Source organism: Corynebacterium sp. BF-R-2 (genome assembly GCF_024586525.1).
Lineage (GTDB): Bacteria > Actinomycetota > Actinomycetes > Mycobacteriales > Mycobacteriaceae > Corynebacterium > Corynebacterium singulare.
This window is the reverse complement of record NZ_JAMFTP010000017.1, coordinates 1-57,671: the sequence shown is the minus strand read 5'-3', so window position 1 is coordinate 57,671 and position 57,671 is coordinate 1. Positions and strand designations below refer to the sequence as shown.

At 59.8% G+C, this 57,671-nt stretch carries 49 protein-coding genes, 2 tRNA genes, 1 other RNA gene and 1 pseudogene (1 of these 53 running past the window's edge); 24 read left to right on the top strand and 29 right to left on the bottom strand.

The annotated features are described in order from the left end of the window. Nucleotides 1-761, bottom strand: partial view of a threonine synthase gene (gene thrC / locus M5J09_RS12305; RefSeq protein WP_257158062.1) — the 5' portion only. Its footprint begins 685 nt before the window's first position; 761 of the gene's 1,446 nt are visible here — the first part of the coding sequence; the start codon lies at nt 759-761; its stop codon lies off the left edge, out of view. 38 nt (nt 762-799) lie between these two features. Here thrC and M5J09_RS12300 point away from each other — a divergent pair, with 38 nt between their 5' ends. Beyond that, nucleotides 800-2,101: a nitrate/nitrite transporter gene (locus M5J09_RS12300; protein ID WP_257158061.1), complete on the top strand. Its 1,302-nt coding sequence runs from the start codon at nt 800-802 to the stop codon at nt 2,099-2,101. Between the two features lie 260 nt (nt 2,102-2,361). Here M5J09_RS12300 and M5J09_RS12295 read toward each other — a convergent pair whose 3' ends face one another. The 4 genes from M5J09_RS12295 to M5J09_RS12280 all read right to left on the bottom strand — a co-directional run bounded on the left by M5J09_RS12295 (nt 2,362) and on the right by M5J09_RS12280 (nt 7,703). Beyond that, a complete protein-coding gene (locus tag M5J09_RS12295; protein ID WP_257158069.1) occupies nt 2,362-2,799 on the bottom strand; it encodes a hypothetical protein in 438 nt (145 codons plus the stop codon). A gap of 28 nt (nt 2,800-2,827) precedes the next feature. Continuing rightward, complete coding sequence (locus M5J09_RS12290) at nt 2,828-3,145, bottom strand: hypothetical protein (RefSeq protein WP_257158060.1); 318 nt, start codon at nt 3,143-3,145, stop codon at nt 2,828-2,830. Between the two features lie 153 nt (nt 3,146-3,298). Then, a complete protein-coding gene (locus M5J09_RS12285; RefSeq protein WP_257158059.1) occupies nt 3,299-6,358 on the bottom strand; it encodes a bifunctional [glutamine synthetase] adenylyltransferase/[glutamine synthetase]-adenylyl-L-tyrosine phosphorylase in 3,060 nt (1,019 codons plus the stop codon). 7 nt (nt 6,359-6,365) lie between these two features. Then, on the bottom strand, nt 6,366-7,703 hold the full coding sequence (locus M5J09_RS12280) for a glutamine synthetase family protein (RefSeq protein WP_042531702.1): 1,338 nt from the start codon (nt 7,701-7,703) through the stop codon (nt 6,366-6,368). A gap of 192 nt (nt 7,704-7,895) precedes the next feature. Here M5J09_RS12280 and M5J09_RS12275 point away from each other — a divergent pair, with 192 nt between their 5' ends. After that, nucleotides 7,896-8,969: a DUF2786 domain-containing protein gene (locus M5J09_RS12275; protein WP_257158058.1), complete on the top strand. Its 1,074-nt coding sequence runs from the start codon at nt 7,896-7,898 to the stop codon at nt 8,967-8,969. A gap of 108 nt (nt 8,970-9,077) precedes the next feature. Beyond that, nucleotides 9,078-10,802, top strand: a complete 1,725-nt coding sequence (locus tag M5J09_RS12270) for a CYTH and CHAD domain-containing protein (protein ID WP_257158057.1) — start codon at nt 9,078-9,080, stop codon at nt 10,800-10,802. Between the two features lie 156 nt (nt 10,803-10,958). On the opposite strand, the gene M5J09_RS12265 is transcribed toward M5J09_RS12270, so the two are convergent. Next, nucleotides 10,959-11,147: a hypothetical protein gene (locus tag M5J09_RS12265; protein ID WP_042531708.1), complete on the bottom strand. Its 189-nt coding sequence runs from the start codon at nt 11,145-11,147 to the stop codon at nt 10,959-10,961. A 210-nt stretch (nt 11,148-11,357) separates the two neighbouring features. On the opposite strand from M5J09_RS12265, the gene M5J09_RS12260 reads away from it, so the two are divergent. Further along, complete coding sequence (locus tag M5J09_RS12260; RefSeq protein WP_257158056.1) at nt 11,358-12,629, top strand: galactokinase family protein; 1,272 nt, start codon at nt 11,358-11,360, stop codon at nt 12,627-12,629. On the opposite strand, the gene M5J09_RS12255 is transcribed toward M5J09_RS12260, so the two are convergent. The 5 genes from M5J09_RS12255 to M5J09_RS12235 form a co-directional block, all read right to left on the bottom strand. Further along, nucleotides 12,626-14,041 carry an RNB domain-containing ribonuclease gene (locus M5J09_RS12255; RefSeq protein ID WP_257158055.1) on the bottom strand — a complete coding sequence of 472 codons (1,416 nt, stop codon included), beginning with the start codon at nt 14,039-14,041 and terminating at the stop codon, nt 12,626-12,628. The genes M5J09_RS12260 and M5J09_RS12255 overlap by 4 nt on opposite strands. Before the next feature lie 36 nt (nt 14,042-14,077). Then, nucleotides 14,078-14,511: RNase P RNA component class A (rnpB, locus tag M5J09_RS12250), an RNA gene on the bottom strand. Between the two features lie 15 nt (nt 14,512-14,526). Beyond that, the gene (locus tag M5J09_RS12245) at nt 14,527-15,705 is read right to left on the bottom strand and encodes a bifunctional RNase H/acid phosphatase (protein ID WP_257158054.1); all 1,179 of its coding nucleotides are present in this window, start codon (nt 15,703-15,705) and stop codon (nt 14,527-14,529) included. After that, nucleotides 15,702-16,418 carry a zinc ribbon domain-containing protein gene (locus tag M5J09_RS12240; protein WP_042531716.1) on the bottom strand — a complete coding sequence of 239 codons (717 nt, stop codon included), beginning with the start codon at nt 16,416-16,418 and terminating at the stop codon, nt 15,702-15,704. The genes M5J09_RS12245 and M5J09_RS12240 overlap by 4 nt, the downstream gene beginning before the upstream one ends. Continuing rightward, entirely contained in the window at nt 16,419-17,267 is an 849-nt protein-coding gene (locus tag M5J09_RS12235) for a Nif3-like dinuclear metal center hexameric protein (RefSeq protein ID WP_257158053.1), read from the bottom strand. 105 nt (nt 17,268-17,372) lie between these two features. Between M5J09_RS12235 and M5J09_RS12230 the strand changes: the two genes are divergently transcribed. Both M5J09_RS12230 and M5J09_RS12225 read left to right on the top strand, forming a co-directional pair. Continuing rightward, a complete protein-coding gene (locus tag M5J09_RS12230; RefSeq protein ID WP_070538363.1) occupies nt 17,373-17,864 on the top strand; it encodes a low molecular weight protein-tyrosine-phosphatase in 492 nt (163 codons plus the stop codon). Nucleotides 17,865-17,874: 10 nt separating this feature from the next. Further along, nucleotides 17,875-18,852: an SURF1 family protein gene (locus tag M5J09_RS12225; protein ID WP_257158052.1), complete on the top strand. Its 978-nt coding sequence runs from the start codon at nt 17,875-17,877 to the stop codon at nt 18,850-18,852. Nucleotides 18,853-18,931: 79 nt separating this feature from the next. Here M5J09_RS12225 and M5J09_RS12220 read toward each other — a convergent pair. Next, nucleotides 18,932-19,007: transfer RNA gene (locus M5J09_RS12220), tRNA-Val, on the bottom strand. 101 nt (nt 19,008-19,108) lie between these two features. Further along, on the bottom strand, nt 19,109-19,546 hold the full coding sequence (locus M5J09_RS12215; protein WP_042531732.1) for a DUF3052 domain-containing protein: 438 nt from the start codon (nt 19,544-19,546) through the stop codon (nt 19,109-19,111). A 172-nt stretch (nt 19,547-19,718) separates the two neighbouring features. Here M5J09_RS12215 and aceE point away from each other — a divergent pair, with 172 nt between their 5' ends. Then, nucleotides 19,719-22,475: a pyruvate dehydrogenase (acetyl-transferring), homodimeric type gene (gene aceE / locus M5J09_RS12210; protein WP_042531733.1), complete on the top strand. Its 2,757-nt coding sequence runs from the start codon at nt 19,719-19,721 to the stop codon at nt 22,473-22,475. 230 nt (nt 22,476-22,705) lie between these two features. On the opposite strand, the gene M5J09_RS12205 is transcribed toward aceE, so the two are convergent. Continuing rightward, a complete protein-coding gene (locus M5J09_RS12205; RefSeq protein WP_070538367.1) occupies nt 22,706-23,725 on the bottom strand; it encodes an alpha/beta fold hydrolase in 1,020 nt (339 codons plus the stop codon). Nucleotides 23,726-23,751: 26 nt separating this feature from the next. On the opposite strand from M5J09_RS12205, the gene M5J09_RS12200 reads away from it, so the two are divergent. Next, nucleotides 23,752-24,054: an acyl carrier protein gene (locus M5J09_RS12200; RefSeq protein WP_257158051.1), complete on the top strand. Its 303-nt coding sequence runs from the start codon at nt 23,752-23,754 to the stop codon at nt 24,052-24,054. Next, complete coding sequence (locus M5J09_RS12195; protein ID WP_257158050.1) at nt 24,051-24,830, top strand: HAD-IIA family hydrolase; 780 nt, start codon at nt 24,051-24,053, stop codon at nt 24,828-24,830. Before M5J09_RS12200 ends, M5J09_RS12195 begins: the two co-directional genes overlap by 4 nt. 15 nt (nt 24,831-24,845) lie before the next feature. On the opposite strand, the gene M5J09_RS12190 is transcribed toward M5J09_RS12195, so the two are convergent. From M5J09_RS12190 to M5J09_RS12180, 3 genes are all read right to left on the bottom strand, one after another. After that, a complete protein-coding gene (locus M5J09_RS12190) occupies nt 24,846-25,280 on the bottom strand; it encodes a hypothetical protein (RefSeq protein WP_257158049.1) in 435 nt (144 codons plus the stop codon). Nucleotides 25,281-25,643: 363 nt separating this feature from the next. Next, on the bottom strand, nt 25,644-26,447 hold the full coding sequence (locus tag M5J09_RS12185) for a serine hydrolase (protein WP_257158048.1): 804 nt from the start codon (nt 26,445-26,447) through the stop codon (nt 25,644-25,646). 10 nt (nt 26,448-26,457) lie between these two features. Then, complete coding sequence (locus tag M5J09_RS12180) at nt 26,458-27,093, bottom strand: excalibur calcium-binding domain-containing protein (RefSeq protein ID WP_257158047.1); 636 nt, start codon at nt 27,091-27,093, stop codon at nt 26,458-26,460. Between the two features lie 154 nt (nt 27,094-27,247). Here M5J09_RS12180 and M5J09_RS12175 point away from each other — a divergent pair, with 154 nt between their 5' ends. Beyond that, complete coding sequence (locus M5J09_RS12175) at nt 27,248-28,888, top strand: alkaline phosphatase (RefSeq protein WP_257158046.1); 1,641 nt, start codon at nt 27,248-27,250, stop codon at nt 28,886-28,888. 144 nt (nt 28,889-29,032) lie between these two features. On the opposite strand, the gene M5J09_RS12170 is transcribed toward M5J09_RS12175, so the two are convergent. The 3 genes from M5J09_RS12170 to M5J09_RS12160 are packed head-to-tail and all read right to left on the bottom strand — an operon-like array spanning nt 29,033 to nt 33,413. Then, nucleotides 29,033-30,649, bottom strand: a complete 1,617-nt coding sequence (locus tag M5J09_RS12170) for a mechanosensitive ion channel family protein (RefSeq protein ID WP_257158045.1) — start codon at nt 30,647-30,649, stop codon at nt 29,033-29,035. A gap of 51 nt (nt 30,650-30,700) precedes the next feature. Next, a complete protein-coding gene (locus tag M5J09_RS12165) occupies nt 30,701-32,299 on the bottom strand; it encodes an ABC transporter substrate-binding protein (RefSeq protein WP_257158044.1) in 1,599 nt (532 codons plus the stop codon). A gap of 46 nt (nt 32,300-32,345) precedes the next feature. Then, nucleotides 32,346-33,413 (bottom strand): trimeric intracellular cation channel family protein, encoded by a 1,068-nt coding sequence (locus M5J09_RS12160; protein WP_042533360.1) that lies wholly within the window; start codon nt 33,411-33,413, stop codon nt 32,346-32,348. A 618-nt stretch (nt 33,414-34,031) separates the two neighbouring features. On the opposite strand from M5J09_RS12160, the gene M5J09_RS12155 reads away from it, so the two are divergent. The 3 genes from M5J09_RS12155 (at nt 34,032) to M5J09_RS12145 (ending at nt 36,535) form a co-directional block, all read left to right on the top strand. Beyond that, complete coding sequence (locus M5J09_RS12155; protein WP_257158043.1) at nt 34,032-34,532, top strand: hypothetical protein; 501 nt, start codon at nt 34,032-34,034, stop codon at nt 34,530-34,532. A 289-nt stretch (nt 34,533-34,821) separates the two neighbouring features. Further along, nucleotides 34,822-35,343 carry a DUF4365 domain-containing protein gene (locus M5J09_RS12150; RefSeq protein WP_257158042.1) on the top strand — a complete coding sequence of 174 codons (522 nt, stop codon included), beginning with the start codon at nt 34,822-34,824 and terminating at the stop codon, nt 35,341-35,343. A gap of 4 nt (nt 35,344-35,347) precedes the next feature. Then, nucleotides 35,348-36,535 carry a hypothetical protein gene (locus M5J09_RS12145; protein WP_257158041.1) on the top strand — a complete coding sequence of 396 codons (1,188 nt, stop codon included), beginning with the start codon at nt 35,348-35,350 and terminating at the stop codon, nt 36,533-36,535. Here M5J09_RS12145 and M5J09_RS12140 read toward each other — a convergent pair. Then, nucleotides 36,474-37,793 carry a site-specific integrase gene (locus tag M5J09_RS12140; RefSeq protein WP_257158040.1) on the bottom strand — a complete coding sequence of 440 codons (1,320 nt, stop codon included), beginning with the start codon at nt 37,791-37,793 and terminating at the stop codon, nt 36,474-36,476. The genes M5J09_RS12145 and M5J09_RS12140 overlap by 62 nt on opposite strands. 284 nt (nt 37,794-38,077) lie before the next feature. Between M5J09_RS12140 and M5J09_RS12135 the strand changes: the two are divergent. Then, nucleotides 38,078-38,269 (top strand): annotated as a pseudogene (locus tag M5J09_RS12135) (transposase); the annotation flags it as partial. A gap of 146 nt (nt 38,270-38,415) precedes the next feature. Here M5J09_RS12135 and M5J09_RS12130 read toward each other — a convergent pair. Continuing rightward, nucleotides 38,416-38,489 (bottom strand) — tRNA-Ile (locus tag M5J09_RS12130). 319 nt (nt 38,490-38,808) lie between these two features. On the opposite strand from M5J09_RS12130, the gene M5J09_RS12125 reads away from it, so the two are divergent. Together M5J09_RS12125 and M5J09_RS12120 are read left to right on the top strand one after the other, a co-directional pair. Next, entirely contained in the window at nt 38,809-40,137 is a 1,329-nt protein-coding gene (locus tag M5J09_RS12125) for an ATP/GTP-binding protein (protein WP_257158039.1), read from the top strand. A gap of 61 nt (nt 40,138-40,198) precedes the next feature. Continuing rightward, the gene (locus M5J09_RS12120) at nt 40,199-40,618 is read left to right on the top strand and encodes an organic hydroperoxide resistance protein (protein ID WP_257158038.1); all 420 of its coding nucleotides are present in this window, start codon (nt 40,199-40,201) and stop codon (nt 40,616-40,618) included. A 9-nt stretch (nt 40,619-40,627) separates the two neighbouring features. Here M5J09_RS12120 and M5J09_RS12115 read toward each other — a convergent pair whose 3' ends face one another. Next, complete coding sequence (locus M5J09_RS12115; RefSeq protein WP_257158037.1) at nt 40,628-41,071, bottom strand: helix-turn-helix domain-containing protein; 444 nt, start codon at nt 41,069-41,071, stop codon at nt 40,628-40,630. 220 nt (nt 41,072-41,291) lie between these two features. On the opposite strand from M5J09_RS12115, the gene M5J09_RS12110 reads away from it, so the two are divergent. Genes M5J09_RS12110 through M5J09_RS12095 form a run of 4 tightly spaced genes read left to right on the top strand, consistent with a single transcriptional unit; the run spans nt 41,292 to nt 47,895 of the window. Next, a complete protein-coding gene (locus tag M5J09_RS12110) occupies nt 41,292-42,764 on the top strand; it encodes a DUF3375 domain-containing protein (RefSeq protein WP_257158036.1) in 1,473 nt (490 codons plus the stop codon). Continuing rightward, on the top strand, nt 42,761-43,411 hold the full coding sequence (locus M5J09_RS12105) for a DUF4194 domain-containing protein (RefSeq protein WP_257158035.1): 651 nt from the start codon (nt 42,761-42,763) through the stop codon (nt 43,409-43,411). The genes M5J09_RS12110 and M5J09_RS12105 overlap by 4 nt, the downstream gene beginning before the upstream one ends. Then, nucleotides 43,404-46,772 (top strand): ATP-binding protein, encoded by a 3,369-nt coding sequence (locus tag M5J09_RS12100; protein WP_257158034.1) that lies wholly within the window; start codon nt 43,404-43,406, stop codon nt 46,770-46,772. Before M5J09_RS12105 ends, M5J09_RS12100 begins: the two co-directional genes overlap by 8 nt. After that, entirely contained in the window at nt 46,759-47,895 is a 1,137-nt protein-coding gene (locus M5J09_RS12095; protein ID WP_257158033.1) for a DUF3322 domain-containing protein, read from the top strand. Before M5J09_RS12100 ends, M5J09_RS12095 begins: the two co-directional genes overlap by 14 nt. Nucleotides 47,896-48,041: 146 nt before the next feature. On the opposite strand, the gene M5J09_RS12090 is transcribed toward M5J09_RS12095, so the two are convergent. The 3 genes from M5J09_RS12090 to M5J09_RS12080 form a co-directional block, all read right to left on the bottom strand. Further along, nucleotides 48,042-48,467 (bottom strand): hypothetical protein, encoded by a 426-nt coding sequence (locus M5J09_RS12090; protein ID WP_257158032.1) that lies wholly within the window; start codon nt 48,465-48,467, stop codon nt 48,042-48,044. A 421-nt stretch (nt 48,468-48,888) separates the two neighbouring features. Further along, nucleotides 48,889-49,737, bottom strand: a complete 849-nt coding sequence (locus M5J09_RS12085) for a hypothetical protein (RefSeq protein ID WP_257158031.1) — start codon at nt 49,735-49,737, stop codon at nt 48,889-48,891. 113 nt (nt 49,738-49,850) lie between these two features. Further along, complete coding sequence (locus M5J09_RS12080; RefSeq protein ID WP_257158030.1) at nt 49,851-50,732, bottom strand: hypothetical protein; 882 nt, start codon at nt 50,730-50,732, stop codon at nt 49,851-49,853. A gap of 53 nt (nt 50,733-50,785) precedes the next feature. On the opposite strand from M5J09_RS12080, the gene M5J09_RS12075 reads away from it, so the two are divergent. Then, entirely contained in the window at nt 50,786-51,055 is a 270-nt protein-coding gene (locus M5J09_RS12075; RefSeq protein WP_257158029.1) for a hypothetical protein, read from the top strand. Here M5J09_RS12075 and M5J09_RS12070 read toward each other — a convergent pair. Together M5J09_RS12070 and M5J09_RS12065 are read right to left on the bottom strand one after the other, a co-directional pair. Beyond that, nucleotides 50,994-52,391 (bottom strand): APC family permease, encoded by a 1,398-nt coding sequence (locus M5J09_RS12070; protein WP_257158028.1) that lies wholly within the window; start codon nt 52,389-52,391, stop codon nt 50,994-50,996. The genes M5J09_RS12075 and M5J09_RS12070 overlap by 62 nt on opposite strands. 464 nt (nt 52,392-52,855) lie before the next feature. After that, on the bottom strand, nt 52,856-53,152 hold the full coding sequence (locus tag M5J09_RS12065) for a hypothetical protein (RefSeq protein WP_257158027.1): 297 nt from the start codon (nt 53,150-53,152) through the stop codon (nt 52,856-52,858). 3 nt (nt 53,153-53,155) lie between these two features. Here M5J09_RS12065 and M5J09_RS12060 point away from each other — a divergent pair, with 3 nt between their 5' ends. Both M5J09_RS12060 and M5J09_RS12055 read left to right on the top strand, forming a co-directional pair. Continuing rightward, entirely contained in the window at nt 53,156-53,581 is a 426-nt protein-coding gene (locus M5J09_RS12060) for a hypothetical protein (protein ID WP_257158026.1), read from the top strand. A gap of 102 nt (nt 53,582-53,683) precedes the next feature. Next, nucleotides 53,684-54,292, top strand: coding sequence for a hypothetical protein (locus M5J09_RS12055; RefSeq protein ID WP_257158025.1), 609 nt, complete (start codon nt 53,684-53,686; stop codon nt 54,290-54,292). Nucleotides 54,293-54,367: 75 nt separating this feature from the next. Here M5J09_RS12055 and M5J09_RS12050 read toward each other — a convergent pair whose 3' ends face one another. Then, nucleotides 54,368-55,273 carry a UTP--glucose-1-phosphate uridylyltransferase gene (locus M5J09_RS12050; protein ID WP_257158024.1) on the bottom strand — a complete coding sequence of 302 codons (906 nt, stop codon included), beginning with the start codon at nt 55,271-55,273 and terminating at the stop codon, nt 54,368-54,370. A gap of 163 nt (nt 55,274-55,436) precedes the next feature. Here M5J09_RS12050 and M5J09_RS12045 point away from each other — a divergent pair, with 163 nt between their 5' ends. Further along, nucleotides 55,437-56,828, top strand: coding sequence for a sialidase family protein (locus M5J09_RS12045; RefSeq protein WP_257158023.1), 1,392 nt, complete (start codon nt 55,437-55,439; stop codon nt 56,826-56,828). The last annotated feature ends 843 nt before the right edge of the window (nt 56,829-57,671 follow it).

The window sequence follows — 57,671 nt, the reverse complement described above, 5'->3', positions numbered from 1 at the left end:
TTCTGGGTATTCTCCGTGGTGACCTTGAGGTAGCAGTTGATGTAATAGACAATCTGCGCCATGAGGCGAGCCCAGTTGATGGAGTTCACGGCACCAATGCGGTGCTCCGCCTTGAAGGAGGCATCGGCAGACACGGCCTTCACCACGTCCTGGCAGTCATCGAAGACGCCGTCGAGGGCGATATTGAAGATGTTCGGGTCATCGAGTCCAAACATCTGTGCCTGCTGGAACGGCGTCATCCGCCCAGCCGGGGTCAGCATGAAGACGCGGATACCATGGCGGCCACGCATGGCATATTCAGCAGAGGAGCCGGTATCACCCGAGGTGGCGCCCAAAATGTTGAGTGTTTCACCGCGGCGTGCCAGCTCGTATTCGAAGAGCTCACCGAGCATCTGCATGGCCATGTCCTTGAAGGCGGCTGTGGGGCCTTCCGAGAGGTGACCGATGTGCAGTCCCTCCCCCAGCTCGCTGACGGGGACGATCTCCTCATGGGCAAACTTGGGGTAAGTGTAAGCGCGTTGCGCAATGCCCTCGAGGTCATCCTTCGGGATGTCATCCACGAAGAGCTTCAGCACCTCTGCGGCCAGCGCCGCGTAGCCGCCCTCCGCGAGCGTCTGACGCCACGCGGTCAGGGTGGCATCATCGATACGGGGATAGGATTCCGGCAGGTACAGGCCTCCGTCAGGAGCCAAACCTCCGAGGAGGATGTCCGTAAAGGAGGCCGGCTGGCGGTCGGTGTCTCGGGTCGAAATGTACTTCACCCCCTGCATCTTAGTGGGTGCGGCGTAAAGTATCAGCCATGTCAGCCCCTCATCCTCGCGAAGTCATCACTACCAAAGCTCTCTCTGTTTGGGTAGCAGCCATGCTGGTCTACATCGTGGCGATGACCGGGCGCACATCCTTTGGCGTGGCCGGGCTGGAAGCCATCAACCGCTTCGAAGTGGACGCCTCACGCATTGCGGTGTTTACCTCGGTTCAGCTGGGCGTCTACGCCCTCGCACAAATCCCCACCGGCATGCTCATTGATAAATTCGGTCCGCGCCGCCTGCTTGTTATCGGCTCGGTCATCATGGGCCTAGGCCAAGTTGTGTTGGGTTTTACCACGAACTACTGGGTGGCCATCGCTGCCCGCATATTAATCGGTGCGGGCGATGCCACCGCCTTCCTGTCAGTAATGCGCATCCTCCCTTACTGGTTCCCACTGCACCGCACCCCCATGTTTACCCAGGTGACCTCCTCGCTAGGTCAGCTGGGCCAATTCATGTCCGCCATCCCGTTCTCCCTCGTTCTGGGCTGGGCCGGATGGACCACGGCGTTTGTCACGCTGGGCGCGGTGGGCATCCTCATCGCTGTGGCTGCCGCGGTGGCGGTGGCGGACTCTCCGGAATCCCTCGGCATTGTTAAAGCTCCAAAAGAACGCCCCAACTCTGGGTCCCACGGTCTTGGCTCACTGCTAGCCACCGTGCTGCGCTCCCCAGTAGCCTGGCAGGCCTTCTTCATCCACTGGGTAGGCTTGGCAGCCACTAATGTTTTCGTCATGCTGTGGGGTATGCCGATGATGACGGCTGGCCTGGGCTTTTCCAAGACGGAAGCCGGCTGGGTTCTGACGTGGTTTAGCGTATGCATGGTTCTGGTCGGCCCTCTGCACGGCAAGCTCTCCTCACGGGCAAGCGGGTACCGCCCATGGCTTACCCTCAGCTTCGTCGCTGTCCATATCGCGGTGTGGGTCGCCTTCTTCCTCGCCGGCGGAAGCTACCTGTCCCTGTTCATCCTCATCAGCTTGGTCTCCCTGTGCACGCCGGTGGCGAATTATGGGTTCGACATTGTGCGCGAAAACCTCGAGCGCAGCGTTGTCGCCACCGCGACCGGTTTGGGCAATATGGGTGGGTTCATTTCCTCTATGCTGGGTGCGCAGCTTTTCGGCGTGTTTCTGGACCACTTGGGCCATGGCCCTGCGTATCCCATGCATGATTTCCGCCTAGCTGCCTGGGCAGTGCTGGGCGTGTGGGGCGTGGGCATCGTGGGCGTCATCATCACCCACATCCTGCGTAGACGGGGTGGCGACACGCGCCCGCGCACCACCATCGTGCAGGTGGGCTAGCCCCAGGGCAGCGTGTTGATCTGCATCTCCCGGGGCACCCCATTTGCCACCGCAAACATCCCTAATCCCCCACCGATGGGAACGAGGATGGCGAGGCTGACCCCGCACACCGTCCGCAGGAGCTCTCGCAACCGTCGACGTTTCTCCATCTCAACGCACCACCTTTACCGTTTCATTATGTGTGCGTTTGAGACTAAGCACCCCGCCTGCCAGCACCATGCCGGGTCTCTGCCGAGTCTCTGCCAGTCGCTGCGCGCTCTCTAATCTGCTGGGGTAGATTCTGCGATGATGGGCCCCATCGCTGGGGTAACAATGCCGGCGTCGAAGGCGGCAAGAGTGCCTGCAGCATCGTCCTTTGTGATGGTCCCGCTCTCTACGGCCTTCTTCAGCTCTCCTTGCAGGACCTGGCGGGAGCGGTAAACATCAGTCGACACCGACAGGATGCCGCGTGGCACCGACTCCGCAGGAATTCCGAGCGCTTCTGCTAGCGCCACAATGCGGTCTTTCTCCGCTGAATCCGCATTCACATTGACCGACTGGTCTTGGGGCACGCCGCCGTTAACAACGTCCTGCACTGTCAAAAAATTCTCCGGGGTATGTTGCCGCTCAGTAAACCACCAGCCAACACCAACAACCGCTAGGACTGCGAGCACCACCACAATCCACACGGCGATTATTTGCTTGGACTTCACGCCCATCACTCTAATGCGCCCTCGTTCCTACGGTTTAATCCACATCAGGGCCAAAAGTTCCGAAGGAACTTCCGCGCGGTGGGTACGGCGGATCTAGACGCTCAGAAAGTGCATCAATGATCGAGCGAATGGTGCTTTCTGCCACTGGGCGATCCATGCCGGTGCGTGGGCGCCTCTCCGGCTGCGGTTCCACTGGGCGCACGCGCGGCTTATCGACGTCCACTCGCATCACCGTTCCTTCCACGCTGAGCTCCGCCTTCGGATCGCTGTGGGCGGCACGCGCTGCAGCGAGGAATGCTTCAAGGTCAGCCAGCGTAGCACCGGCAAGGTCGAGAGAAAGGTTTAGGCTCATGGTCTGGTAATCCTTCGGTTTGGGAGGGGCACTGCGGAGAAGGGAAAACCTTTCATTCCGTTTGCTCCTCAGAGTATCGCTTTCGCACGGGAAAGAACAGGGTTTAGCAGCAAGTTCAGGGATAACCCTGAGATCTGAATCTTGTTGTTCTCATTAATCGTGTTCAAAGGATTCCGTTTCTCCCCAGAACACCTCATCCACCACCTTGCGGGCATGGCGAGTGACTTTGAGATAGTGCTCGAGAAAATCCTGGTTATTCTCCGGCGCCCAGCCGGATGCACCGGCGACCTGAGCTAGCTGTGGGCCGGGTGCTGGAAGCTGGTCTACGCGTTTGCCACGCACGAGGACGAGTGCATTTCGGGCGTCAGTGGCCAACAGCCACGCCTCACGTAGGTCCTGGACGTGTGAAGCAGGAATAACCTCATGCTCCTCCAGCGCATCCAAGACGCGGAGCGTGGACGGATCATGCAGTTCCGGTACTTCGTGAGCATGCATCATTTGCAAGAGCTGCACGGTCCACTCAATATCGGTGAGGCCTCCACGGCCCAGCTTGGTGTGGGTATTACGGTCTGCGCCACGAGGCAGGCGCTCATTATCAACCCGCGCTTTCATCCTGCGTATATCCCGCAGAGTCTTTTCACTCGCGCCATCTGCTGGGTAGCGGAATCCATCAATCATCGTCATAAACTGCTCGCCCACCTCCCTGTCGCCAGCGACAAAGGCAGCGCGCAAGAGGGCCTGCATCTCCCAGGACTCACCCCAGCGGGAGTAGTAACGCTCATAGGACTCAATCGAGCGCACGACAGCTCCCGAGCGCCCTTCAGGGCGCAAACCCAAGTCAACGTCCAATGGTGGGTCACCGGACGGCTTGGCCAAGCGGCGACGCAGCTTATCAATGATGCTGATTGCCCACGAGATCGCAGCCGATTCCTCAACGCCCTCCGTCGGCTCGGCCACAACAATGACGTCAGCATCCGAACCAAATCCCAGCTCCATGCCACCGAGACGCCCCATGCCAATCACCGCGATGCGCGCCGGCGGCTCAGCATCCTCTTCCGCAAGGCGCCAAGCACGAACTTCGGCCCGCAACGCGGCCTCCAGAACGGCATTCCAGATGGTGGAAAGCTCGTGGCATACCTGTTGTACAGGAAGGAATCCCAGCAAGTCTGCCGACGCAATGCGGGCGAGCTCCGCGCGACGCAATGACCGTGCCACTGCCACGGCTTTATCTGGGTTGGCATGACGTTTCGTTGAGTTGATGAGTGCAGAGGAGACCTGCTCCGGCTTGGTCTCCAACAGCTTCGGACCCGCCGCACCGTCAGAGAGCTGTTTCACCACATCAGGGGCCTTGATGATGAGCTCCGACGTAAACGGCGAGGTGCCCAAGATCTTCATGAGACGCTGGCCCACCACGCCCTCATCACGGAGCATGCGGAGGAACCAATTCCTGTCATAGGCAGCCTCCGACAACTTCCGGTAATTCAGCAGGCCCATGTCAGGGTCTGCCGTGAAGGAAAGCCATTCCATCAGCGTAGGAAGCAAAATAGCTTGGATGCGCGCCTTGCGCGAGCTTCCCGCGGCGAGCGAGGTGAGGTGCTCGAAGGCACGGTCAGGGTGGCGATATCCCAAGGCCGCCAGCTGTAGGAGCGCGGCCTCGCGGGAGAGCTTGAGCTCATCTGCAGACATCGACGCCACGGAGTTAAGAAGCGGCCGGTAGAACAGGCGCGAGTGCAATTCCGAAATCAGCACACGAATTTTACGCAGGTGCTCGTTCATCCTGTCTGCGGCTGATTGCTGCCCTTGGGAGTGGAAGCCTGCATTGAGGGCTAGCCACTTCAGCGCGCTGGCATCATCACTGGCCGGCATAGTGTGGGTGCGGCGGAAGCGCTCCAACTGCAAGCGGTGTTCCAGCAAGCGCAGGAATTCATAAGCCTCAATGAGCTGGGTACCGTCTTCACGGCCCACGTAGCCTGCGCGTACGAGAGCGGCAAGTGCATCCACCGTAGCGAGTGTGCGAAGAGTGTCATCGGAGCGCCCATGGACGAGCTGGAGCAACTGCACCGCGAATTCGACATCACGCAATCCACCCTCACCGAGCTTAAGCTCACGGTGACGCATATCTTCCGGCACGTTATCGAGGACACGGCGACGCATGGCCTGCACATCCTCAACAAATGACTCACGCTGCGAAGCAGTCCACACCATGGGGCCGATGTTGTCCACATAGTCCTTACCCAACGGCATGTATCCCGTCTGGGGGCGGGCCTTGAGCTGTGCTTGAAACTCCCAGGTTTCTGCCCACCGCTTGTAGTACGCAATATGCGAATCCAAGGTACGCACCAAGGCGCCAGACTTTCCTTCGGGGCGAAGGTTTGCATCGACCTCGAAGAAACACGCTGAACCGATTCGGTTAAATTCTGAAGCTAGTCGGGTTACTCGCGGTGTGGCCTCCGAGCCGACGAAAAGGACGTCGACGTCTGAAATGTAATTGAGCTCGCCAGCACCACACTTGCCCATTGCGATCACTGATAACTGGGCATCGAGTGGGTCATCGCCGTAGACAACGCGCACCGCGCTTGCCAGGGCGGCCGTCAGTGCTGCGTCTGCAAGCGCTGTTGTCAGCCTGGTCACCTCGCGGAATCCAACGCGCGGCTGTGGCCGCGACTGTCCTTTTCGAGAATGAAATGTTCCTGCCAGATCGTGGGCAGCAATGCGCATCATCAGCGTGCGGTAGACCGTCTTGAGCTGTGCTTTGTGCTCCCCCGCTTCCGCGCGGTACGTACCCGGCGTGGTGAGATCCTCGCTGGCAGTATCGGGACGATCCGGTTGCTCAGCAAACGTTGCCGGCTCTGCGCCAATCGTAGTGAGCAGCGTATGCAGCATTTCCGTGGGAGTAGGCAACGCCCGCTGCAGTTCTTGCCACGTGCCGGGGTTTGCGGCGAGATGATCTCCAAAAGCCGAAGAACCTCCGAGCAGAGCGATGAGTCGCACTCGGAATGTCTCATCTTCTCGCAGTGCCGGGCCAATCTCAGGAGCGCCTTCAAAGACCCTCATGAGGGTATTCAAGGCCAAGTCTGGGTCACCGGCAGCCGCCAGTGTCCACAACAAATCCAAAGAGTCAGCGTTGTCCCAGCCTAAGCGGGCAAGGTCCTCCGCTGCGGTCGGTCTAGTCAGCCCGAGAGTTGCTGGTGACGGTACTGATGCAGGACGCATGCTTCTCCTAGAAGTTCAGGTTGTGGCGAAGTTCAAAAGCCGTGATCTGCTGCTGGTACTCGTGCCATTCATCCCACTTAGAGCGCAGGAAGTATTCAAAGACGTGCTCTCCCAAAACTTCCGCCATAAACTCAGAACGCTCAAACTCACGAAGCGCCTGATCCAAGCTCATCGGCAGATCCTTATAGCCCATCGCACGGCGTTCCCGGCGCGTCAGCTGGTGGACGTCATCCTCTGCAGGATCACCAAGCTCGTAGCCTTCCTTGATACCCCGCAGACCGGCGGCAAGAAGAACCGCATAACCCAAGTAGGGGTTCATCGCGGAATCCAAAGAACGAATCTCTACCCGGCGAGACATCTCTTTGGAGAGCCGATACGTAGGAACACGGACGAGCGCGGAGCGATTCGACACGCCCCAAGTCACGGAACCCGGCGCCTCGCTACCGAACATGAGCCGCTTGTAGGAGTTGGTCCATTGGTTAGTGATTGCCGTCATTTCGACAGCGTGCTCGAGGATGCCAGCGATGAACTGCTTCGCAGTCTCCGAAAGGGAGAACTCATCATCCGGGTCGTGGAACGCATTCGAGTCTCCTTCAAAAAGACTCAGGTGCGTGTGCATACCGGAGCCCGAGCGATGCTCAAATGGCTTGGGCATGAAGGTGGCGTGAACGCCCTGTTGCGAAGCGACCTCCTTAATGACGTAGCGGAAGGTCATAATATTGTCCGCCATCGCTAGTACGTCTGCGTGCCTCAAGTCGATTTCCTGCTGCCCAGGAGAGGTTTCATGGTGACTAAATTCCGTGGCGATGCCCATAGACTCCAGTGCGTACATGGAGCGCCGACGGAAACTCGGCGCATTGTCATGAGTCGCTTGGTCAAAGTACCCGCCATTGTCGGTGGCAACCAACCTGTTAATGTCCCGGGCATCCTCGAGAAGGTAGAACTCCACTTCAGGCGATGCCATACACGTGAATCCTTCATTTGCAGCCTCAGTGACCTGTCGTCGCAAAATGTGTCGCGGGTCCACCATCGAGGGCTGACCATCAGGCTGCGCGATATCGCAAAACATCCGCGCCGACAGCAGCTCAGGTTCATCCTTGTCGAAAGGCATGATCTGGAACGTCGACGGATCTGGCATCGCAATGGTGTCAGCCTCAGAAATGCGGGAGAAACCTTCGACTGATGAACCATCGAAGCCAACGCCTTCTTCAAATGCAGATTCCAATTCGGAGGGGCTCATCACCACGGACTTCAATGCGCCCAGGATGTCGGTAAACCACAGACGAATAAAGCGGATATCGCGTTCTTCTACTGTGCGGAGGACGAATTCGTGTTGGCTGTTCATGCTTTAAACCCTACCGGCGGTCAGTACACCCCAGCCGAAAGTCATCAGGATTGCCCCCGCATCGCCGTTCGTTGCCCCTGCTCGCAAGAGTATCTCGGGGGCAAGAATTTTCTAACCCAGGGACTTATGTCGAAGCAACATGCTTGAATGGCCACACAAGCGAACATTTGTACCAACCACAAAAGGATAGTCATGAACTCTTACCACTCAGCACTCAGTGACCGAGGCATCGATCTCGTTATTATCGCCGCGCAACAGGGGTGGTCTCCCGCAGATCTACTCCACGTCCTAGGCAAATACTGCTACCCCATCGTTTACCGTGCCGCTGGGCGTGTACCAGCCCAAATCACCTCTACGGTTCTACGCAAGGAATGGCTAACCCTCGAACCACCCACGTCCATGAGCATGACCACTACCGAGCTCGAACAGTTCATTACAGAAATCATGAGGCTGCCTCGGTTAAGGGACGTTGACGCTTTGATTGATGAGTCGAGCGCTCAACAACCGCGTAGAACCAAAGAAGCCAAGGTGCGCACAAGAATCACTAATCTCCTCAAGAAGGCCGAATCGACGCCTTACGAAGAGGAAGCGAGCGCGCTTATTGCTAAGGCTCAGAGCCTTCAGCAACGACACCGAATGGAAGAGATTGACAGTAATGATGCAGCTGAGTTCGTTTCCAGGCGGGTTCGCATCAGTGCTCCCTACATCAACCACAAGTCGACATTGCTCAGTGTTATCGCTGATAGAAACGGCTGTTCCGCGTTGCAGATTCACCCTAAAGGAATCATCACCATTTTCGGAACCGAGGGCGATCTTCGGCATGTGCTCGATCTCTTCCGGTCTCTGCAGCGCCAATGTGATTGGCACATGCGCCATGGGGAGCATGCCGAGAATGCCCAGAAACTCGGCAACCTCGCGAGTTACCGCCGCAGCTTCATCCTGTCGTACGCGTCTCGGATCAGCGAGCTTCTCGATGAGGCTAACAAGACACTCTCACCCCATGAGCCTAGGGAAACAGACCTTAAGGATTCTGCCCACCAGGATGACCCCCACGCATTGGCACTCACCAACCGGGCCTTCAATGCATTGGATCAGCGCCGGCTAGACGCTGAAGCAGCCCGAGACCGACACTTCCCAAATGCGCGGACAATATCGCTGGCTATGGGCAGCCGCGCGGGCATGTCCGCCGGGGCCGCCGCTGCAGAAAAATCTCATCTTAACGGTGATTCCTCTGGAGTGGACGGACGCCGACAACTAACACGCTAGGCAACCACTCCAACCCCGTATAGCCCTGTGGCCAGGTAAACTATGTAGCGATATAAGGGCATTTCCTGCTCTTTGAGAAAGTTTCCTCCTCCCGACGAAGGTGTGTGTATGTCTCCCAAGACGTTCCTAGAAGTCGAAGCAAAGTTCGCCGTGGATGAATCCACGCCGGTGCCTGATCTCACCCAGCTCGAAGAGGTCGCCCGGGTAGCGGAAACTCGTCATCACTCAATGTCAGCGATTTACTACGACACTGCGGATCTTCGACTCACTCATGCCAAGATCACTCTGCGCCGCCGTACAGGCGGTAATGATGATGGATGGCACATCAAGATCCCGGGTGAGGCGGGACGTACAGAAGTTCGTGCTGAATTGGGCGAGCCTGTTGACGGCCGCTATGAGGTTCCGGCAGAGCTCATCCACGAAGTGCGCTCGGTGGTCCGCAATCACTCTTTGGAGCCCATTGCACAGGTGGATAACAACCGTACGGAATTGCTCTTGGTCGACGCAGCTGATCAGCCGGTCGCTGAGTTCTGCGATGACCACGTCACCGCCTTCTCGTTCCTACCGGGCGGCTCCCAGTGTGCATGGCGCGAGTGGGAGGTCGAGCTCGCAGGGGAACTTCCCGCCACCAAGGAGGGCGGCTCCTTCCTGCGCCACGCCACATCCCTACTCATCAGCTCTGGTGCTCGCGTATCGTCCTCACCTTCCAAGCTGAAGTCGGCCCTAGGGGACTCCATCAACAACGTGGAGCTGCCGCCGGCACTCGCCGTATCGAATGTTGAACCGGACTCCCCCGCCGCAGCCGTCGTCAATGCACTCAAAGCAAACCGTGACAAGCTCGTGGAGTATGACCCTCGAGTTCGCCGCGATGAGTGGGATTCCGTGCACCAGATGCGCGTTGCTACGCGTGAGCTCCGCAGCCACCTTCAGACCTTCCACGGCATTGTGGTGGGTCCGGAGATTAAGCGTCTGGAATCTGATCTCAAGGAACTCGCCAGCATGCTGGGCGTAGCCCGCGATGCAGAGGTTGTCGAAGAACGCTGGCAGAACCTCCTCGCGTCGGAGGACTCTGACGTGCTGGATGATGCAACCCGTGAGCACATTTCACACGACATGGGCCGTGACTACCGCCGTGCTCACCGTCGCGTTATCGCTGCACTCGATTCTGATCAGTACCTCGATCTGCTTGACGCCCTTGACGCCTTCTTGGCGAACCCTCCGGTTGCTCGTGAGGAAGACGAGCGCGACGAAGCTGAGACTGATGCAAGCGTTGAGGTGGGCCCTGAGGCACAGGAGTCCGCTGACAATCAGGAAGGCCAGGGGTCTCAGGACGAGCCGAAGACTAAGACCAAGCACTCCAAGACTGAGGATAAGGAGCATCATGACCTCGATACTGTCATGGCTTTGCACCTCAACGAGGCATACGACAAGTTGGTAAAGCGCCACAAGAAGGCGGTGAAGAACTGGGAGAACTCCGAGTTGTCGCTGCATGAGCGCGAGGAATATTTCCACGACATGCGCAAGGCCGCTAAGAAGCTGCGTTACGCTGCAGAAGCTGCAGGTTCGGCTACCAATCTCAAGACCAAGAACCTGTACAAGGCGTGCAAGCAGATGCAGTCGGTGTTGGGTGACTTCCAGGATTCAGTAACATCCCGTGACAAGCTCATCGAGCTGGCTGAGACTGCTCGTCGTCGAGGCGAAGATACCTTTGGTTACGGCCTTCTCTACCAGCGAGAGCGCGCCATCGGTCTGGAGGCGCTCGATGCCTACGCCGAGAGTTTCAAGGCGATTAAGGCGGCGTTTAAGCCGCTGCGCAAGAAGCTGCGAAAGTAACGCCGCTCGATAATCGCTTTAAGCAGGCCCGTGAGACGTGGTTGACCCCGCTGCTCCCCTCATTAGGTGCACTAAGCGCCTACCTGATGGAGAGCAGCGGGGTCAGGTGTTTGTCAGTAGTGACGCCTGTGGCAGTGGCGCCTGTAGCTGTGACCTTTAGTAGTCGTCCTCAGCTTCATCCTCGGCATCGGCAGCCGCGGTACGAGCGTTAGCAATCTCGATGGCGTGCTCGGCGGCCTCACGGGAGTCATACGGGCCCATACGGTTCTCCCAGCCAGAAACCTTGCCTTGGGTAACCTCACCGGTAGATGGGTCATAGAACCACTTGTTGTCAGCGTCAGCCATTGTTTTCTCCATTCTGAGACTCGTATCTCTACGTTGTGAATCGGGGAACGCGGAAACCTCTCCGGTTTCGGTCACCGGAAAAGTGCACCGTCGATTCGATGCACCCCACACTACAGACCCCTCGTGAGCCATGCGGCTAGAATGAACAGGTCACTCTCTCCTGCCCAGCCGCAGAGAACATACCGCCACCAGCAAAGGAGTACTTCCCCGATGCCCCTGTGGACCGCCCCTTCAACGCCGGTCATCGACCGCGTACGCACCGCACACAATGAGAACGTCGGTACCGAGCCCGCTCACATTGCGAGTGCCCCAGCCACGTGGTCGCTCATTGGCGAGCACATTGATCACTACGGCGGCATCGCCATCATGGGGCTGTCGGACCTGCGCGCAGCGGTAGGAGTCAGCCCACGTGACGACGGCACCGTCACCGTTCGCTGCCTCAACGCTGACGGCAGCACGACCGAGGATTTCATCACGTTGGATAAGGTCTCCGCGCTCGCTGCTGAACAGCAGCCAAGCGTTGATTCTGAGGGCCAGCCGGTGAAACCCCCGGCACCGGCAGGAGGCCTTGCCGCGCGTTTAGGCGGCATTATCCACACCATGATCACCCGCCAGCTGCTCTCCCGCGAGACCACCGGCGCGGACATCACGGTGGTCACCGACATCCCAGATAACGCGGGACTAGGTGCAGCAGCAGCGATCGACATCGCGACGGCCCTCGCTCTGCTGGGCAGCGCTGACGATCCGCACGACGCCCCGCTGCGCGCGCGTCTGGCTGAGGTCTGCTCGCAAGCAGTCGGGACTTTCGCACACTTCCCGGCTCTGCGCGCCCGCCATTCCGCAGCGCTGCGCGGAACTGGTGAATCCACCACCATCATCGACTATGCCGATGGTTCCGTCACGCAGGCTCCGCACCCAGTCAATCAGGACCTAGCGGCTTATGTGCTCGCCGTACCGGGTGACTTCGACTGCGAAGAGGCTATCGCCGATATCCGCACCCGCGAGCGCTTCGTGGATGACGCCTGCCGCGCCTTCGGCACGGAATCGCTGCGTCTGTTGCCGGACGCACCGCAGCGCGTTCTCGACTGGCTGGCGGCCGTCCACAAAATCCACGGGCCAGAAAATCAGCCCACGATTCCCCAGGCCACCGCATGGCTGACTTTCTACGCAGAGGAAACCGATCGTGCCCAGGGCCTGGCCCGTGCGCTGCGGTCCCGGCGCGGAACGGAACTCTTCCCGCTGCTGACGCAGTCACAGTCAGCGTTGGCTACGGTGTACGGCTTCGACTCTGCGGAAAAGCTCGCCCAGCTGGCCACGGCCCGCGGTGCCGTGACAGCACGTTCGGCGCATGCCGGAACGTCGACGGCGGTCATCGCCTATGTTCCTGCTGCCAAGGCCACCAACTTCGCCGCTGATTTGGCGGAAGATGGCTTGCTTGTGGTTCCGCTCAACGCAGGCGCGCCGGCAGTAACCGAAAGCTAATCGGCCGGCCAAGCGAAGAGTACGTCGCGCTCCGCTACATCGGCCTTGACGAGGGACACGGTGGTCTCGCTGCCGGTTGCGGGCTGGCCCACGGCCTCCCCCATCACAGGAGGCTCGAGTACGAAGAGGCGGGCCTTCTCGCGCTTCTCGCTACCGTCGAGCACAACAGCTTCGAAGTTCGTGCCCTCCCACGGTGCGAGGACGGTAGCCTCCGTGAGGTTGAGGCAGGCCCTGTCCACCTGGGAGGCCAGCTGCGATGTCGAGCGCATCGTGGAAATGACCGCAGCAGCGCGCTCGCGAACCCACTCCGGGATCTCGTAGCCGCCGCTGAGCGCCAAGCAGACCTCGGTAGCGAAACGATCCACGAGGCGCCGCAGCGGCGCCGTGACGTGGGCATAGTACCCACCAATGCCAGCGTGGACATCAGCCGGGGATTCCTCCAGCCACACATAGTCCGCGCCGCGCAAGAGGCGTTGGGCTTCGCGCATGACCGCCATGCCACGGGGCGAATCAGCATCGACAGAGTGCAAGAACTCTGAAATGGACTGCCCTTCCAGCGAGAAGCCTAGAGCTTGAGCTTCGGAACGGAATTCGGCTTCAGCCTCCGGTGTGGCAGCGGCCAACGTGCGCAGGAAACCGACGCCGTGGGATTCCATGAGTCGGCCCGCACACATGCCGGTCAACAAGGAAATTTCCGAGTTGTAGTCCATGACTTCATAGCGCGGCTCGATAATGAGCTCATAGTGTCCCTGTTCCTCAGCCTGCTCCGAGTCAGATGTCTCGGAGACCCGCTGCGAGGGCAGACGCAGGTTGATCGCGTCTCGACGCAAAGAGGAAGCCTGGCGCAGCTTGCCCACCTGTGGCAGCAATGCGATGGAGGAATGCAAGGTGCCGTTCTCTAGATCCTCGTGGACCTGGTCGTAGTCAAGGCGTGCGCGGTTGCGCACCAGGGCGCGCTCGACCGAGAAGTCCTCTACCTCACCGGCGGAGTCGAGGTCGAAGGTCCAGAGGACGGCGGGCCGGTCGACGTCGGCAAGCAGCGAGGCCCTATCCTCTGAGAGCTCCGCCGGGTGTAGCCGCGCTGGGTCATCGGGGAGATAAATGGTCTGCCCGCGATTGAGAGACTCCTCTTCTAAAGCTGAGCCGGGTTCGATGAAGGCGGCAACGTCCGCAATGGCGTAAAGCACGCGGTAACCGCCGTCGCGGGCCTCAATGAACACGGCCTGGTCCAAGTCCATGGAACCGGCCGGATCGATGGTGACGAAGGGAATGTCCCGGGCGTCCCGGCGCTGGTCTGCGTAGCGATCCTGCGCGGCGGCGGCCTGTGCGGAAACCTCAGGCGGGAAGTCGGTGGGGACAGAAAATTCTTCCGCGATGGCGCGGAAATCCAACGGTGCGGCATAAAGCTTCATGCCGCCCCATTGTTCCAAAAAATTAACGTGTAGGAGCGAATGAGCCAACCTATAAGCCGGATTCTGTACCGCGCACGCGGCGCGGCGGTAAACATCCATCCAGGCCAACCGTTGCCAGCTGGCTCAAGCAGCTACCTTCAGACTTCGGCGAGCAACCTACTGACGTCTGATCGGGCCCGCATTCGTGGCGGGCCGTGATGCCTTGCTCCCAGTGGGGTTTACCCAGCCACCGCCATCGCTGACGGTGCTGGTGCGCTCTTACCGCACCCTTTCACCCTTACCGCTCCACTTCGCCGCGCCGAAGCGTAGCGGAGTGCGCGGCGGTCTACTCTCTGTTGCACTTGCCCGCGGGTCACCCCGGGTTGCCGTTAGCAACCACCGTGCTCTGTGGAGTCCGGACTTTCCTCGGCCCGCGCCTAGCCCCACACATGGGGGCCGGTTCGCTAGGACGCGTTTACCCGGTCGGCTCATTCGCTGGTGCTAGTTTATCCCAGCGCGCCCAGATGCCCCACATCGTTGAATCGGTGCAGGACACCGCCCTCTGCGAAGAACTCAACCTCGCTCAAAGACGCCAGCCCCAAGAAGAGGTGGTTCGGGGTCTGCGGGCCGGAGTCGAGTGCTTGGCGGATGAAGGATTTAATGGGGTTGACGTGGGAGACCACGAGCACCGTCTTGCCTTCGTAACGCTTCTGCAGGTCACGGCGGGCGGCACTGACGCGGCGATGCACCGCGCGCAGGGATTCACCGCCGGGGCAGGCCACGGACGTATCCGTGAGCCACTGGGCATGGAGTTCGGGGTCGGCGGCATCGGCCTCGGCGAAAGTCTTGCCTTCCCAACGTCCGAAATCGACCTCGATGAGCTTGTCCACAGTTTCAACGCGCAGGTCTCGGCCTTCCACCACCGCGGAGGCCGTCTGCTGGCAGCGGCGCAGTGGAGAGCACACGACTGCGTCGATGTGGGTATCGGCCAAGGCTTGGGCGGCTGCTAGCGCTTGTTTCTTACCCAGGTCGGTGAGCTCCGGGTTGGCGCGGCCGGAATACTGTTTGGCAGCGGACATGGCCGTTTGGCCGTGGCGCAGCAGGATAAACCGGGTCGCGGGGCCGGTGTCGGGGCGCCAGTCGGACACCGTAGTAGGCCCTATGGCCGGCTCAGTGGAGGTCGCCGTGCTTTCCGACGTCCCCTCCTCGCCCACGGTGTCATCGGCTGTCGCTACAGCGTCAGAATTCTTTGGACCGACGATGCCGACAGGCTCACCGGCTGCGGCGGCATCCATCGCCACGTTGGAGAGCTCGTCAGCCACCTTGTTCTGTGCGCGCGAAACCCAGTCGAGGGTATAACTGCCAATCTGGTTAAGCAGACGGCGGGCCTCGATGGCGAGCTTCTGCATGTCTGGGTGCTTGATTTTCCAGCGCCCGTTCATCTGCTCCACCACGAGCTTGGAGTCCATGTAGAACTCCACCTCGTCCGCGCCCATCTCCACGGCAGCCTCAAGGCCGCGCAGCAAGCCGTGGTATTCGGCCACATTGTTGGTAGATTTCTGGCCTACAACGTAGGCGATTTCCCGCAACAGCTGCGAACGGTCGTCGTTGTAGACCGCGGTGCCGGAGCCGGCGATGCCGGGATTGCCGCGGGAACCGCCATCAGCAAAGATGACGAGTTTCATGAGGCAGGGCGCACGAGGTAGGAGCCGCAGTCGCTGCACTGCGGGACAACGTCGGCAGCCGCGTTGCGCACAGCATTCTGCTCAGCCGGAGGCAGCACGATGAAGCAGCCGCCACAGGCGCGGCCGGTGAAGGCGGCGGCGCCCACGCCGTTCTCCTCGCGGACGGTGTCATAGTCCTCAATGACCTCAGCAGGCAACTGCTCGCGCAGCTCGTTGATGCGCTCTTGCGGGTCCGGCTGGTTATCAGCAGCTTCCTTCGCTGCCTCGGCCGCACGCTTGAGTACCTCAAGCTTGCGCTCGGAGTCGGAGACCTTGGCGCCATGCACGTCCAGGTTGGCGCGCAGTGCATGGATCTCGTTGTGGGCTTCCTGCAGCTCGCTCATGAGATCAGCAATACGGGACTTCGCCGCGTACAGGTCGTGCTCCAGGTCCTTGCGCTGTTCTGGGTCTGTCGCCGCACCGAGCTGTGCCTTGTCATCGCGCTCGCGTTGGCGCAGCTTGCGCTCATCGGCCTGGATGCGGAGGATTTCCAGCTCCATGTCATCGACGGCGAGTTGGGCGGAGCCGGAGGCGTCGACAAGCCGGGCGTGTGCGGCCTGTGCCTTCTCGTACTCCTCTTGTTCTGGGATGGTGGTCGGTCCACCGAGCGCCTGTGTGCGCTGCAGGGTGGCCAGCTCGAGCAAGGTCTGCTGCAGGTCCTGTGACAGTTTCATTTAGTTCTCCTTCTGCGCAGAAATCGTCCAAGGGTCGGTGCGGAGATCAATAATCTCGGTATTCACGCGCAATGCGCCTTCCACAATATCGCGTGCCTGCACGGTCCAGGGAAATTCGCTGGCCCAGTGGGCGGTATCCACCACGGCCGGGCCCTCCGGATCTGCCAGGTCGGCCGCGCGCAGGTGCTCATCCACCGGGTGATGGCGCAGGTCAGACGTGACGTACACGTCCACGCCCAGTGCCGCCGCCTTATCGAGGAAGGAATCACCCGAACCGCTAGAGACGGCCACGCGCTTCACCATGCGCTCCGGGTCCCCGGCGGCACGCACACCCCATTCGGTCTCCGGAAGGGCATCGGCTACCCGCTGAGTGAACTCGCGCAGAGTGATGGCCTCCGGCAGCTCGCCCACGCGGCCCAGCCCCAACGCCTCCTCGAGGTCGTCATAAGGTTCCACCGGCACAATGGGGCGGCCCGGCGTGATGCCGACGAGCTCTGCCAGCTTGTCATTGACACCTGGGCGCGCTTTGTCCGCATTGGTGTGGGCCGACAGCAGAGCCACGCCGTTGCGGATGAGAGTGTGGATGACCTTGCCCTTCGGCGTATCCGCAGCCACCGAGGTCACTCCGCGCATGAGCAACGGGTGGTGCACCACAAGCATCTGGGCACCGAGTTCCACAGCCTTGTCCGCCACCTCCTGGGTGCAGTCAAGGGCGAAGGCCACGGTGCTCACCTCGTCCGTGGGGTCACCGCAGACCAGGCCCACGGCATCCCAGGACTCGGCGAGCTCTGGCGGGTATGCCTCGTGGATGACGCGGCGGATGTCACCGACGGTCGTGCGTTCTGCCATCTCGTTTGCTCCTTTGTTGAAGGTGGGTTTCACGTCAGTCGCGTTGCTGCTATATCCTAGCTTTCGTTCGCCAGCGCACCCTCGATATCTTAAGGAGTCCCCTCCATGACGCCTCCGGAGAACGACAACCAGCTCCACATCGTATTCGTCTGCACTGGCAATATCTGCCGCTCCCCCATGGCTGAAATCATCACCCGCGATGCCATGGAGACCGACATGCTCGACCTCCTTGCCCGCGTATCCTCGTGTGGTCTCGGCGGCTGGCACGTTGGCCAGGGAGCCGATGAGCGCGCCGTGGCAGAGCTGCGCCGCGGCGGCCATGATGGTGCCAATCACCGCGCTTCCCAGCTCGGTGAGGAGCACATGGACGCCGATCTTTTCGTGGCTATGGACACTGGCCACCGCGATGCCCTCCTTGAGCGCGGTATCCCTAAGGATAAGGTGCGCCTCATGCGCAGTTTCGACCCGAACTCTCCTGAGGACGCCAGCGTCGAGGATCCGTTCTACGGCACTGACGAGGACTTTGAGCGCACCCGCAAGGAGATCGACGCGTCCGTGCCAGGCCTACTCGAGTGGATTCGCGAGCAGCGCGACTAGACTGGTCCTCATGCTGAAGACGTTCCTCAAGCCTGGGTGGGTCATCCTGCTCATCACTGTCGTCGCCTTTACCTACTTCGCCTTCACGGTGCTCGCACCATGGCAGCTGGGTAAGGATGATCAGATTGTGGAACGCAACCACCTCATCGAAGAGGCCTATGAGTCTGACCCGCAGCCGATCGAGGATGTTTTCTCCGCTGAGGGAACGCTGAACAAGGAATGGACCCGCGCTGAGGTCACCGGCCACTATTTGCCGGATCAGGAAGTACTGCTGCGCCTGCGCCCAGTGGGCTCGAGCCCCGCCTTCCAGTCCCTCGTCCCGTTTGAAAGCACCTCGGGCACGACCTATCTGGTTAACCGCGGCTGGATGCCCACCGATGAGGGCAACGCCGTCCCCCACATCGATAAGGCCCCCAGTGAGAACGTCACCATCGTGGCCATGGCCCGTACGGACGAACCCCAGCACACGTCCGCCCCCACGGAGCAGCAGGGCTACACGCAGGTCTACTCCATCAATACGGAGCAGATAGCAGGGCTTGTCGGCGTCCCCCTCGCCCACGATTACCTCCAACTCTCCCCGGATCAGCCCGGCGAGCTCCACGCGCTCCCCGTTCCTAAGCTCGACCGCGGTAATCACCTGTCCTATGGCTACCAATGGATTGCCTTCGGCATCATGGCGCCGCTGGGCTTGGCCTATTTCGTGTGGTCGGAGATTAGGGAACGCCGTCGTGCCCGCGAGGAAGAAGCTGCTCTCGCCGCTGCTGAAGCCGCTGTAGACGGCCCCACCACAGCCGAGCTGGAGTCTGCCTCCGACTCCGCACCTGCGTCCTCTGAGTCCGCTGAGTCCGCGGTGTCTACCGACGCCGCACCGCAGCCCACAGCACCGGCCTCCCCTGCTTCCTCCTCGCGCCGTTCCCGCTCGCGCTACGGCTCCTCCAAGCCGGACTTCTACGAAAAGATCCGCAACCGCGGCCAAGACCGCTTCTAGCGTCACCCCCGTCCCCCGTGGGACAGCCGTGAGATCGCGAAAGGGCCACATCCTAGCAGTGTAGAAAGTGGCCCTCACATGGTGCGGCCTGAGGGGATCGAACCCCCGACCTACTGGGTGTAAACCAGTTGCTCTTCCAGCTGAGCTAAAGCCGCAGTGCGCTTGGTGCGCTCGCACAAGATTAGCTTACGGGCACCCGCAGTAACAAATCAGGGCCTCCCCCGACACCGAGAATGCCCGCTGAGCAGCGAAAAGTTTAAGGCTTCTTGGTGTAGCCGCGTGCCACGAGGCAAGAACCCTGCCACTCACCAAGGCGCTCAGCCTTGGTCTGCACTAGGCCTGCCAGCTGTGCGGATTCGGAGATCTCACCCGGTTCAAGGTTGCCCGGCTTGCCGGCACCCGGGGTGAGCAGCCAGATTCGGCCAGAATCACCGAGTGGACGGGTGGCGTCCACGAGGCCATCGACCAAGTCGCCATCCTCAGCGCGCCACCACAGCAGCACGACATCACACAGCTCGTCGGTCTCCTCGTCGAGGAAGTCTTCTCCCAGCACGTCTTCAATGGACTCGGAAATCGTGGAATCGCAGTCCTCGTCCCATCCGAGTTCGAGGGCGATCTGCCCCTCCTCGATACCGAGCTTGGCCGCAGATCCGGTCACGTGTTGAGTTCCTTCCGATGGAGTCGTCGTTGTCATGCAGAGTATTTTAACGTCTGTCGTGCACATTTTCGCGCTGAACCACCCCTATTCCTCCCCAGAAGTGGACATTTTCCCCCGTAAAAGCACCACAAGGGACCTCGACGTGTCTCCCTAGTGAGAGACGCGTATCCTTGTGACAGATCTTTGTACCCCGAACCAGGAGGATTCAATGGCTGATTTGGACGCTGTCAACGGCGACTCCAACTTCCCCATCGTCCGCGATGGTGTAGCCGCGTACCTGCACGACTCCGACCCGGAGGAGACCCGCGAGTGGATGGATTCCCTCGACGGTCTGCTTGATTCTTCCGATCCGGAACGTGCCCGCTACCTGATGCTACGCCTTCTTGAGCGTGCCACCGCCAAGCGTGTTCCACTGCCGTCCCTGACGTCTACGGACTTCGTTAATACCATCCCGACCTCCCTCGAGCCGGAATTCCCCGGCGACGAGGAGCTAGAGAAGCGCTACCGTCGTTGGATCCGCTGGAACGCCGCCATCATGGTGCACCGCGCACAGCGTCCGGGCATTGGCGTTGGTGGCCACATTTCCACCTACGCTGGCGCTGCCCCGCTCTATGAGGTTGGCCTGAACCACTTCTTCAAGGGCAAGGACGATCCGTCCGGCGGTGACCAGATCTTCTTCCAGGGCCACGCCTCCCCGGGCGTCTACGCCCGCGCCTTCATGGAAGGCCGCTTGACTGAAGAGGACATGGACAGCTTCCGCCAGGAGCACTCCCGCGGTGAGAATAAGGGCCTGCCTTCGTACCCGCACCCACGCCTGATGCCGGACTTCTGGGAGTTCCCAACTGTTTCCATGGGTCTTGGCCCGATTAATGCTATCTACCAGGCTCGTTTCAACAAGTACCTGGAGACCCGCGGCATCAAGGACACCTCCAAGCAGCACGTGTGGGCCTTCCTCGGTGACGGTGAGATGGATGAGCCGGAGTCCCGTGGTCTGCTACAGATGGCGTCCCTCTATGAGCTGGACAACCTCACCTTCGTGGTGAACTGTAACCTGCAGCGCCTGGACGGCCCGGTGCGCGGTAACACGCAGATTATCCAGGAGCTGGAGTCCTTCTTCCGTGGCGCCGGCTGGTCCGTCATCAAGGTCGTGTGGGGCCGCGGTTGGGACAAGCTTCTCGACGCTGACAAGGAAGGCGCCCTTGTCAACATCATGAACACCACGTCGGATGGTGACTACCAGACCTTCAAGGCCAACGATGGCGCCTACGTGCGTGAACACTTCTTCGGCCGCGATGAGCGCACGCTCAAGCTGGTTGAGGACATGACCGATGATGAGATCTGGGCACTGCGCCGTGGTGGCCACGACTATCGCAAGATCTACGCTGCGTATGACAAGGCTCTGAGCTACGCCGGCACCGGCCGCCCGACCGTCATCCTGGCCCACACCATTAAGGGCTACGGCTTGGGCCACAACTTCGAAGGCCGTAACGCTACCCACCAGATGAAGAAGCTGACGCTGGAGGATCTCAAGCTCTTCCGCGATAAGCAGGGTATCCCGATTTCGGATGAGCAGCTTGAGGCTGATCCGTACCTGCCGCCCTACTACCACCCGGGTCCGGAGACTCCGGAAATCAAGTACATGCTGGAGCGTCGTAAGGAGCTCGGTGGCTTCCTGCCGGAGCGCCGCGAGAACTTCACCACGCTGACCACCCCGGATCTGTCCAAGCTGCGCTCGGTGCGTAAGGGCTCGGGCAAGCAGGATGTGGCCACGACCATGGCTCTGGTTCGAACCTTCAAGGAGCTCATGCGTGACAAGGAGCTGGGCAAGCGCGTTGTGCCGATCATCCCGGATGAGGCCCGCACCTTCGGTATGGACTCCTGGTTCCCGACCTTGAAGATTTGGAACCCACGCGGCCAGAACTACGTGCCTGTGGACCATGACCTCATGCTCTCCTACCGCGAGGCTACTGACGGCCAGATCCTCCACGAAGGTATTTCTGAAGCCGGCGCTGCCGCGTCCTTCACCGCCGCTGCAACCTCCTACGCCACCCAGGGCGAGGCCATGATTCCGCTGTACATCTTCTACTCGATGTTCGGCTTCCAGCGCACCGGCGATGCCTTTTGGGCCGCCGGCGACCAGCTGGGCCGCGGCTTCATCATCGGTGCTACTGCCGGCCGCACCACCCTGACCGGTGAGGGCCTGCAGCACATGGATGGTCACTCCCCGATCCTGGCATCGACCAACCCAGCGGTTGAGGTCTACGACCCAGCCTTCGGCTACGAAATTGCTCACCTTGTTCCGCGCGGTATCGAGCGCATGTACGGCGAAGACAACGAGCCGATCATGTACTACATCACCGTGTACAACGAGCCGGTGAAGCAGCCGGCCGAGCCGGAGAACCTCGACGTCGAGGGCCTGCACAAGGGTATTTACCACTACAACACCGCCGAGTCCGGCTCCATCCCGGCCAACATCCTGGCCTCCGGTGTCGGTGTCTATGAGGCGCTGCGTGCCCAGGAAATCCTGGCCGAGCAGTTCGACGTCAAGGCTTCGCTGTTCTCCGTCACCTCGTGGGTCAACCTGGCCCGCGATGGCGCTGCCCGCAACAAGGAGGCCCTGCAGAAGGGCAGCACCCCGACCGAGGCTTTCGCCACCTCCCAGCTCAAGGGCTTCGAGGGGCCGTACATCGGTGTCTCCGACTTCGCCACGGACCTGCAGGAGCAGATTCGCCCCTACGTGCCGGGCGAGTACATCGTCCTGGGCACGGACGGCTTCGGCTTCTCCGATACCCGTGAGGGCGCTCGCCGCTTCTTCAACAATGACGCCGAGTCCATCGTCGTCGCCGTCCTCGAGGGCCTGGCTCGCGAGGGCAAGGTGGAGCGTAGCGTCGTGGAGCAGGCTGCCCGCGACCTGAAGATCGATGACCCGACGGCTACCTTCGCCGCCTCCTCCGATGAGGACTAAGTCTTAGGGCTAAAAGCTTCACGCCCTCCAGCCCCTTCTGTCCCGCTTCGGGCAGAAGGGGCATTCTCATGCTCAAAGCCACAACGGCAACTGCCCTACCTGACAATTTTTCTTCCAAAAATTGAGGCAGGGGCGACAACTTTGGCAGATAGGGCAGTTCAGCCACCGCGCGGGGCTCGGCCGCCAACAGCAAAGGGCACGACCGCTATCAGCAAAGGGCTCAGCCGCCGTCAGCGGGAACTAGCGAGCACACGGTCAAGGACACGGCCCAGCGCCTTAGAGACCTCGAGTGGTTCCTCCAGGATGACCATGTGGCCGGCACCCTCGATAGCGGTAAACGTCGCCGCGGGCCAATGCCGAGCAATGACCTCGGACTGGCGCTTCGGGGTGACGATGTCATAGTTGCCCACGACGATTTCCCCTTGGATATCACGGAGCCGAGCCGCCGCACCGAACTCGGAGTGCTCCACCAAGTCATCAAAAAAGCCAGCGTAGCTCGACATCGGCGTGTCGAGCAGCATGGAGACGTGGAACTGCAGGCTGTCCATCTGCGGGAAACCTTGCAGGAGTGCGGCGAACGCGGGTGTGACCACCGCTGCTGCCTCGAAGCGCGCGCGATTCATGCGATCGGGAAGGCGCAGGCAGGCACTGTAGATCGCACCGAGGGTCCGCGATTCCAACATGCGGGCCATTCCCTCGGCAGCAAAGCGCTGCATCGACGTTGAGACCAACAGCATTCCCTCGATGCGCTGGGCCACCTGACGTGGGGCACGCCGCAGAAGATTGAGCGCAATCATGCCGCCCATGGAGTGGCCCATCACCACCAGCGGCCCAGTTGCGGCGCGCTCAGCAATAACTGCGAGAACATCATCGGCTGCGCCCCGCACGGTGCACTCAGAGGGAGCGACGTGGGTGGAGCGGCCGTGGCCGCGGACATCGACAAGCAAACAACGCACCGAGGGATAGTTTGCGCGGACATCCGCAACCTGCGAATAGAAGCTCTCCGCCGACAAACAGTAACCGTGAATAAAGACCGCGGTTACCTCGGCATCCGCTGGCCCGACTTCATACCAGGCCACGCGCACGCCCTCGTTGTCCACGAAGCCAGTGGCGCTGACCTGCGTCAAACCAGGCTCGGTAGTGAGATCATGCAGTTGGGAATGGACGCCGTGCTCAACGCGGCGCATCTGCGGGCGAACGCGGCGCGCCCAGCTGCGGGCGATTGCGGAGGAGCGTGCTCGAATAATCATGACATTTCAATACTAGACTGATACATATGGCTAACGACCTTTCCGCACAACTGGCCGCCCGCTTTGGCTCCGAGCCGGCCGAGGACACCGATTCTGCTTCCGCTGGCGATACCTATGGTGAGCTCACCCGCCTTATCACGAAAGTCACGGGAATTGAGGAGGGCTTGGAGCGCGACGCCCTCTTGGAAGACCTTGGGGTGGAGTCGCTTGAGCGCATTGAGCTGGCCATTCGCCTTGAGGAAGCCTGCGGGGTGCGGCTGACTGAAGAAACAATGCTCTCCGTGAAGACGGTGGGCGAACTTGCTAATTATTTGGAGGAACACTCGTGATTTCTTATCTCTCCGACATGGACGGCGTGCTCATCAAGGAAGGAGATATGATTCCCGGCGCGGATAAGTTCATCCAGGCGCTGAAGGATAATGACATCGAGTACATGGTGCTGACTAACAACTCAATGTCGACCCCGCGGGATCTTTCCGCCCGCCTTAAGAACACTGGCTTGGACATCCCGGCAGAGCGTATTTGGACCTCGGCCACGGCCACCGCGGCTTTCCTCTCGAACCAGGCGGGCCTGTCTACCGCCTATGTGGTGGGCGAGTCGGGCTTGACCACCGCGCTGCACGAAGCAGGCTGGATTCTCAATGAAACGGAGGCAGACTTCGTGGTGTTGGGTGAGACGCGCACCTACTCCTTTGAGGCCATCACGACGGCCATCAACCTCATCCGCAATGGCGCTCGCTTCATTGCCACGAACCCCGACGTCACTGGCCCCGCACCGCAGGGAGTGCTGCCGGCTACGGGTGCCGTGGCCGCGCTCATCACAGCGGCGACCAACCGCGAGCCCTACTATGTGGGCAAGCCCAACCCGGTCATGATGCGCAGCGCTCTGAACAACATTGGCGCGCACTCGGAGAACACCGTGATGATTGGTGACCGGATGGATACTGACGTCAAGTCAGGCCTTGAGGCAGGCATGCGCAGTATCCTCGTGCGCTCTGGCATCAGTGATGACCGCGAGATTGAGCGCTACCCGTACCGCCCGACGCGCATCATCGATTCCGTGGCGGACCTCTCGGAGCACATCCTCGATCCTTTTCAGGACTAGGGCTGTGAAACGAGCCTAGAGCGCGCGCTGGACTGCACCTTTAAAGCCGTACTCCCCTGCCAGCATCTCTACTGCGCGGCCTAGGGCTTCCAGCTCGCTGGGCGTGCCGGTAAGGACCTGGCGGCAGCCGATGCCCACGCTGGGGCCACCGCCGAGCGTCATTCCACTCACCGGGTCCCAGTCGGCATCACGGCGCCAACGGGTACACCACTGCGCGGTGAGTGGGTCATCGCCCGGCACGATGAATTCGCTCTCGCTGCGGATGCAGCGCGCCATGGCACGCTCGATAGCCGGGCGCAGGCCGCGGGGCATGCCCGAAATCTGCAGGACCGCTGTGCCGACTTCACCGCAGGCGCGGTTGGGCCAGCTTTCTGCGGGGCTAACGACAGGGCTCGCTGACGTGGCCGGCGCAGATGCGTCGGCGTGCTGCGGGTGAACGCGTAGATTCACTCCTTTGTCTCCTTTGACGTCCGTGTGATGGCACGCCGGCCTGCGCCGACGCAAGACGAGCTTCGTCTTCCCCTACGAACTTGCCTTCATCACGCCACACGCTGAGCTCAACCTTGGGCCAAGCCGCACGTGGCTTCGGTGCGTCTGAGTTGCTCACAATTTTCCTCCGCCACTTAAGCCTCAACAACCCTCAACCTGCACTTAAGCCCCCGCTGTCTCAATCTCACCTTGAGACTTCTCCCCCGAAATCCGCCACACGAATCACTTTCGCAACACTAGTGTTCATATGCACCAGCCACGTGCCGCCGCCACAGGCACCCCACTACCCCCGTTGCGCCCTCAGTCGGCCACGGCACGGCATAGCTACTGCGCCTGGCACTCCTCCCAGATCGCCGTGTTAGCCTCCGCCCACAGCGGCTTGCACCAGTCCCCAAAATCACGGTCAGTCAGCGCCACCATGGCCCAGTCACCGGCAACCCAAAGGTAAGTGCCACTCATGCCGAAGTGCCCCACGGCGTCAGTTGGCAGGCCACCCATCCACTGTTCCTTCTCCCCATGGATCTCAAAGCCCAGTCCCCACGTGCAGTCCTTAAAGCTGCCATAGCCTGGCACGATGCCGCGCAGTCCGGGGAACTGTACGCTGCGCATCTCGTCGACAGTGGAGGGAGCAAGCAGCTGCGGGGACTGCACCTCACGGGCAAAGACCGCGAGATCATTAACGGTGGAAACCACACCGTGGCCCGCCGAACCTTCGAGGGTGGTCGCGCTCATTCCCAGCGGGGCGCACACTCCCTCCGCAAGGTAGTCAGGGAAAGAAAAGTCGGTGGCCTTCTCCACCACCTCAGCGGCCCACTCATAGCCCGCCGAAGAGTAAATGCGCCGCTTTCCCACCGGCTTCTGAAGTTCACGCGAATCGAAGCCCACGCCCGAAGCATGCGCGAGCAGGTGGCGCAGCGTGGAGCCTTCCGGGCCAGCGGGCTGATCCAGCTCCACCGCGCCTTCTTCCACGGCCACCATCACCCCATAGGCAGCCACAAGCTTGGTCACCGACGCTACTGGGAAGCGGCGTGTGGCATCACCCACCTGCTCCACCACGTCGCCGCGGTGCAGCAATGCACCGGCAACGGTGTCGACGGGCCACGATTCAATGGAAGAAAAAGCGCTCATGCGCTCTAGCTTAACGAGGATCCCTCTCGCAGCCTACGCCATCACCATCCCTGTCAAACTTCGAGCGGAAGCCCGGATCGCTCGGGTAAATCGGACGACCGAGTGCATTCCACACATCGAGGCAACGACCATAGTAAGCCGGTGCTGGCTGCGGAGCAGGCGCCGGTGCGGGAGCAGGCTTTGGAGCGGGTGCCGGGGCTGGTGCGGGCGCAGGGGCAGGAGCCGGTTCAGGCTTCGGTGCCGGCGCAGGGGCTGGGGCTGGTGCGGGCGCTGGGGCGGGAGCGGGAGCAGGAGCCTGTGGAGAGGGAATTACGCCGGGAAGCGGATTCGGGATAATGCCCTGCTGAACCGCCCAGAACACGCCTCCGGCGGCGGCTGCGAGTACTGCCGCAGCAATGCCCACGCCGAGGGCGATCTTCTCCCCCTGAGAAGACTGCTGCTCCTCAGCATCAGATGCGTCGTCCTTAGCGGGGGACTCGAAGCTCGAGGTAGAGGTTGGGTCAGCATCGGACTCAGGGACAGTAGAGGCCGGAGCGACAACCTCCGCGTCGACAGCACCAGTCTCTGCATGAGCAGGGACCACGGCGAAAAGAGACAGTGAAACAGAAACAGAAGCGGCGAGAACCGCGCGAGAGAACTTTGTCATAAGTACTTGTTATATCCCGTAACACCGCCGCCGAGGAAATCTCACTACCCCGGGGGTAAAGCTCACGTAACGCTCCGGGAAACGGCGTTTAACCAGCGAGCGAATTCTCGCGCCCCAAGTTGCGGAGACGCTTCAGGGGAGAAACCTTTGAAACATGCGCCGTTCCTTCTCTCGTCGCCGCCTCCTGCACGCCACCGGCCTGGCCACCGCCACGGCCGCTTCACTCGCCGCATCCTCCGCCTCCGCAGCAGATCCGAACGCTTCCGCCTCCCTCGGCTTGGTCGAGCCGCCGGAGGGACAGCTCCCCTTCGTGCACGGAGTGGCCTCGGGAGATCCGATTCCGGATTCGGTCATTTTATGGACGCGCGTAACACCCACGGAGGAGGCCCTTCCTGGCAGCGGCGTGGGCCCAGCAGTCACCGTGGAATGGGAAGTGGCCCGGGATGAGGGGATGGGGGACGTCGTCAAGCGTGGCCACGCCCAAGCCACCGCGGACCATGACCACACCGTCCATGTGGACCCGCACGGCCTCGAGCCGGACACGGTGTATTTTTACCGCTTCCTCGTAGACGGTGCCTCCTCCCCTATTGGACGCACCAAGACCGCACCCGCCGCGAATGCCTCCCCGGACAAGCTCACCTTTGGCGTGGCCTCGTGTGCCAATTGGGAGTCCGGTTTCTTCAGCGCCTACCGGGACATCGCACAGCGAGCCCGCGGTGGGCAGCTGGACTACATGGTCTTTTTGGGTGATTACATCTACGAGTATCGCTCCGGCGCCTACTCCGGTTTCGGGCCGGTTCGCCTGCACCACCCAGCACACGAGATTACAACGCTGGCGGATTACCGCACGCGCTACGGACGCTACCGTACCGACCCGGACTTGCAGGAAGCCCATGCAGCGCTGCCGTGGGTCGTGGTGTGGGATGACCACGAGATAGCTAACGATAACTGGGCCGGTGGCGCTGAGAACCACAGCCCCGCCACGGAAGGCAGCTGGGCCGCGCGACAGTCAGCGGCAATGCGCGCCTACTTCGAGTGGATGCCTGTGCGCGCCACCGCGCCATCCGAGGCTGGGCATCTCTACCGTTCCCTCACCTTCGGTGACTTGGTAGAGCTGACCATGATGGACCTGCGCACCTACCGCGATGAGCAGGTGTCCTGGAATCCCGTGGCTTTCGCCCAAGAGGGCCGCTCAATGCTGGGCTCGGAGCAGTACGAGTGGCTGTTGGGCAAGATTGAGACCTCGCAGGCCACGTGGAAAGTGCTGGGCAATTCCGTCATGTTCGCCCCACTCAATCTCATATCTCTACAGGAGAACTCCATGACGGCGCAGGTGGCTGCGGCACTGACGGACAACATCACCAGTATCCCCATCAACGGTGACCAGTGGGATGGGTACTCCGCCGAACGCCGTGCGCTTATCGACGCCCTCCCCACCCACACCCTTTTTCTCACCGGTGACATTCACACCGAATGGGCCCACGCCATCACTACAGGCAGCCGAGTTGTGGGGGCCGAAATGGTCTGTGCGTCCGTCTCGGCGCCCAATATCAATGAGGCACTCAACCTGCGACAGGGAAACACCGTCTCACAGACCGCACAGCAGCTCCTCCGCGCAGCGAACCCGCACTGCTATCACGTGGACTTGGACAGCCACGGCTACAGCTTTGTCACCATCACCCGCGAGGAGGCACAGATGCACTGGCTGCGAGTGGAGGACCTGCTTAAACCCGGTTCCCCGGTTCACGAGGCGGTCTCGATGACATTCAAACCAGGCGTTGGTTTCGTGTCATAGTCCTCGCTGGCGTTAACGAATGCGCCACGAGTAGCGATAAACACAATGTAGCGCTTCACCGCGTTGCATCCCTATCACTCATATTTCTCATGTGCTCTCCCGAGCGTCTCTCACAGAGCCGCGTTCACCTAGGGAGTTCCCCGCTTAGTTCGCAGGGGCTGACTCGACGGTGTCGGTGGACGCGGCGGTGTCTGGGGAAATCGATTCCACGGTATCCGTCACATCGCCCGTGCGTGACCCGTCATCTCCTTCAGTAACCGCAGGTGTGGCTGCTGTGTCACCGTCGTGCGCCTCCTCTGGTCGTGGAGCCACAGACGACTCGTTGCGTGGGGAGGATTTTGCACCGTTTTCTGTGCCTTCTTCCCTGTCACTCGCAGTGGGCTCCGCTGCTGGTGCGTCGTCCTGCGAGGCCTCGCGTGGGGCTGTTTCAGGCGCGGTCTGCTGCTCCGAGGACTCAGCCGCGGTGGCAATTTCATTCATCCACCGCGAGGGCGACAGCCAGCCCGCATCCACGCCATCCGGGTTTGCTGACGCGAGCAGCAATGCGCCAACAACAGCAAGCCCGGCACATAGGCCGGTCGTGGACGCGCGTACTCGTCCGCCTATGGTCCAGAAATAGTCCCACTTGTTCTTTGGGTGATCTGCGCGCCAAATTCCGCGAGTGTGCTCATCCGGCTCGTCTTCCTTGTCGCGCCCCGAATAAGCTGGGCGGCCTGGCCCATTGTCAGTGCTCATGTCCGTATTCGCTACAGCCCCCGCTACCGCCTGCGATGCCTCCCCCGAATCCTCACGTTCAGCAGCGGCATGCTGGTTCGTGGTCGGCACAGAGCTAGTCATCGACGCCTCAGCGTGGGCATCACTGCCCGTCGATGTGCTCGCGGAGTTTGTCGCCGTGCGATCCAAGGGGAACTCATCCGGAATGGCCTCTGGGTGGGGGAGCTTGTACAGATCCCAGAAGGACGCGAGCAGCGCCGAGCGGATCGCACGTTCAACTGCCCACTGGCGGGCAGGGTTGACCCGCACGAGGACACGGTACTTCACCTGCCAGGGTTGACCGGCAACGGTCGGCGCCACAATTCCGGTAGCGGGAAGCACATCGAGTTCACCATCCACGTCATCACGAATATCCGGTGTGCGGATGGCGTGCTCCGAAATCTTTTCCACTCGAGCCGTAATGTCAGGAAGGCTGTCTCCCTCATGGACCGGGATGGCGATGTCCACCACCGCACGGGACCACTCCTGGGAATAGTTTGTTACCACGCCTGCTGAACCGTTGGGCACCATAACCACCTCGCCGGTGGGAGTGCGCACCGTCGTCGTTCGCAAAGTCAAGGACACAACGGTTCCCTCCACGCCCGTCACGCCATCGAAGCTCACATAATCTCCGACGCCGAACTGCTTCTCCGAGAGAATGAAGAAGCCGGCAAGGAAATCACCGATGATTTTCTGCGCACCGAAACCGACCGCGGCTGAGACCACGGTTGCGGGGATGGCCGCACCGAGTGCAGGTACGCCCAGGTTGGCGAGTGCAGCCACGACGAGAAGAAAATACGCCACGGCTTGGGCAACGTAGACCAGAGCGCCTGCCAAGGCTAAGCGCGCCTTGGTTGATTCCTCATTCTCATCCAAGCGGGATTCGATAACCCGCACTGCCAGCCGTCCCACGCGGGGGATAAGAAGCACGGTGAGCAGCATGCCCAGTAGCGGCAGACCATGATCGATGAAGGCCTGCCAGAAGGTGAAAAAGTAGTACCTCAGCATTTCACTAACTCTAGCCGCGCAGCCTGCCAGAAGCCTTGGAAGAAGAAGCGACTACGTGCGGTGAATGAGATAATAGTTCGGCGTGGGCTTCCACGTGTAGCTAGCAGGAGCAATGTCCTTGCCATAGGCCCCAAGTGCCTTTGAGGTCCACAGCGGAATCGCCGGCATAGCGTCCACCAGAAGATCCTGGGCCTGCGCGTAGTACTCGTGGGCCTCAGCCTTGGTAGCGGCCTTGCCGGCTTTCTTTAGCAGATCATCGAATTCGCCGTTGCTAAATCCGGACTCATTTGCCGCCGAGTACGACGCAAACAGTGGTGCGAGGAAGGAAGATTCATCCGGGTATTCTGCCTGCCACACGGTGCGGAAGGCTCCCGTGATGTGGCGCGCAGTGACTTCTTGGCGCATATCCTTGAATGTTTCCAAGGGACGACCTTCACAGGGCACGCCGAGGGTATCCGTCATCTGTTGAGCTACAGCTTCGACCCACTTCTGGTGGCTGCCATCCAGGTTATAGGCAATGCTGAAGGTCCCTTCAAAGGGATCCATTTTCTCTGCCTTCTCCCAGAGTTCGCGGGCCTTTTCCGGCTGGTAGGTCAGCGCCTCGGCGTCGGTGGGTGCGGGTGGCATCGTGCCATGAAGTGGTGCGACGAAGCCATTGGCCGGGATTACGGTGTCGTAGAAGACCTCGCGGGCCAGCTTCTCACGGTCCACTGCCATAGACAGGGCGCGTCGGCGCAGACGGCCTGCCTCGCCGCGGAAGTTCGAGGCATTAGCCGGGATGGTGATTTCCATCATGGACCCCACCGGCTTGCTTACTGCCTGGGAACCCAACTCATCTTCGAAGGTGGCCAGCTTGGAATCAGGGATCTGGACAAGCACGTCCAGATTCCCTGCCACCAAGTCCTTGTAAGCGTGATCCTCGGAGGGATAGATTACAAACTTGATTCCCTCGTTCTGCGGGGTACGCGGCCCCTCATAGCGAGGATTCGGCACGATTGTGAGAGCTTCTTCGCGTTCCCACGAGACCAACATGTAGGGCCCGTTGCCGATGGGATCCGTGCCGCGCTCTGTCAGCTGATTTTGATCCTCAGAGCGCATGGGGAAGAAGACGGAGTAGCCCAAGCGCTCGAGGAAACCCGCGGTGGGGCGAGAGAGCTCAATGCGGAAGGACTTCTTCCCCGTCACGCTCAAGCCGCGCATGGTTTGCTGCCCCTCGTGGAACCCCAGGATGGGCTCGAAATTATAGGCCGACTGCAATGACTGGCGTACAGCCGTATTCCACGTATCAACGAAGTCTCGGGCGTCAACCTCCGAGCCATCGGAAAACACTGCGTCATCCCGGATGACCACGTCATAGATCGTGTCGTTGACTTGGGTGACGGACTCCGCCATGTCATAGTGCGGGTTGCCGTCCTTGTCCAAATACATCAGGCCGGAGTACACCAAGTTGATGATGGTCTGACCCGGAACGTCATTGGAGTCTGCCGGGATGAGGGAATTTTGGGGTTCGGAGATATCGGTCGTAATAAGGTCTAGTCCTGAAGTGTCGACGTGTGCGGACTCATCCGCGCAGCCTGTAACGGCCGTCGCGCCGACGCACGTCACGGCCAGAGCTAACACTACGCTGAGACCGGACCGGACAGATCGCACCCTTGACTCCTTTCTTCCGCACCCATTTTAACCTATTTTTCAGGTTTTAATTATCTCGGTTCTCGTAGCGATGCATAAGTTTCTCAACCAGCTCATCTGTAAGCTTCTCATCGGCCAAGATTCGGTCCAGAAGTTCGCGCGGCGAAGGCCCTTCGCTGTTCTGGGCATCGTAGGAATCACCGCTAAGGTCTACACCGAAATCAGAGTGGGCGTCAGAAGAAGCTGCCGCCATCTCTGCAGACATCTCGGCGACTTCCTCATTGAAGGAATCGAGGAACTCTGAGGCGTCGATAGTCGCGTCTGCTCGGCGCTTACCCGCGCGCACCTCACGTTCAATACGTCGCTGCAGTGCTTTCTCCATCTGGTTATGCCGCCACGCACGGAGCTTGGTCGGCTCCAGACGACGGCCCACAGCGCGGCCCTTGTTCTCCGCCTTGCGCGCCATCACCATGACATACGCAGCAGTGTCATTAACCGGCGCCCACTCTTGACGGGCAGGAATGCGCCAGCCTACCCAGATGCCCAGCATGGTCAGCACAAAGGACACGATTGGGCCCAAGATGACACCGTAGGCCAAGAACCCGGTGGCATCCGCCCCCAGCACCACCAGTGCACACGCCACTGCGGGGATAACAGTCGGTGTGTTGTCACCAAAGACTGCCGGTTCACGGCCCATCGCAATGTCACGAATCATGGAGCCGCCAGTCGCTGTGAACACACCCATCATGATGCAGGGAATAAAGGGCAGGCCGTAGGCAATGGCCTTGAGCGCGCCTGTCGACGCCCACAGTGCCGACACCACCGCATCACCATGGGATTGCACATAATCCCAGGTCTTGCCCTTGAAATAGACAAAGCGCGCGATGATTGCGCCTGTAAAGGCCAAGTAAAGGTACTCCGGCTGACTCATCGCCGCCACGGTGCCGCGGTTGATGAGCACGTCACGGATCATGCCTCCGCCCAGGGAGGAGAACATCGCGATGAAGAAGAAACCCACGATGTCGTAGCCGCGCTGGCGGGCAATGGTGCCGCCGATCATGCCCATGAGAAGGACTCCGATGATGTCGGACCAGTAATACAGCGACTCGATTAACGGGTCCATCTCAACACTCATGTGGGTTATGGTAACTGCTTATCCACAGATTCTCGCATTGAGGTTCACCACGCCCACCAGCGTTGCCTGTGCGCTCCACAGCGCGCCTGAAAGTGGGGCCACCCCGCATCCCACCCCCGTGTCCGACGCATCTGCTTCAATGCATGATGACGAGGATGACGGCACCGTCATTGACGGTGGGATGAAAGCATCCCGCACGTCGCTGACTCATCCCCCGACGAGCAGGCTGAGCGCGAGAAACGAGGTGAAGATTTGATTGATTAACGTTGACGCCCTGATTGATGTGGCGCAGGCCCGGGGCTACCGAATCCGGTGGCACCACGGCGGGCCAAAAGCAGCATGGGTGCCCCACAAACGCACCATCACGCTGCGTGTCGGGATGGATGACGTCACCACCCTATGCTCCCTAGACCACGCACACTACAGTCACCCGCCCGGACACTATGGGGCGTAGGAGCGCCAGGCCGACGAGTTCGCCGCAAGGCTTCTCATCTCCCCCGTCGATTACGCACTTGCTGAGCGCCTCCACGGCCCGCACCCCGCGGCAATAGCCCACGAGCTCGGCATCACCATCCACCTCACCACAATCTGGAAATCTCTCTATGAAAGGCAAGCAGCATGACTTCGCCAAGCTCTCCATATCACTCGCAGCAAATCCCCGCCAAGCCCCCAAAGAGGCCCTTTTATAGGCGTTGGTGGTTCTGGCTCCTCGTAGCCCTCGGCGTCATCATTGCAGCACTCGCAATACTCCTACTCACTAGCCGGGCGGACGGCTTCGCAAACGAGGAAACTAAACGCGAAACCTGGGAGGCGTACAAGTGCGACGCTTATGGCCGGATAGATGCAGCGATAGAAGGGACGTCTATCTTTGTTGAACTTAGCGCGGGAGACATACCCGACGAGGAGCGTGACGAGGCAATCCACTGGTCAACCGAGCTACAGATAAAAGGTCACAATAAGACCGTTGGGGACATAATCGAGCGGACAAACACCCCGCAAACCACCAATATGTGCACCGGCTGGCTCTGGGAACGCCAAAAGAAGCGTGAAGACTTCTGGCGCGAGTACGAAGAGTTCACTATAGATGATGCCCGGGATAGCGGGGTGGTCACAGACTAGAACGTAGGTATGCCTTCGCGGAGCTGAGCTCGAAACGCGAAGGCGTCCTGGGCCCAACCGGGGGATTGTGGGCCCGACAACAGGATAAAGCATGACCGCCCGCGGCGCTCGCCAACGGCAATACCTCCAGTTTCAGTGAGTAGCATTCGACATTTCTTGGCCCCATTCCCTTGCCGTGTAAGGCGGATAATTAAAGCCTAAGCATTAAAATATTCGTGTTCCTGCACACAACTCACCGATACAGGGTATCGTTCTCAACGAAACTACACCTCTATCTCCGTAGGTTTTAATGCTCCTAACCACCAACCCGCCATCGGCAGCTAAGGAAGACTTAAGCGTCGCCTACATGACGCAACTCGCGGCAAACCACGGAGTAAACTTTTCCAAACGTGATAAAGACTTCATCGCCATTGACGGATCCGTAGAATTCGCAGAAGCAGACTTACGAATACAGCTCAAAACCACAGCCGAAGAGAAATACTGGAACGATTCCTTCAGCTACTATCTAGAACCAAAGTGGCTCAAAAAATGGAGCCAAAACCTTTTACCGACAATGCTGGTTGTCCTAACCGTCAACTCCCCACTCGACGATAAGAGAGCCCACACGCCATTCTTTGAGATAAACGAAGACAATTACCTAGTTCGTGGTCGAGCTTACTGGCTTCGGGTCGACGATATAGCTCAAGAGCACGTCGCAAACAGCGAAAAAGGAAAAACCGTATTATTCAACCAATCAAACCGAATAGACGACACGACGCTTAACCATTGGCATGAAATACTACTAGAGAACTACGGCAGGAAGGAGGTGTAGCAGCATGAGCCCACATTCCGACACGCACAACAGCCGACCACAAATTGAACGGGAGTCAATCGTAGAGTGGATGAAACTTCACGACTGGGCAGTAACATCCTCAGGAGTCGGTGGCGAACTCTGGAAATCCACAACAATTGAAGGGGCGGAAATAGGTATCCCCTTTGGCCCGCTTGATGATTTTTCAATTGAGTCCATCTCAAAGCGTTTAGCTCGTTGGAACGGCGTCAATCAATCCACGTTACTGGACACGCTAGCTACCTACATGGTTGACGTTTCTCGTTTCATTGCCGATGTACCGCTTAATTATTCAGCCGGAAAGCCTGGAGCTGAATTGCGAATCGTCTCCCACCTGTTTGGAGGGACAGGGAAAATATTTCGGGCAGCCGCACGCACTAGCCGCTCCACTACCCAAGTTATTGGAAGCAACTTCAATGAACTCGATGAAACAACTTTCTCCAACGCTATTGCTGGAATGACAGAAGTTGGCTCCTATGCCCTGCCCGTCTATGTGCCCGTAGGAAGTCCTGACACCGACGGATCAATCGGGCTCGCCGCCCCATCGCAACCACGGCAGCTTACCAGCACTGTAGCTAATGCACTGCACGCAATCGAAAAGCATGTCATCACGCCCGCAAGAATGGATGTCACTGACGACGTTATCCGCGAAATGGTTAGCAAAGGCGTTAGCAAGGAACTACTTACAGCGGTCAGCGAACTCATCACGGTGGAAGGCACAGATGCAAAAACGAGCTTCTCGTGGGCACCATCTCATGCTCAGGTTCCTGGAGCCTCCAATCTACCGACTGAGGTAAAAATTCCTCACGAAGCCCGTGGCTTAGTGGATAAAGTTGCTGACCGCTTTAAATCTTCTCCACAGAAGAAGAGAGATTTTGTCGGCGAAGTGCGCGGAATGCTCTTGGGCGAAACTGCTGACGAAGTGATTTCGATTGTTGCTGTACCGCGTGCAGGTTCATCCAATGATGAATCTGCACCTCTTTCGAGCACAGTTGAGGTAACGCACCGTCAGGTGTCTGATAAATTTCGCGACGAATTATACCGATTCATGAGCGAAGGCACAAAAGTCGAATTCACTGGCGTAGTCGAAAAAGTTAGCAACCGGCGTCGGATTAGGAATCCACTGAACTTCCGTGAGCGCCCGCAGCAAATTGATCTGAATACCCAAGACTAGAACTATCAGGCGTAGTCGAAGCAGTTTTCTCTTGCCGCTTCGCGTCCAGGTCTCCCACCCCATCAGGGACTGCCAGCGCGGCGTTCACCGCGTCGAGGACAGCTGCCTTACGATCATCCGTGGCTCGCATGTACACCTCGGTGATGGTGCGTAGGTCTCGCTGACCCAGGAATTCGCCGATATCGGAGATGGGCATGCCTGCCTCGGCCAGGGTGGTGATGACCCAGTTGCGGCCGTAGTGCGGGGTAATGGTCATATCAACGTGCCCGGCGCGTTTCTTCGCCCGCTCGAGAATCGACCGGTACGAGGTATCGGTGACGATTTTGCCCGTGCCGATGGTAAACAGCATGGCGTCGCTGCTGCTACCGCCGCGGTTCTCGAGGTGCCAGCGCACGTCATCATGGAAAGCGGGGAAGATAGGGACGGTGCGATAGCCCGCGTCTGTCTTGACGGTGTCCTTGCGCACCATGCCCACGCCCTTTTCTTTGGAGCGGTAACAATTGCCTCGGATGTGGACGAGGACGGTTTCGCCCTGGTCCTCGATGTCACCGCGGCGCAGGCCGAGCGCTTCGCCAATCCGCAGGCCGTGGAAGAAGGTGAGGATGGCCAGTAGCTTGTGGCTGCCGTCGACGCGGGGCTGGGTGTGGTCGAGGGCGTCAACAATGTCCTGCAGGACCTGTTTGGCGGGGAGCTCTTTCTTTTTGGGTTTGGGCCGTGTTGTGGCTTCTTTGATTGTGGCGGGGTTGGTGGGGATCATGTCGCGGTCGACGGCAGCGTTGAGTGCGGCGCGTAGGCGCTTGTAGGTTTTGTAGCAGGCGTTAGCGGCATGTGTTTTAGTGTTTTCGTCCCACCATGCGGCGATGTCGCGCTTGGTGAGCTGGGTGAGTGGAATATCTCGCAGGCGGGCTGCTTTGCCGTCGACATGGGTGATGCGCAGGCGGATGTCTTTTTCGTAGTCCTGAAGGGTGGAGGGCTCCAGGGTGTCGGGCCCGTGTGAGCGTAGTTGTAGCCATTCGTCCAGCCATTGGCCGGTGGTGCGGGCCTTGTCCTCGCGAGATTGGGTGCGGGTGGCTGGTGGAGTCCATTCGTCGAATTCGATGAGACGTTGTTCGGTGCGTAGCCATGTGGCGGCGTCGTCGGGTGAGATGTAGGTGCGGGGTGCTTTGTGGCGAGCACCGTCGGGGCCCTTGTAGTAGGCGCGGTAGCGGCCAGATTTGAGAAGTTCGATGGAGCCGAATTGGCGACGGCGTGGTGTCATGGGGTGAATCCTGCGGGGCTTGATTGGGGTGTTTTGTGGGATTGTCGTGGGACTAGTGGGCGTTTTGTGGGACTAAAGTGGGACCCGAACGCTTCTACCTGCACGCCACTGCACGCACCGGACATGTGCCATTGCGGCCTAAACGACAGGATGTGTTGGTGAGGTTGGATAGTTAGCCGGTCTGGCGTGCTGGTATTAGGATGATTTCACTTATCCGGAGGGATAACCCAGCCTCGGGCCGGAAATACCGCCAGGGGCGTGCTGGTGTGCTAGCTGCCCAGGTTCACGACGACCCTGTAGAGATCGCCAGGCAGCAAAACTGGGGCCAGGACGCACTCGCCAAAGCACAAACCCTAGCCAACCAGGAAACTCAAGCTACTAGCGGCCATGAGGACGGCCGACCAGCAACCTACGACAGCGCCATTGACACTGCCTACAACCACTCTATGGGAATACGCAAAGGTCATATACGCTAAAACCCCAACCCCACCAACACAATCTGTCGTTTAACTCGACACGCCGGAAAACAACACGTTTTGTCGTTTAGGCCGCCATTGCAGCAGGCCAGGGACAAAACGAGAAGAGACCCCAGCTAGACATGGCCCTAGCTAGGGTTTCTATGTGGGGCCACCGGGGCTCGAACCCGGGACCAACGGATTATGAGTCCGTAGCTCTAACCGACTGAGCTATAGCCCCGCGTATTCATTACTCATGTGTCCACTCCGGCTTACAGCCAGCGCGCCACACTCAGCAGCGAATCCGCTCCCCGCAACATTAATCGGCAGGGCCCTCAAACGGCAATTTGCGGCAATGACTCCCCCACTAGTCTGCGGCACCTCTCAGCCTCACCCAGCCCTCGAAAGCGCCGAGCAATCCCCAGTCCCACAAGCGCGACGACACCAGCAAAAGCTCAGCGCCCATCTTGACCACTGATTTTCATGGAAGAAACTGTTTGCGCGGATATCACACTGCCGTGTGCCTGCATGCCAACGCGCGAGCTTGTAGCGTGGCGAGCATGAGGCTCCTTTCCTTCAGCGTGTCGAATTTCCGCAGCATCCGCGCCACCCAAACGCTGACCTTGTACCAGCACTGGAAGCATTCAACACCACCCGAAGGAGGCTGGGCACAGGTCAGCCAGCCCATAACCGTGTTGGTGGGGCCAACGGCGTCGGGAAAAAGCAGCGTGCTGGAAGCGCTGAACTTTGCTCTTCGAGCGGTGTCATCCTCGGCAACAACATGGCGCGAGGCCGCCCAGCCCAACCAACTTCCCCACGCACCATTTCGCCTCGACCCAACTACGCAGCGCCGGCCCAGCACCTTCGAGCTGGAGTTTGAAGTCGACGGCGTGCGCTACCTCTACGGCTTCCTGTGGAGCTACACCGGTGTGCATTCTGAGTGGCTCAGCCGTGTTCCGGCCAACCGCTGGACGCCGTGCTTTGCACGCAGCCGTGGGGAGGAAACGCAGTGGACGCGGACGTTTATGGATAAGGGGGACGTCGCCAAGCTTGGCCCCGTTGAGGACACCGAGCTGCTGCTCTCCGTCGGCCTGCGCGATGAGCACCCCGTTCTTGCCCCGCTGGCCCGCGCGCTGGTGCATGACGTGGCGTACCTGCCACACGCGCATTCCGCGCTGAGCAGCACCGCTCGGTTCATCGAACTTATCCGGGAGGGCAAACTACGCCTGCACGAGGCGGCGCCACTGCTGCGCGCGGCCGATAACGAAATCCACTCCGTGCGCCTCAACCAGGACCACATCGCAGAACATGTCTTCCGGCAGATGCACCCGGTCATCGACGCATTAAGCAGCACCGATGGCGCTATCCGGCGTCCCGACGAGTTCCTCATCTATTCCGACGCCGAAATCGAGTCCCTGCTGCATGCCATCATCGTGGAACACAAGGGCGAGGCCACTCACTACTCACTGAAACTCACCGACGAGTCCGGCGGCACGCAGAACTGGATGGCCACCGCACCGCTCGTGCTTGATGTGCTGCGCCGTGGCGGCATCCTCGTGGCCGATGAGCTGGACTCCTCCCTCCGCCCAGCCCTGCTGGACTTCATCATCCAGGCCTTCCGCGAACCCACCATCAACGTCAACGGTGCGCAGCTCGTGTTCGCCTCCCACACCTTCAGCGTGCTGGAGCGCGCCTCCGAGCTGGGTCTTAAGCCGGAAGGATTCTGGTCCGTGGAAAAGACTCCCGCCGGCGAGTCTGAGCTGCTCAATCTCGCCGATGTCTCCCTCGACAACCCCGACGCCACCCACCACTTCCTCACTGAGCGCTACGGCACCGCCTCCCGCGAGGCGCTCGACGCCCTCAAGGAACTTGTCATGGCCGGGGCCTGAAACATCCCTCCTTTTGGGCGTACAATCGGCGGCCACATATCCCCGACAGGAAGGAATCACCATGACCGCCGTCTACACCACCGAAGCTCTGTCCACTGGGGACGGCCGCGATGGCCGCGCCGTAGTTCAGGACTCCGATCTTGACTTCACCATGACCGCCCCGAAGGAGATGGGTGGCAGCGGTGAGGGTGTTAACCCGGAGCAGCTCTTTGCTGCCGGTTACGCCGCCTGCTACCACTCCGCTCTCAAGGCTGTGGCCAAGGACAAGGGCGTGGATGTCACCGACTCCGCCGTCGGCGCGCGCGTGACCCTCAATAACGGTTCCGAGGGCTTCTTCATCAGCGCCGAGCTTGAGGTCACCATCCCCGGTGTGGAGCAGGACGAAGCACAGGCGCTTGCCGACGCCGCCCACGAGGTCTGCCCCTACTCCAAGGCCACCCGCGGCAACATCGACGTCAAGGTCACTGTGGCGGAGGACTAGGATCGCCAGTTAGTAATCGGCAGAAGAGAGTTCGCTTTCTTCTTCGAATTCTCGCCACTCGCGGAATGCCTGCATCCGTTCCTCGGTGCGCTGCTGTTTCAATTTCAGAACATCGTCACGCTTAAAACGGTTGTGCGTTCCGCGCTTGTGGGTCGCTATCTTTCCCTCTTTTGCCCACTTCATGAGCGTCGGACGCGAGACTCCCAAAATTTCCGCAGCGACCGTACTCGTAAGTTCTTCGGGTACGCGCGAAATGGTAACTTCTCCACGCTGCGCAACAGATGCCAAGACTTGAGAAATCAGTCGCTGCACATCGATTGGGAGCGTGACCGCACGCCCTTCTGTATCCGCGGCCTTGAAAGTCGCGGCACCGAGGGAAGGTAGCGACTTGAGGCTCTCTACCGTGGCTTCGTCGATCATCACCTGGTCGTTGATCACTGTAGCGGAGGTCATTGGCGCTCCTTTCCTTCTTACCGCCAATAACAACTCTTTCACTTACAAGTGAAATCCCCTCCAGGCGTAACTTTTTGCTTACGCATGACCACACAGCACCCCCAAACCACCACACCTGACTTGAATTATCCAAGGTCTTTGACTTCCTAGAATCTTCGGGATTCGAAAGTTTAAGCCCCACACCTCTGCACTTGTCCGCCCCACCTGTCAGAATCGAATCATGTCTGTTGAAGCACGCGCTTTGTCACTCCGGCGCTTGATGCATGATTCCGCCGCGATTCGGCTCCTGGCTGCGGATAATGCGCCGGTGATTCTGGCGTTGATTGCGGAGTACTTTCCACGCGGCACCCGGGCGCGACCAGCGGCGGAAGTCTATGAGCTCATGGTCACCGATTTCGAGGTGATTGCCAGCGAGTTTCCTATGCCGCGCACCCCACAAAACTATTGCAATGACTGGGTCAAGGCCGGTTGGTTGGTGCGTAAATCCGGAAGGAGTACACGGGGTGAAACACTCGAGCCCAGCGAGGAAGCCCTATCGGCATTGGAAGCAATCGAGCGCTGGGAAGCGCCGGTGACTACGGTGACGGCGTCGCGTGTGGAATCGATTAGCTCGGCTCTGCAGAGGTTGGCGCGGGATACCAATAAGGACATCGCCAGCCGCGTGGCCAGTTTGGAGGCAGAACGCGCACGCATTGACCGCGAGATTGAAAAAGCACAGCTGGGTCAGTTTGAAAGGCTCACTGCCGCCGAGACTGAGGAACGAGTCCAGGATGTGCTCAATATGGCTATGGCGGTGCCGAGCGATTTCGCCAGAGTTCGCCACGATCTTGAAGCGCTCAACCACCAGCTGCGCCGGCAGCTTTTGGATCCGGAGGGCTACCGCGGTGACGTGCTGGAGGAGATCTTCAACGGCGTGGACCACATCGCAGAATCGGACGCGGGCCGCAGCTTCCAGGGCTTTTATTCCCTCCTTATGGATAGGGAGCGCAGCGCGTGGCTCGACCAATGGATTGAGCAGGTGCTCGATAGTGAAGCCGGCCAAGATGTGGCACCGGAGAGACGCAGGCAGCTGCGTCGTCTCTTTCGCGATATGGAAGAAACCAGCTTTGAGGTCAACCAGACCATGACGGGTTTGGCGCGCAGCCTGCGCCACTACGTGTCCTCGGAGCAGTTCGCGGAAGACCGGCGCATGATTGAGCTGCTGCGAGAAGCCCGCGGCATGGCTATTGATGCCGCGCAAGCCAGTGAACTCAAGGCCTTCCACCGGATGGAAACTCCCCTGCAGCGCATCGGTATGTCGATTCATTCCGTCTCCCGCATCCGTTTGGCCAATCCTGGCCGGGAGGTCGTGGAAGAAACACCGGTGGCCTACCAACCGGGCGAAGACAACGCACACGCCCTTTACGAGCTGGTACGCGAGTCCGAGATCGACTTTGAGGAGCTGCACGAGGCGATTCGGCAGACAGTGAGCGACTCTGGCCCGTGCACCATTGCCCAGGTATTGCAGGCCCATCCCCCAACACAAGGCCTCGCCAGCGTGGTGGGACTAGTCCACATTGCTGACCAACATCCGCTGCCTGCGGTGCGGGAGGCCAGTGAAAAGGTCACGTGGACCGAAGAAGACGGTGCTGTACGTGCCGCGCAGATTCCCACTATGTATTTCGATCACACAACCGTTGAGGAGCTTCAATGACCACCGCCAACAGCCCCCGCGTGGATTCCGCGCACGAGCCCCCGCTGTGGGAGCACGACAAAGGAACGTTGACCTACCACTCGCGCCGCGCCTTGGTGCAGCTGCTCCAAGGACCACTTGTCCGCGCACAGAAGGAGCCGGTGCTGTGGTCAGCGATTATTTCTGATGAGGAGAATCTGCGTGCCCGGTTGCACGAGGTATTTTTGGAGCTCGTCATCGATGAGACCGAGGGATTTGCCTTTACCCGCATGGTGGATGATGACACCCTGAGCATCCCGCAGGTGCTGCGCACGGACAAGCTCAAGCACATCGATACCGCCATCCTGCTCAACCTGCGCCAGGAGCTGGGGCTGGCTCTGCCCGGCGAGCGCGTCATCGTGGACGTAGAAGACCTCCGGGAGAGCATCGGCTATGTCCGCGCAGTGGATAACCGCGACGAGGCCGGATTCACCAAACGCTTCAACGCTGCTATCAAGCGCATCCAGAATGACTATTCCCTGCTCAGCGCCACGGAGACCGAAGGCCGGTTGGAGGTCTCGCCGGTGCTGCGCCAGCTTTTCGACGCCTCCACGGTCACCGCCATCCGGGATGAATACGCCCGCCTGGCGCGAGCCGAGGAGACCGAGGAGGACACCTCAGATGACTAAGCACACAAACTATTACCCAGGCCAGTTCCGCATCAGCCGCATCCAGCTCATCAATTGGGGAACCTTTCACGGCTATTTTTCCATCCCGGTAGCGCGCAAAGGTTTCCTCATTACGGGTGGCTCGGGTTCAGGAAAATCCACGCTGCTGGATGCCATGTCGGCGGTGTTGGTCCCGCAGAACCACGTGAAGTTCAACGCGGCCTCGCAGCAAGACCTCGGACGGCACAACGGCCGCAACTTGGTCTCCTACGTGCGCGGCGCGTGGCGGCAGCAGGAGAATACACAGACCGGTGAGATTACCCCGGAATACCTGCGCGAAGGAGCCACCAACTCGGTGGTGGCGCTGACCTATGACAATGGCCAGGGCAAGCAGCACACCCTCATCGCCATTTTTCGCCTCAACGGCGGTGAGAACTCCGTAGGCCAGATCAAGAAGTTGTATGGGCTGGTGCCGGGCGATGAGGACGTCGACAAGCTCAGCCCCTTGCTCACCCGCAGCCTGGATAGCCGCAAGATCAGGGCACTGTATAAGGGCCCCGGCGCGTCCTTCACACCGACCTACGCCACGTTTGCGGACCGCTTCCGCAAACGCCTCGGAATCAAGAATGTGGAGGGCCAGCTCCTTCTTCACCGCACACAATCCGCGAAGTCACTGTCCAGCCTGGACCAGCTCTTTAGGGATTACATGCTGGATGTGCCGGATACCTTCACCAGAGCGGATGAAGCCGTGGAACAATTTGAAGATTTGCGCCAGGCCTACCTGCGGGTTGAGGACGTCAAGGCACAGATAGATACGCTCGCACCACTACCCCAACTTCACTCTCAGCGGTCTAGTGCTGAGGCAGAAAAGGAAAAAGCTGAGGCCATGAGTGAGGCGCTGCCGGCAGTACGCGCCCGCCTGGTGGCAGAGGAATTGGACTTCCGCATCCGTGCGCTCACAGCACAGCTAGCGGAGGCCCAGTCACAGTCGGAGACCCTCGACGCTGAGGTCGCGCACCTGGATGATGCCGAGCGCCTGGCCGCGGTGGCCGTTACCCAACTCAGCGCTGGCGAGCTCGATGCCTTGAAGGCCAAGATGGAGACTGCGGAGAAAGAGATTGAGCACCGCACGAAGGAATTCCAACGGCTGGCTGCAGCCGCTGGCGCGTGGACTGATGATTACGAGTTCAGCCCGCACGGCTTCGCCGAGCTGCAGGCCACCGCGAAGCTGCGCATCGCAGATTTTGAAGTTGACTTCGCCGACCTCACCGACCAGCAGCAAGAAGCCGGCGTAGCGGCCCGCGACGCCGCCACCGCCTGCGCCACGCTCGATAGCGAGCTGCGCTCATTTAGCTCGCGGCGCACCAACATCGACAAGGCTCTCGTAGAACTGCGCGCGCAGCTAGCTCGCGATACCGGCTATGCCGAATCCGAGCTTCCCTTCGCCGGCGAGCTCATCGATATCAGCCCGCAGCAGGCGGACTGGGAACCGGTAATTCAAAAGCTCCTTCACGGTTTTGCGGCCACCCTGTTGGTGCCCGAGGCTGCCCGCGACACCATCAACCAGTGGGTCAATTCGCGCAACGTGGGCACCCGTTTGGAGTACCGCACCATTCCGGAGTTTGCTTCACCACCGGCGTCCGCACGCAGCCCGCGGCAGCTTATCCACAAGCTGGAATTCCAGGACCACGCCATGGCGCACTGGGTTCGCCAACATATTTCGCGCCGCTTCAACTACGAGTGTGTGGACTCGGTTGCGGAGCTAGACAAGGTCACCACCACCCCGGCGGTAACGCGCGATGGCCTGGAAAGCCGCCCCAAGGATAAGGACGGCTCAACCCGCTTCATCAAGGATGACCGCAAGCGTTTCCGCGGCACTGCCTGGTACCGGGTAGGTTCCACCAACACCGCCAAGATTGAGCTGCTGCGCGCCCAGCTCACGGGGGCCAAAGCCACCGCGCGTGCCACGGCGAAGCAGGTCCAGAACCTCAACCGGAAGATGGACATTCTGCGCTCCCAGCGCGATAAAGCCCAGCAGGTGCTAGAAACCTCCTTCCAGGATATTGACACCGCCTCCGCCGAGGCTCGCCGGCGGGATCTGCAGGAGCAGTATGACTCGCTGGCCTCCTCCCCGGAGGCCCAAGCCCTAGCCGCAGCCCACGAGCAGGCCAAGGCCAAGCTCATGGCCGCACGCGCCCGGCTGAACGCCGCCCAGAAGCACCTGGGCAACATCGAAGGCGAGCTTGAGCGCTCAACCGAGCGACGCCGCAGCATCGGTACCGTGCCCGACATCGCGGACCAGGACATCGCGAAAGCAGTCGAAGAGGCCCTGCACAAGGGCAAGCGCAAGCTCACCATTGATGACATCGATGCGCGGCGCGATGAGGTGCAGGCCAGTCTTCAGAACACCGCCCGCACCGCCGCGCGCAGCATCGAGGACGCCAACGCCAAAATTGTCTCTGTCCTCCACACGTATCTGGCCCAGTGGCCGGCGGAAGCCGCGGACCTTGAGCCGCAGGCCAGCTTCGCTGGCGAGGGCATTGAGAAGCTCAAGTTCCTACGCGCTGACCGCCTGGCGGATTTCCGCGCCCGCTTCCTGGAGCTGCTCAACGGCTCCACCGTGCGCAACCTCTCCCACCTCACCACCGACCTGCGCCGTGCTCGCAGTGATATTGAGCGGCGCATGGAATACATCAACAAGTCCCTGGAGCGCTCTCCCTTCAACGGTGAGCGCACCCTGCGCATCGACGTCAAAGATGCTCGCGGCCAGGTGGTCCAGGATTTCCAGCGGGATCTTGATGCCGCCACCTCCCACAGCTTGGGCGAAATCGGCTCCGATGATACAGAGGCCGCCCTTGCGCGCTACCACGCGTTGGACAAGATCTTGAGCCGCTTGGGCTCGAGCCAGCCAGAGGATATCCGCTGGCGCAACGTTGTCTTAGATACCCGCCGCCACGTCAGTTTCATCGGCCGCGAGTGCTACCCCGACGGAACGACGGCCAATACCTACCAGGATTCCGCGTCACTCTCCGGCGGCCAGGCGCAAAAGCTCGTCTTCTTCTGTCTGGCTGCGGCCCTCCGCTTCCGGCTGGCGGAGCCGGATCAGGACGTGCCCACCTATGGCTCCATCATTCTGGATGAGGCCTTTGACCGAGCCGATCCCACCTTTACCCGCACAGCCATGTCCGTCTTTACGTCTTTTGGTTTCCATATGATTCTGGCCACTCCTTTCAAGCTCATCCAGACGCTGTCTCCTTACGTGGATGGCACGATTGTGGTCAAGTACGACGAGCCCACCATCAATGGCCGCCCGCAGGCGCGCACGGGCTATTCGCTTATCGACGCCTCCACCTACCAGGATCCCGACCATGCGCAACCCTGAAGATTTGCACGCCCACGCCGCAAAGTTCCTGCGCAACCACTTTGCCCAAGCACTGGCTGACCCGGATTCTGTGCGCGTCGACTGGCCCCTGCACCCGCCCACTGCCGCTGCTGCCGCCCGCGATATCGACGCCGCACAGGGCTTTGTCCGCGCTTGGCAGCGCTGGCCCCACCAGGAGGAGGTTATATACACCTCCCGCAATTGGTCACGCGCGGGCCTCGGCACGAACACCATCCCGACTCGCATCACAATCACCGGTGCTGAACGCATCGCCACCGCCGCCGGCTTGGAACGCGAGTATTCCACCGCCCGGCAGCGCGCCCGGAGCATCGCCGCCATCTTCCCGGGCTCACCCGACTTCGCCCACACCGTCCACCGCAGCTATACCCAATGGAAGGATTTAAGCGCCTATGACCTGGCGTGCCTGGGGCCGTGCCTGACCTGGCTGCGCGCCAACCCTGAATCCGGTGAGTGGGAGCGCGCCGTGCCGGTTGAGGGTGTGGACGGCAAGTGGATTGGCAACCACCGCCGCCTACTCCTCACCCTCCTCGCTCCCTTCGGCATCACGGACTTGGGCCTGCGCCGCAGCGACACCCGAATCCGCCTGCGCTACCTCAACCACGCCCCTGCATTCTCCGATATCGAAATCCCCCTTGCCGACGCTGCCAGACTCTTCACCGATACCCCTCCCCGCGTCCTCATCGTGGAAAACAAGCAGACGTTCCTGGCCCTGCCCGCGCTTGCCGACGCCTCCCCTCCCACCATCGCACTCCTCGGTGCCGGCACCGCCGCTCACCAACTCCACGCACTGGACTGGCTTAACCACACCGACATCACCTACTGGGGCGACCTCGACGCCGCCGGCTTTGCCATCCTCAACGCCGTGCGCGCCCACTTTCCCCACACGAAGTCACTCCTCATGGACACCGCCACCGTCACCGAATTCCAGCACCTGGCCGTCCCCGACCCCGGCGACGGCTCCGCCACACTTACCCACCTCACCACCGAAGAGCAGCGCGCCTATCGCCAACTCTTCACCGCAGGCCGGCTGCGCATTGAGCAGGAGCGGATTCCTTTTGCGCATGTGAGTGCGGCGATTCAGCAGGAACTCGGACCGACATAGCGGCACCATCACCCCACCACAAGAAAAATGACCCCCACCTGCCAGTAGCCCCGGTGAGGGTCGAGCAGCTGTACGTAATGTAGGGCTGCTCCTAGCGAAGAGTGTGCCTCATCTAGCTCCATTCAGTCAAGAGTAAGGTGCCAGGCCTATTTTTCCTTTTCCCTTTTTCTGGCTTGTCTGCGCTCTCGCCTTCGAGCACGTTTTGCTTTGCGGATGTCGACGACCCACTTCGGAACAAAAGGCCACGGAAGCGGAATCCCGAACGCACCCGTAATTCCAATGAGCCCGATACCGAGCGCTGTCATGCCCGCAAACATCAGCACCGTTGAGACTAATTCGGGAGGGTTTACACTTTCGACCAACCCTGAGATACCGCCAACGCCCAGAATTAGCGAGCCGTAAGGATAGTAGAAAAGGACACCATCACTTGCTGCGCCTTCAAAGGCGGGTTCGTCGTACCACTCTTCCGATTTGGGATTCCTGCGCACCTCCAAAATGTAGTAGGCCCAGAAGAGCACCATGACAAGCACTAACCCGGCGTATACAAGCAGCTCAGTAACATCCCCGTCCATAGAATAGTCCTCCCGTGGCTGCCGGTTGCGTTATGTGCAAACGCTACCAGCGTCTGCTGAGATGAGGTTTAGGACGAAAGCAAAGTATGGATGCGCACATGCACCTGAGCCAAGGACACTCTATAAGACCAGGCATTTATGAGGCTTGTAGTCGTTCAGCCTTGGGGCGCCTCTCTTTTAGCTTCTCTGAGTTCCACATCAACCGCACAACGCAGACCCGCTTTCGCCCTGCTCACTATTGAGTCCTCTGCCGCCGCCCGGCTTGCCGACGCCCCGACCATCCCCCGGTACATAGCGCTTATCCAGAACTTTTGGGCTGAGCCAATAAAGTGCTTTGTTGCCTGTGGCTATTGGGTAAAGAAGACTTCGCCCGATAACGGGATGCCGAAAACGCTCAAATCGGAGAGCTCTCTGTGGTGTCCTACTCGCTGACTACTTCACCATCAATTACGGGAGGATTGGCGGGTTTACTTTCAAGCTTGTCATCAAACTCCGGCAATAATTCATCAATATCATCAAACTCACCATTTAGTTGACGTTCGAACACGTCAATAAGGCGTTTGCCCATCGGCTTGAACGAGGCCCACGCAATTCCACCGGAGACAGCTCCACCAAGTACTGGAACGGCCTTAGTGATGGTCTTCTCAACGGTCTTTTTGGTGATCTTCGCACCAAGCATCGTGCCGGTTTTCTTGAATAGGGGGTACCAAACAGTTTTGGTCAAAGCCTTTCCAGCAACCTTCTTACCTACCCGGGCCCCTACTTTTTGGGAGGTGTTGGCGATCAGCGCAGCAGCACCAGCCGCGCCAAACATTCCACCCAGATAAGCCATTACTCGGATCTTCGCCTCATCTGAAAGGCCAGATGTCCCGTTAGACTCGAACAGCTCATCTTCCCCATACAGATACGCGATCTGTTGCGCCATACGCATTGCAAAACCGAAATATTGCACGACGTCCGCAGCGCCAGCTGGAATCATTACGAGGACATTGGTCGGGATACCGGATGCAAAAGATACCGCAGCTGTCTTGGTTGTATTGGACGCTACAACCTTTTGAGCATGCTTTCGCAGTGTCGCCTGTGAGAAAACGGCCTGCGGACCATGCTCAAGAATCTCTTCCAAGTAGGGTGAGCCCTCAAAATGCTTGTTCAAGAATTCGGCGCGATCCACCTTCACAAATGGAATTTTCGATGCCAAATTGATCGTATTAAGGGCGTTTTCATACAAAGCTTGCTCGTCAAAATCGGAAAATTGCAGCTTCTTTCCCATGACTAAAAACTCCCATAACGAAGTAAACTAACTACGGCTTATCTTAGTTCAAGTAGCTTTCCAGTGTTATCCCAAGGACAAGAAGAGCTCCAACAGAGCAACTAATAGTGCCATCACCTCCAACGCCGCCTGCGATACTCAACCCGAACTGGAATCTCGTCAGGTTCTAGTGGCCTATCAGGGGTCTCGCGGATGGTATACGGCGTTATCTGCTCCGTGAGTAGTTCCTGCCGGTACATTTTGGCAATCTCTGGCTCTTTCTTTTCAATATGCTCAATCAGTCGCTTAGCCAAGTCGAAAAGCCTTGCCCCCTCTGCTTCTGCCGCAAGTTCTCGTTCGTACTTCCGTACCGCAGCAAAACCGCACCATTCACGCCAGAGTTCAAACATCGGCCGGTAGTGCTCACAATAGAATTCCCACTCCCATCGCGCAGAATTAATTCCCTGATGCTCTCGAAGCTTAAATTTCCACTCATTCTCTTCTTTTGCCACGACCTCAAGCACTTCATCAGGACAGACTTCCGCGAATCTTTGCACAATGCGGACTCCGCCCAAGGGAGATATTTGCAGCCCTTCCTCGCAGGAAGCGGTTAGCACTCCCTCCAAAAGCACGTCCAATGGGGAATCTACTAGTTCTTCAAGAGCCTTCGCATCGGTGATCACAACATCATCGCCGCTTCCCAGCTCCATGGCTTCTCCTAGGCGGCAACTCTCAATCATGAAGCTTGCGGCACTGTCTTGCTCTTCCCCACCTCGTTGCGCGTGTAGCCTCACCTGATGGTTCACTAGTCCATCAATCTCAGCAGCCTTAGCCCATGGCCCCTTAATTCGCGGCCGCGGGACCTTACGGATGGATCCGTCCTCAAGCTCTAGGGAGTACCGAAACGAGGCCTTTCTCGAAGGCTGAATGTCCACAATCCGAGCCTTTAAAGATTGCCCGACGATGGAATCGCTTTCTCTATACGCAACTACGTCTCCAACCTCGACCTTGTCCATTAGCCCATTCCTCGCTTCTCGACGCCAACTGAACACTGCCCTCTCAAAGTCTAGTGCTAAAGCGTGTGTTCAGCGCCGTGCTTGCCGACGCCTCCTTCCCCACCAGGCCGACCACACCGACCCGAGCTGACGAGCAGCAGGAAGAAGAATCCGGCGAGCAGCCCCTCAACGCGAGCCAGGTCGGCGGCGACTGCGGCCTGACGCCCGAGGGTGACACAATCTTGGCCGCAGCAACTGAACACTACCGACTAACCACCCCAGCTATTCCAGAATCAACGACGCCGTCTTCTCCGGCGGCACGTCCTTCAGCTGCAGGCTCTTGATGGTCCACGACACCAGGCCCAACGCAATCCAGACCACCAGCGCGATGAGCGGAGCCGTTCCCAGCATGCCAGGCGAGCCCGGGATAAAGAGCAGCGCCAGGAACCCGATGGAGAGAATGCATCCGGCGAGCGCGAAGTACTCGTAGAACTTGTTCGGTGCAATGGGCTGAGTCATCCCGGAGACCTGTCCAGTGCGCGCAATCTTCCAGGCGCAGAAGCACGTATAGAAATACGCCACCGTGATACCAGCACTGGACATATCGACGACCCACGTCAACGCCGCACGCCCGAACCAGGGAGTCACCAAACACACCGCACACACCAACAGAATCGCGTTGCGTGGGGTGTGCTCCTTGCCCTTAAGCTCACCCAGCCGGCGCGGAACCAAATTAGCGCGGCCCAAGGTAAACAGCACTCGGCTTGCTGCAGTGTAGAAACCATTGAGTCCAGTCAGGACACCCGCGCTCACCGCAACAACCATGAGCACCAAGCCCGCTGGTCCCATCACCTCGCTGATGGCTGCTGCCGGTGGCCAAGCCTCGCCCTCTAGGTCGCTGTGGTTGGCGCCCACGGCAATCGACGTCGCTAGCATCATCGCCAAGTAAATCAGCGTCGCTACAGTGATGCCCCACAGCAAAAGCCCCAGAGCCTTCTTCGGAGAGAAATTAAACTCGCCTGCCAGCTGCGGAATGGAATCAAAGCCCACGTAGGCCCACGGGGCAAAAGCGATGATGGTCGCCACCGCCGCAACAGGCGGCACATTTGTGGGAAAAGCAGGGGCAAGCTCCGGGCGCTCGACGACGAAATAGATCACCATCGACGCCACGATAACCACCACTGCCAGGATCATGAGCACAACGGCAAAGAACTGGAACTGGCCTGAGAGCGCAGCACCTTTGGAGTTCAACCACGCGAACCCAATGATAAACAGTGAGCAGATGGCTACTTCGGGAAGATAGATGGTCCACCCGGCGACGTCGTAAAGCGCGCCCTGCATGACCAACTCAGGGAACGTGACACGGAAGATGAGCGTGACCGCCGACGCATTCAACGCGACGACGCACGAGTACCCCAGTGTCAACGCCCACCCCGCAATAAACGCATGAGTCCGGCCGAGTGCTGCCATGGCGAACGCCACCCCACCACCGGTCAGCGGCAGCGCACGAATGGTAAAGCCGTAGCTCAAACCAATAACGGCAATCATCAGGCCACCGATGACAAAGCCGATGAGTGTTCCAGCAAGCCCCGCCTTCTGCATCCAGTCAAACGGCAAGATATAGGCACCCCAGCCAATCGCCGCACCCAACGCCATGGCAAAGACCCACGAGGGCTTCATCGTTTTCCGCAGTGTCGTACTCTCCGACATGTAGTTTCACTCCAGACAATTCACCTTGGGCGCAAGGACCTTGCGGACGGTCCCAGCGCGCGTTTCTAGCAAGTCTAGAGATCTCGCGTTAAGTGTGCTGTAGATCTAATAAATTTAATACGGGGTTCCACTTCTCATCTCACGAACGTAACCGATGTTGGCCATTGCAGAGCTCTGTTGACGAGCACTCGCATGCCCTGCAGTCTTGGGATGTCACTACGAGCTGATCCAACGATCGTGCCCCAACTCCCCGCACAAGGCGGGTAACGCCCGCCCCCGGCGACTAAGTTCCCAGTGCCTACCTCCGGTTGCGTCGGGCAATCTCCGCGCTGAGCAGCGTGGCAAAGCCCGTCCACGCGGCGTAGGGAGCAAGCACCACTCCGCGCTCAGGGCAGATTTCCATACGCGGCGATCAAGGTCGGCGCAGCTGACAGCTAGGGCACCGGCCCACGCGGCGGCAAGACCGCGTCGGCGCCGACCGTGCCGAGGGTCTTCTGCCAGCGGCGAGTATCGGTGCCCTCGTTAGCGGCCGCGACGGCGGCAGCAAAGGTCTGGTTGCCGCCGGGCGGGGTACCTACATAGGACTCGAAGTCACGTTCCTTGTCCAACACCACGCCGGCCTGCAGGGCCGCCGAGAGAACTGATGAGTCGAGAAAGACCTCGCCCACCTCCACGCGGGAGCCCAAGTGCTCCGAAAGCTCCTCGGCACGGACGTCTCCGGTCTTGGACATGGAATGGATGAGGTAGAGGGAGACGTCGGCAAGCATCGGCGCCTCATTCAAATCCACAGCGCTCGTAGCATCACCATCATCCTGTTTCTCCTCGGCGCCCTCATCGTGCGCTCTATCCCCGCCCTGTTCGGGCCGGTGAGTGACCTGCTGGACACTATGCGCCACGACAGCGTCCCCATGACGCTGGCCACGCTCGTCATCAACGGCGTGGGCGAGGGACTCTTCTTCCGCGACGTGGCACGCCGCGCGCTTTCCGACGCCTCCTCCCCCACCCCCTCACTCATCTTCCAAGTTGCCCTCTACATCGCCGTCACCGCTGCCATGGGCGTCCCCCTGCTCCTCGTGGCCTCCGTCCTCATCTCCGCCACCACCCTGCACCTAGTGTGGAGCATCGGAATGGCGTTTGTTCTGCCGGGGTTGATTCACTAGCGCGTAGCGCTGCCCATCCCGTCAGGATTCCCCAGCGGCCGACTCAATAATTTTCCACTAATAAGCAGGTCAGGCCGCCATTCCCGTATATACTGCTGTGCTATGCACAAACTCTCTTCTCTCACACTCGCTATCGCCACAGCATGTGCGCTGACCGCATGCAGCACTGACACCTCTTCCCCAGCCACATCACCTGACACCGACAGCGTCGACGACACCACAGTTGCCGTGGAGGAAACGACCACCGCGGACAGTGATGACGACACCACCACGGAAGAAGACTCCACTCCCGCCCCAACTACAGCTGCGGACGACGATGACGACGCCGATGATGAGGCACACGACGACGCAGAGGAAAACTCGACGAATGCCAGCCAGATTGGCGGCAACTGCGGTACGACCCCGCAGGGCGACCGCATCACTGCCGGAAGCGCCACGTCCTGCGAGTTCGCGGTAGCCATGTTCGCCCCGGCCTCGAAGGCCACCTACACCATGACCTCGCTCGACCCTTCAAACCCCACGGTCGGCTCCCTCTACACCGCTCACATCACCGCCAAGAGCCCCGTGACTGGTGAGAACTATGACCTCATCTGCCGAATCGGCAGCGACAGGGCTGACCTGACCTGCGCGAAGCCCGGCGATCGCAGCGTTTCCGGTTCCTTCAACTCCGCCGCACACGATTGGCCGGATAGGGTGAATACCGTCGATTAGTCTGACCGCAGCTCTTCCCGAGTAAGCAACAAAGGAGTCCTAGTTCCCTAACGGGAACTAGGACTCTTCGCATCTTTAACCCAATTGCTGCCTATATTTTTCCATGATGGCCTCAAGGTCTTTAAACAACGCCGGTCCATACTTTGGATGGCGCAAGCCAAATTCCACGCTGGCCGGGATAAAGCCGGCCGGGTTACCCAAGTCATGGCGGATACCGTCGTGGACTACGACGTGGACGGGGTGCCCCTCGGAAATGAGTAGATCGATGGCGTCGGTAAGCTGCAGCTCCCCGCCCTTGCCTGGTTCGATGCGGCGAAGGGCATCGAAAATCGCGCGATCTAGTAGGTAGCGGCCTGTAGCCACCAAGTTCGACGGCGCGTCCTCAGCCGCAGGTTTTTCCACCATGCCCACGACCTTCTTCACGCCGTCCTCGTCGGTGTCCTCAATGTCAAACACGCCATAGTTCGATACGTGTGCCGGATCCACCTCAACAGCCAACAGCACCGAGCCACCATGCTCCTGACGCACCCGAATCATCTCACTCATGGCAGCGGTAGGCTCAATGACGTCGTCGGGAAGCATGACCGCAAAGTAGTCCTCGTCCTCGTCCAAGACGGACTCCGCCAAACCAACAGCATGTCCTAGGCCCAAAGGCTTGTCTTGGACAACAGCGACGGGATCAATAATCTGCGCGGCACGCTCAACCTTCGCTGCCTGCTCATCTTTTCCACGAGCACGCAGGATCTCAACTAGGTCAGGAAACTCATCGAAGTGCCGCATGACTTCGTCCTTGCTAGGCGAGGTGACAATAGCTAGTCGTGTTGCTCCAGCGCCCGCGGCTTCCTCGGCAATCATCTCAATACCGGGAGTGTCCACAACCGGCAGCAATTCCTTAGGGACAGTCTTGGTCGCGGGCAAGAAACGAGTACCCATACCAGCGGCTGGGACTACGACGGTGCGGACAGAAGTGGATTTAGCCATAGGGCAATCTTAGTGCACAGGGAATCCCACTCAGGGCCTCAGCCTACTAAAGAACAATATTAGTAGTGCACACGCTTGCCGGTGTCTACCAGTTCTCCTGCCCCACGCGTCACCACAAACTAGACTTCGATTTATCTCAACCTCACCCACGAAGGAGCCTCTCATGCGTCGACCGCCACGCACTGGTAAAGCACTCGTTGCCCTAGCCCTCACTGCCTCTCTGGTTACCGGACAGGCAACCACCCCAGCACCTGCTGAGGCACAACCATTCCCTGCCTTCCAGATGCCTGCCCTTCCCCAATTCGATGAGGAGCAGGTCCAGCAGGCCGTTGCTGCACTCGTGGCGCTTGCAGCAAGCGTTGGCGGTTTGGCTCTCATCGCCGGCCTACTGCCCGGAGTCGGTTCTTCCAACGGCTCCTCGTCGCCCACAGCACCGAGCACCACTTCTGCAGCAACTCCGAGCACTACCACTTCCACGCCTGAGTCCACTCAACCTTCAACTTCCCCGGCGCCTACTGAGGAACCCAGTTCCTCGCCGGAACCGACCACAAGCACAGCTCCCGCCCCAGTTACTTCCGTGGAGCCCTCCCCTGGTTTTGCTCAGCACGTAGCCAGCATCAAGGAACGACTTGCCACCAGTGAAGATAAAGATCCTTTGTGGGCGTGGACCGCTCCGCGCGGCCCGCAGCTCACCTTGCCCACCCACGAAGACAGCGGCCAAGCCACTCACCCATCAGTCCTCTACTTTGAGAATGGTTGGCACGGTTGGAAGTACTGGATGGCGATGACCCCATACCCGGCCAGCGACGAAGGTGCTGAAGATCCCAACGTAGTTGTCTCCAACGACGGCTGGAACTGGCAGGTTCCAGACGGACTCAATAACCCCATCGACGACCAGCTGGGCAAGCCCAACCCTCACAACTCTGACACCCAGCTCGTCATGGCCCCGAGCGGTGAGATGTACCTCACCTGGCGCATGGTCGATCGCCCGAACGGAAAGACCAACCGAATCTACCTAGTGAAATCCACCGATGGTGTGCACTGGTCGGAAAAGGAGGAAATCTGGACCGGTAAGCCTCAGTTCATGTCTCAAGCCCTCATCTGGACGGGAGAAGAGTGGCGCCTCTACGGTGTAGCCAACGGCGGTGGTGTGCCTAACCGCGTGGTCTTTTACGAAAGCTCGGATCTCAAAACCTGGTCTGAACCAACCACCGTGTCATTTGACCCTGGCCTCACGTCTGGGCAGCGCCTGTGGCACATCGACGTCCAACTCTACGACGGTGAATACATCGGCCTCGTCCACATCATCCCCGGCACGGTCAAGCAAGGTAACCTCTATCTTCTGCGTTCTCAAGACGGTGTCACTTGGAAGCGCTCGGACACCCCCATCATCTCTCACGAGGAGTCCGGCTACCCCAACCTCTATAAATCCGCCCTAGTCCCCCACGGTAGCGGGGACGACCTCTCCTTCGATCTGTACTACTCCGGCTTTAGCGAAGGCCGCGCTGACTGGCGTATCAATCGCACCATAGTGGAGCGGGTAACTAGCGGTTAATCTCCAAGGAAATCAATTAGCCCCATGGAGTCGGTGTAATCCTAACCGTGTGCACTAGGGTTGAGCATCAGCAACATTACCCCGGGGCACAACTCTGGGGGACTGCGCCAACACTCAGGCCCTCTCGCTTATTCGACAGACCCACTGAGCTTCTGATATTCGTTGATGAGAGTTGGACAGACTGGCCCCTTTGTCCACCCCGCCATCGGCGTTATGCCGATAACCCAGCATTCGTGTAGAGGGCTTCGAGGTTTTAAAGAGTCAGTCCCCGAGACTGGCTCCATCTTCGCAGAAGTCGAGAAACAAATCTTTGTCGGCGCGATTCCGGTTCACCGATCACCTGGACGATGGCAGAAAAAGCGCCAACCTCCTCTACGCAAAAGTCCCGGTAGAATGCCCCAAGCCTCCGCATCATAGGTAACTTGATAACAAGTTCAAAACCACTCGTGGGCCCAGGGAATTTGATGAATTCAAACGGCCATCGATGCAAGAGTCTTTGGACACATCGCACGATACGTTGATGTGCACGACGGTCATGTCCTCATGATGTGGTACCACATTTACGAAGAGCCACGAAGACAACGCCTTCCCGAGATGAACGCCCACATTCTTGGCAGATCGTCCGAGTTTTCAGAGGTAAGGCTGATTGTTGAACCAACAATACTCATGGACAGTTAGCTGGATTCTAGCATCTAGTTAGCCGATTGGGTTTGTGCATTGTGTCAGATGCGAGTTTTTGGTACCGGTGTTCTGGGGACTCGGTGTAAAGTGTCAGCACCTCGTGCACGGTGAGTGTCATCAGGTTGTGCACACTGGGTGTCAGGAGGTTGTGCACACTGTGTC

Coding starts and splice junctions, on each gene's coding strand:
- M5J09_RS12300 (WP_257158061.1), top strand. CDS start 800: ATGTCAGCCCCTCATCCTCGCGAAGTCATCACTACCAAAGCTCTCTCT.
- M5J09_RS12295 (WP_257158069.1), bottom strand. CDS start 2,799: ATGGGCGTGAAGTCCAAGCAAATAATCGCCGTGTGGATTGTGGTGGTG.
- M5J09_RS12290 (WP_257158060.1), bottom strand. CDS start 3,145: ATGAGCCTAAACCTTTCTCTCGACCTTGCCGGTGCTACGCTGGCTGAC.
- M5J09_RS12285 (WP_257158059.1), bottom strand. CDS start 6,358: ATGCGTCCTGCATCAGTACCGTCACCAGCAACTCTCGGGCTGACTAGA.
- M5J09_RS12280 (WP_042531702.1), bottom strand. CDS start 7,703: ATGAACAGCCAACACGAATTCGTCCTCCGCACAGTAGAAGAACGCGAT.
- M5J09_RS12275 (WP_257158058.1), top strand. CDS start 7,896: ATGAACTCTTACCACTCAGCACTCAGTGACCGAGGCATCGATCTCGTT.
- M5J09_RS12270 (WP_257158057.1), top strand. CDS start 9,078: ATGTCTCCCAAGACGTTCCTAGAAGTCGAAGCAAAGTTCGCCGTGGAT.
- M5J09_RS12265 (WP_042531708.1), bottom strand. CDS start 11,147: ATGGCTGACGCTGACAACAAGTGGTTCTATGACCCATCTACCGGTGAG.
- M5J09_RS12260 (WP_257158056.1), top strand. CDS start 11,358: ATGCCCCTGTGGACCGCCCCTTCAACGCCGGTCATCGACCGCGTACGC.
- M5J09_RS12255 (WP_257158055.1), bottom strand. CDS start 14,041: ATGAAGCTTTATGCCGCACCGTTGGATTTCCGCGCCATCGCGGAAGAA.
- M5J09_RS12245 (WP_257158054.1), bottom strand. CDS start 15,705: ATGAAACTCGTCATCTTTGCTGATGGCGGTTCCCGCGGCAATCCCGGC.
- M5J09_RS12240 (WP_042531716.1), bottom strand. CDS start 16,418: ATGAAACTGTCACAGGACCTGCAGCAGACCTTGCTCGAGCTGGCCACC.
- M5J09_RS12235 (WP_257158053.1), bottom strand. CDS start 17,267: ATGGCAGAACGCACGACCGTCGGTGACATCCGCCGCGTCATCCACGAG.
- M5J09_RS12230 (WP_070538363.1), top strand. CDS start 17,373: ATGACGCCTCCGGAGAACGACAACCAGCTCCACATCGTATTCGTCTGC.
- M5J09_RS12225 (WP_257158052.1), top strand. CDS start 17,875: ATGCTGAAGACGTTCCTCAAGCCTGGGTGGGTCATCCTGCTCATCACT.
- M5J09_RS12215 (WP_042531732.1), bottom strand. CDS start 19,546: ATGACAACGACGACTCCATCGGAAGGAACTCAACACGTGACCGGATCT.
- aceE (WP_042531733.1), top strand. CDS start 19,719: ATGGCTGATTTGGACGCTGTCAACGGCGACTCCAACTTCCCCATCGTC.
- M5J09_RS12205 (WP_070538367.1), bottom strand. CDS start 23,725: ATGATTATTCGAGCACGCTCCTCCGCAATCGCCCGCAGCTGGGCGCGC.
- M5J09_RS12200 (WP_257158051.1), top strand. CDS start 23,752: ATGGCTAACGACCTTTCCGCACAACTGGCCGCCCGCTTTGGCTCCGAG.
- M5J09_RS12185 (WP_257158048.1), bottom strand. CDS start 26,447: ATGAGCGCTTTTTCTTCCATTGAATCGTGGCCCGTCGACACCGTTGCC.
- M5J09_RS12180 (WP_257158047.1), bottom strand. CDS start 27,093: ATGACAAAGTTCTCTCGCGCGGTTCTCGCCGCTTCTGTTTCTGTTTCA.
- M5J09_RS12175 (WP_257158046.1), top strand. CDS start 27,248: ATGCGCCGTTCCTTCTCTCGTCGCCGCCTCCTGCACGCCACCGGCCTG.
- M5J09_RS12170 (WP_257158045.1), bottom strand. CDS start 30,649: ATGCTGAGGTACTACTTTTTCACCTTCTGGCAGGCCTTCATCGATCAT.
- M5J09_RS12160 (WP_042533360.1), bottom strand. CDS start 33,413: ATGAGTGTTGAGATGGACCCGTTAATCGAGTCGCTGTATTACTGGTCC.
- M5J09_RS12155 (WP_257158043.1), top strand. CDS start 34,032: ATGACTTCGCCAAGCTCTCCATATCACTCGCAGCAAATCCCCGCCAAG.
- M5J09_RS12150 (WP_257158042.1), top strand. CDS start 34,822: ATGCTCCTAACCACCAACCCGCCATCGGCAGCTAAGGAAGACTTAAGC.
- M5J09_RS12145 (WP_257158041.1), top strand. CDS start 35,348: ATGAGCCCACATTCCGACACGCACAACAGCCGACCACAAATTGAACGG.
- M5J09_RS12140 (WP_257158040.1), bottom strand. CDS start 37,793: ATGACACCACGCCGTCGCCAATTCGGCTCCATCGAACTTCTCAAATCT.
- M5J09_RS12125 (WP_257158039.1), top strand. CDS start 38,809: ATGAGGCTCCTTTCCTTCAGCGTGTCGAATTTCCGCAGCATCCGCGCC.
- M5J09_RS12120 (WP_257158038.1), top strand. CDS start 40,199: ATGACCGCCGTCTACACCACCGAAGCTCTGTCCACTGGGGACGGCCGC.
- M5J09_RS12115 (WP_257158037.1), bottom strand. CDS start 41,071: ATGACCTCCGCTACAGTGATCAACGACCAGGTGATGATCGACGAAGCC.
- M5J09_RS12110 (WP_257158036.1), top strand. CDS start 41,292: ATGTCTGTTGAAGCACGCGCTTTGTCACTCCGGCGCTTGATGCATGAT.
- M5J09_RS12105 (WP_257158035.1), top strand. CDS start 42,761: ATGACCACCGCCAACAGCCCCCGCGTGGATTCCGCGCACGAGCCCCCG.
- M5J09_RS12100 (WP_257158034.1), top strand. CDS start 43,404: ATGACTAAGCACACAAACTATTACCCAGGCCAGTTCCGCATCAGCCGC.
- M5J09_RS12095 (WP_257158033.1), top strand. CDS start 46,759: ATGCGCAACCCTGAAGATTTGCACGCCCACGCCGCAAAGTTCCTGCGC.
- M5J09_RS12090 (WP_257158032.1), bottom strand. CDS start 48,467: ATGGACGGGGATGTTACTGAGCTGCTTGTATACGCCGGGTTAGTGCTT.
- M5J09_RS12085 (WP_257158031.1), bottom strand. CDS start 49,737: ATGGGAAAGAAGCTGCAATTTTCCGATTTTGACGAGCAAGCTTTGTAT.
- M5J09_RS12080 (WP_257158030.1), bottom strand. CDS start 50,732: ATGGACAAGGTCGAGGTTGGAGACGTAGTTGCGTATAGAGAAAGCGAT.
- M5J09_RS12070 (WP_257158028.1), bottom strand. CDS start 52,391: ATGAAGCCCTCGTGGGTCTTTGCCATGGCGTTGGGTGCGGCGATTGGC.
- M5J09_RS12065 (WP_257158027.1), bottom strand. CDS start 53,152: ATGTCCAAGACCGGAGACGTCCGTGCCGAGGAGCTTTCGGAGCACTTG.
- M5J09_RS12060 (WP_257158026.1), top strand. CDS start 53,156: ATGGATGAGGTAGAGGGAGACGTCGGCAAGCATCGGCGCCTCATTCAA.
- M5J09_RS12055 (WP_257158025.1), top strand. CDS start 53,684: ATGCACAAACTCTCTTCTCTCACACTCGCTATCGCCACAGCATGTGCG.
- M5J09_RS12050 (WP_257158024.1), bottom strand. CDS start 55,273: ATGGCTAAATCCACTTCTGTCCGCACCGTCGTAGTCCCAGCCGCTGGT.
- M5J09_RS12045 (WP_257158023.1), top strand. CDS start 55,437: ATGCGTCGACCGCCACGCACTGGTAAAGCACTCGTTGCCCTAGCCCTC.